Annotated in this window: 57 protein-coding genes and 2 pseudogenes (1 of these 59 cut by a window edge); 34 read left to right on the top strand and 25 right to left on the bottom strand. The window is 49.4% G+C overall.

Annotated elements, in window-relative coordinates; genetic code table 11:
• The 3 genes and pseudogenes from A1WG_RS25435 to mgtT all read left to right on the top strand — a co-directional run.
• A pseudogene (locus A1WG_RS25435) lies at positions 1-165 on the top strand (helix-turn-helix domain-containing protein) (its annotated part extends 18 nt beyond the left edge of the window); the annotation flags it as partial.
• A 107-nt stretch (positions 166-272) separates the two neighbouring features.
• Positions 273-368: a protein MgtS gene (gene mgtS / locus A1WG_RS02180; RefSeq protein WP_000901364.1), complete on the top strand. Its 96-nt coding sequence runs from the start codon at positions 273-275 to the stop codon at positions 366-368.
• Positions 368-472, top strand: a complete 105-nt coding sequence (mgtT, locus tag A1WG_RS25030; RefSeq protein WP_214678605.1) for a protein MgtT — start codon at positions 368-370, stop codon at positions 470-472. Before mgtS ends, mgtT begins: the two co-directional genes overlap by 1 nt.
• Before the next feature lie 114 nt (positions 473-586).
• Here the strand turns inward: mgtT and dgcZ are convergent, their stop codons facing one another.
• Together dgcZ and dcp are read right to left on the bottom strand one after the other, a co-directional pair.
• The gene (gene dgcZ / locus A1WG_RS02185; protein ID WP_001516358.1) at positions 587-1,477 is read right to left on the bottom strand and encodes a diguanylate cyclase DgcZ; all 891 of its coding nucleotides are present in this window, start codon (positions 1,475-1,477) and stop codon (positions 587-589) included.
• A gap of 377 nt (positions 1,478-1,854) precedes the next feature.
• Positions 1,855-3,900 carry a peptidyl-dipeptidase Dcp gene (dcp, locus tag A1WG_RS02190; protein WP_016242633.1) on the bottom strand — a complete coding sequence of 682 codons (2,046 nt, stop codon included), beginning with the start codon at positions 3,898-3,900 and terminating at the stop codon, positions 1,855-1,857.
• 129 nt (positions 3,901-4,029) lie between these two features.
• On the opposite strand from dcp, the gene ydfG reads away from it, so the two are divergent.
• The 3 genes from ydfG to ydfZ all read left to right on the top strand — a co-directional run bounded on the left by ydfG (position 4,030) and on the right by ydfZ (position 5,929).
• The gene (gene ydfG / locus A1WG_RS02195) at positions 4,030-4,776 is read left to right on the top strand and encodes a bifunctional NADP-dependent 3-hydroxy acid dehydrogenase/3-hydroxypropionate dehydrogenase YdfG (protein WP_000636576.1); all 747 of its coding nucleotides are present in this window, start codon (positions 4,030-4,032) and stop codon (positions 4,774-4,776) included.
• A gap of 88 nt (positions 4,777-4,864) precedes the next feature.
• Complete coding sequence (locus A1WG_RS02200) at positions 4,865-5,551, top strand: GntR family transcriptional regulator (protein WP_000215557.1); 687 nt, start codon at positions 4,865-4,867, stop codon at positions 5,549-5,551.
• 174 nt (positions 5,552-5,725) lie between these two features.
• The gene (ydfZ, locus tag A1WG_RS02205) at positions 5,726-5,929 is read left to right on the top strand and encodes a putative selenium delivery protein YdfZ (RefSeq protein ID WP_000214710.1); all 204 of its coding nucleotides are present in this window, start codon (positions 5,726-5,728) and stop codon (positions 5,927-5,929) included.
• A 35-nt stretch (positions 5,930-5,964) separates the two neighbouring features.
• Here ydfZ and A1WG_RS02210 read toward each other — a convergent pair whose 3' ends face one another.
• From A1WG_RS02210 to A1WG_RS02225, 4 genes are all read right to left on the bottom strand, one after another.
• On the bottom strand, positions 5,965-7,425 hold the full coding sequence (locus A1WG_RS02210) for a mannitol dehydrogenase family protein (RefSeq protein WP_001516356.1): 1,461 nt from the start codon (positions 7,423-7,425) through the stop codon (positions 5,965-5,967).
• A 126-nt stretch (positions 7,426-7,551) separates the two neighbouring features.
• Positions 7,552-8,886 carry an MFS transporter gene (locus A1WG_RS02215; protein ID WP_001516355.1) on the bottom strand — a complete coding sequence of 445 codons (1,335 nt, stop codon included), beginning with the start codon at positions 8,884-8,886 and terminating at the stop codon, positions 7,552-7,554.
• A gap of 59 nt (positions 8,887-8,945) precedes the next feature.
• On the bottom strand, positions 8,946-10,160 hold the full coding sequence (gene rspA / locus A1WG_RS02220) for a starvation-sensing protein RspA (protein WP_000706280.1): 1,215 nt from the start codon (positions 10,158-10,160) through the stop codon (positions 8,946-8,948).
• 215 nt (positions 10,161-10,375) lie between these two features.
• Positions 10,376-10,702, bottom strand: a complete 327-nt coding sequence (locus A1WG_RS02225; protein ID WP_001516354.1) for a YnfA family protein — start codon at positions 10,700-10,702, stop codon at positions 10,376-10,378.
• A gap of 134 nt (positions 10,703-10,836) precedes the next feature.
• Here A1WG_RS02225 and A1WG_RS02230 point away from each other — a divergent pair, with 134 nt between their 5' ends.
• Positions 10,837-11,178, top strand: coding sequence for a DUF1283 family protein (locus tag A1WG_RS02230; RefSeq protein WP_001027860.1), 342 nt, complete (start codon positions 10,837-10,839; stop codon positions 11,176-11,178).
• Between the two features lie 34 nt (positions 11,179-11,212).
• Positions 11,213-11,773, top strand: coding sequence for a spermidine N1-acetyltransferase (gene speG / locus A1WG_RS02235; protein ID WP_000199502.1), 561 nt, complete (start codon positions 11,213-11,215; stop codon positions 11,771-11,773).
• A gap of 2 nt (positions 11,774-11,775) precedes the next feature.
• Here the strand turns inward: speG and A1WG_RS02240 are convergent, their stop codons facing one another.
• A complete protein-coding gene (locus A1WG_RS02240) occupies positions 11,776-12,486 on the bottom strand; it encodes a YnfC family lipoprotein (RefSeq protein ID WP_085947941.1) in 711 nt (236 codons plus the stop codon).
• A 106-nt stretch (positions 12,487-12,592) separates the two neighbouring features.
• Between A1WG_RS02240 and A1WG_RS02245 the strand changes: the two genes are divergently transcribed.
• From A1WG_RS02245 to clcB, 4 genes and pseudogenes are all read left to right on the top strand, one after another.
• Positions 12,593-12,901 carry a DUF1161 domain-containing protein gene (locus A1WG_RS02245; protein ID WP_000799836.1) on the top strand — a complete coding sequence of 103 codons (309 nt, stop codon included), beginning with the start codon at positions 12,593-12,595 and terminating at the stop codon, positions 12,899-12,901.
• Positions 12,902-13,048: 147 nt separating this feature from the next.
• Positions 13,049-13,132, top strand: a pseudogene (locus A1WG_RS25205) (hypothetical protein); the annotation flags it as partial.
• Positions 13,133-13,174: 42 nt separating this feature from the next.
• On the top strand, positions 13,175-13,789 hold the full coding sequence (gene dmsD / locus A1WG_RS02250; protein WP_000148720.1) for a Tat proofreading chaperone DmsD: 615 nt from the start codon (positions 13,175-13,177) through the stop codon (positions 13,787-13,789).
• Between the two features lie 157 nt (positions 13,790-13,946).
• A complete protein-coding gene (gene clcB, locus A1WG_RS02255; protein WP_071985624.1) occupies positions 13,947-15,239 on the top strand; it encodes a voltage-gated ClC-type chloride channel ClcB in 1,293 nt (430 codons plus the stop codon).
• On the opposite strand, the gene bioD is transcribed toward clcB, so the two are convergent.
• The 3 genes from bioD to A1WG_RS02270 form a co-directional block, all read right to left on the bottom strand.
• Complete coding sequence (gene bioD, locus A1WG_RS02260) at positions 15,192-15,887, bottom strand: dethiobiotin synthase (RefSeq protein ID WP_000919218.1); 696 nt, start codon at positions 15,885-15,887, stop codon at positions 15,192-15,194. The two genes, clcB and bioD, sit on opposite strands and share 48 nt — an antisense overlap.
• A gap of 125 nt (positions 15,888-16,012) precedes the next feature.
• Positions 16,013-17,233 carry a sugar metabolism global transcriptional regulator Mlc gene (mlc, locus tag A1WG_RS02265; protein ID WP_000225254.1) on the bottom strand — a complete coding sequence of 407 codons (1,221 nt, stop codon included), beginning with the start codon at positions 17,231-17,233 and terminating at the stop codon, positions 16,013-16,015.
• A gap of 137 nt (positions 17,234-17,370) precedes the next feature.
• Positions 17,371-18,261, bottom strand: a complete 891-nt coding sequence (locus tag A1WG_RS02270) for a LysR family transcriptional regulator (RefSeq protein ID WP_001516353.1) — start codon at positions 18,259-18,261, stop codon at positions 17,371-17,373.
• A 106-nt stretch (positions 18,262-18,367) separates the two neighbouring features.
• Here A1WG_RS02270 and A1WG_RS02275 point away from each other — a divergent pair, with 106 nt between their 5' ends.
• On the top strand, positions 18,368-19,621 hold the full coding sequence (locus tag A1WG_RS02275) for an MFS transporter (RefSeq protein WP_000091861.1): 1,254 nt from the start codon (positions 18,368-18,370) through the stop codon (positions 19,619-19,621).
• A 47-nt stretch (positions 19,622-19,668) separates the two neighbouring features.
• Here A1WG_RS02275 and A1WG_RS25430 read toward each other — a convergent pair whose 3' ends face one another.
• The gene (locus tag A1WG_RS25430) at positions 19,669-19,773 is read right to left on the bottom strand and encodes a KPN_01571 family protein (RefSeq protein WP_212632918.1); all 105 of its coding nucleotides are present in this window, start codon (positions 19,771-19,773) and stop codon (positions 19,669-19,671) included.
• 269 nt (positions 19,774-20,042) lie between these two features.
• On the opposite strand from A1WG_RS25430, the gene asr reads away from it, so the two are divergent.
• From asr to A1WG_RS02285, 3 genes are all read left to right on the top strand, one after another.
• Positions 20,043-20,348, top strand: coding sequence for an acid resistance repetitive basic protein Asr (gene asr / locus A1WG_RS02280; RefSeq protein ID WP_000756318.1), 306 nt, complete (start codon positions 20,043-20,045; stop codon positions 20,346-20,348).
• A gap of 92 nt (positions 20,349-20,440) precedes the next feature.
• Complete coding sequence (locus A1WG_RS0122460) at positions 20,441-20,524, top strand: small membrane protein YdgU (RefSeq protein ID WP_000233090.1); 84 nt, start codon at positions 20,441-20,443, stop codon at positions 20,522-20,524.
• 99 nt (positions 20,525-20,623) lie between these two features.
• Positions 20,624-21,445 (top strand): trypsin-like serine peptidase, encoded by an 822-nt coding sequence (locus A1WG_RS02285; RefSeq protein WP_001260827.1) that lies wholly within the window; start codon positions 20,624-20,626, stop codon positions 21,443-21,445.
• Positions 21,446-21,483: 38 nt separating this feature from the next.
• Here A1WG_RS02285 and mdtI read toward each other — a convergent pair whose 3' ends face one another.
• Complete coding sequence (gene mdtI / locus A1WG_RS02290) at positions 21,484-21,813, bottom strand: multidrug/spermidine efflux SMR transporter subunit MdtI (protein WP_001516352.1); 330 nt, start codon at positions 21,811-21,813, stop codon at positions 21,484-21,486.
• A complete protein-coding gene (mdtJ, locus tag A1WG_RS02295) occupies positions 21,800-22,165 on the bottom strand; it encodes a multidrug/spermidine efflux SMR transporter subunit MdtJ (RefSeq protein ID WP_000276139.1) in 366 nt (121 codons plus the stop codon). The genes mdtI and mdtJ overlap by 14 nt, the downstream gene beginning before the upstream one ends.
• 401 nt (positions 22,166-22,566) lie before the next feature.
• On the opposite strand from mdtJ, the gene tqsA reads away from it, so the two are divergent.
• The gene (tqsA, locus tag A1WG_RS02300) at positions 22,567-23,601 is read left to right on the top strand and encodes an AI-2 transporter TqsA (RefSeq protein WP_001516351.1); all 1,035 of its coding nucleotides are present in this window, start codon (positions 22,567-22,569) and stop codon (positions 23,599-23,601) included.
• 24 nt (positions 23,602-23,625) lie between these two features.
• Here the strand turns inward: tqsA and pntB are convergent, their stop codons facing one another.
• The gene (gene pntB, locus A1WG_RS02305; RefSeq protein ID WP_000014047.1) at positions 23,626-25,014 is read right to left on the bottom strand and encodes a Re/Si-specific NAD(P)(+) transhydrogenase subunit beta; all 1,389 of its coding nucleotides are present in this window, start codon (positions 25,012-25,014) and stop codon (positions 23,626-23,628) included.
• A gap of 10 nt (positions 25,015-25,024) precedes the next feature.
• The gene (gene pntA / locus A1WG_RS02310) at positions 25,025-26,557 is read right to left on the bottom strand and encodes a Re/Si-specific NAD(P)(+) transhydrogenase subunit alpha (protein ID WP_001516350.1); all 1,533 of its coding nucleotides are present in this window, start codon (positions 26,555-26,557) and stop codon (positions 25,025-25,027) included.
• Positions 26,558-27,079: 522 nt separating this feature from the next.
• Between pntA and ydgH the strand changes: the two genes are divergently transcribed.
• The 3 genes from ydgH (at position 27,080) to folM (ending at position 30,350) form a co-directional block, all read left to right on the top strand.
• Positions 27,080-28,024, top strand: coding sequence for a DUF1471 family protein YdgH (gene ydgH, locus A1WG_RS02315; RefSeq protein WP_001516349.1), 945 nt, complete (start codon positions 27,080-27,082; stop codon positions 28,022-28,024).
• 184 nt (positions 28,025-28,208) lie between these two features.
• Positions 28,209-29,591, top strand: coding sequence for an amino acid permease (locus tag A1WG_RS02320; RefSeq protein WP_000412361.1), 1,383 nt, complete (start codon positions 28,209-28,211; stop codon positions 29,589-29,591).
• A gap of 36 nt (positions 29,592-29,627) precedes the next feature.
• Positions 29,628-30,350: a dihydromonapterin reductase gene (gene folM, locus A1WG_RS02325; RefSeq protein ID WP_000528572.1), complete on the top strand. Its 723-nt coding sequence runs from the start codon at positions 29,628-29,630 to the stop codon at positions 30,348-30,350.
• On the opposite strand, the gene A1WG_RS02330 is transcribed toward folM, so the two are convergent.
• Positions 30,347-30,682 carry a GlpM family protein gene (locus tag A1WG_RS02330; protein ID WP_000524883.1) on the bottom strand — a complete coding sequence of 112 codons (336 nt, stop codon included), beginning with the start codon at positions 30,680-30,682 and terminating at the stop codon, positions 30,347-30,349. The genes folM and A1WG_RS02330 overlap by 4 nt on opposite strands.
• A 128-nt stretch (positions 30,683-30,810) precedes the next feature.
• Between A1WG_RS02330 and rstA the strand changes: the two genes are divergently transcribed.
• The 3 genes from rstA (at position 30,811) to tus (ending at position 33,839) form a co-directional block, all read left to right on the top strand.
• Positions 30,811-31,530, top strand: a complete 720-nt coding sequence (rstA, locus tag A1WG_RS02335; RefSeq protein WP_001092496.1) for a two-component system response regulator RstA — start codon at positions 30,811-30,813, stop codon at positions 31,528-31,530.
• A 3-nt stretch (positions 31,531-31,533) separates the two neighbouring features.
• Positions 31,534-32,835: a two-component system sensor histidine kinase RstB gene (rstB, locus tag A1WG_RS02340; RefSeq protein WP_000732531.1), complete on the top strand. Its 1,302-nt coding sequence runs from the start codon at positions 31,534-31,536 to the stop codon at positions 32,833-32,835.
• Between the two features lie 74 nt (positions 32,836-32,909).
• A complete protein-coding gene (gene tus / locus A1WG_RS02345; protein WP_000135173.1) occupies positions 32,910-33,839 on the top strand; it encodes a DNA replication terminus site-binding protein in 930 nt (309 codons plus the stop codon).
• Here tus and fumC read toward each other — a convergent pair.
• Together fumC and fumB are read right to left on the bottom strand one after the other, a co-directional pair.
• Positions 33,836-35,239 (bottom strand): class II fumarate hydratase, encoded by a 1,404-nt coding sequence (fumC, locus tag A1WG_RS02350; protein WP_001516348.1) that lies wholly within the window; start codon positions 35,237-35,239, stop codon positions 33,836-33,838. The genes tus and fumC overlap by 4 nt on opposite strands.
• 206 nt (positions 35,240-35,445) lie before the next feature.
• On the bottom strand, positions 35,446-37,092 hold the full coding sequence (gene fumB / locus A1WG_RS02355; protein ID WP_001516347.1) for a class I fumarate hydratase: 1,647 nt from the start codon (positions 37,090-37,092) through the stop codon (positions 35,446-35,448).
• Positions 37,093-37,290: 198 nt separating this feature from the next.
• Here fumB and manA point away from each other — a divergent pair, with 198 nt between their 5' ends.
• Together manA and A1WG_RS02365 are read left to right on the top strand one after the other, a co-directional pair.
• Entirely contained in the window at positions 37,291-38,466 is a 1,176-nt protein-coding gene (gene manA / locus A1WG_RS02360; RefSeq protein ID WP_001516346.1) for a mannose-6-phosphate isomerase, read from the top strand.
• Between the two features lie 98 nt (positions 38,467-38,564).
• Positions 38,565-40,073 carry a YdgA family protein gene (locus A1WG_RS02365; protein WP_001516345.1) on the top strand — a complete coding sequence of 503 codons (1,509 nt, stop codon included), beginning with the start codon at positions 38,565-38,567 and terminating at the stop codon, positions 40,071-40,073.
• Between the two features lie 42 nt (positions 40,074-40,115).
• Here the strand turns inward: A1WG_RS02365 and uidC are convergent, their stop codons facing one another.
• From uidC to malI, 6 genes are all read right to left on the bottom strand, one after another.
• A complete protein-coding gene (uidC, locus tag A1WG_RS02370; protein WP_001516344.1) occupies positions 40,116-41,381 on the bottom strand; it encodes a glucuronide uptake porin UidC in 1,266 nt (421 codons plus the stop codon).
• A 38-nt stretch (positions 41,382-41,419) separates the two neighbouring features.
• Positions 41,420-42,793, bottom strand: a complete 1,374-nt coding sequence (gene uidB / locus A1WG_RS02375; RefSeq protein ID WP_001075870.1) for a glucuronide transporter — start codon at positions 42,791-42,793, stop codon at positions 41,420-41,422.
• Positions 42,790-44,601, bottom strand: coding sequence for a beta-glucuronidase (gene uidA, locus A1WG_RS02380; RefSeq protein ID WP_001516343.1), 1,812 nt, complete (start codon positions 44,599-44,601; stop codon positions 42,790-42,792). Before uidA ends, uidB begins: the two co-directional genes overlap by 4 nt.
• A 383-nt stretch (positions 44,602-44,984) precedes the next feature.
• On the bottom strand, positions 44,985-45,572 hold the full coding sequence (uidR, locus tag A1WG_RS02385; RefSeq protein ID WP_000369704.1) for a DNA-binding transcriptional regulator UidR: 588 nt from the start codon (positions 45,570-45,572) through the stop codon (positions 44,985-44,987).
• Positions 45,573-45,801: 229 nt separating this feature from the next.
• A complete protein-coding gene (hdhA, locus tag A1WG_RS02390; protein ID WP_000483368.1) occupies positions 45,802-46,569 on the bottom strand; it encodes a 7-alpha-hydroxysteroid dehydrogenase in 768 nt (255 codons plus the stop codon).
• 113 nt (positions 46,570-46,682) lie between these two features.
• On the bottom strand, positions 46,683-47,711 hold the full coding sequence (malI, locus tag A1WG_RS02395) for a mal regulon transcriptional regulator MalI (RefSeq protein WP_001516341.1): 1,029 nt from the start codon (positions 47,709-47,711) through the stop codon (positions 46,683-46,685).
• 174 nt (positions 47,712-47,885) lie between these two features.
• Between malI and malX the strand changes: the two genes are divergently transcribed.
• The 3 genes from malX (at position 47,886) to add (ending at position 51,765) form a co-directional block, all read left to right on the top strand.
• Positions 47,886-49,478 (top strand): PTS maltose transporter subunit IICB, encoded by a 1,593-nt coding sequence (gene malX / locus A1WG_RS02400; protein ID WP_001516340.1) that lies wholly within the window; start codon positions 47,886-47,888, stop codon positions 49,476-49,478.
• 9 nt (positions 49,479-49,487) lie between these two features.
• A complete protein-coding gene (locus A1WG_RS02405) occupies positions 49,488-50,660 on the top strand; it encodes a MalY/PatB family protein (RefSeq protein ID WP_001516339.1) in 1,173 nt (390 codons plus the stop codon).
• Positions 50,661-50,763: 103 nt separating this feature from the next.
• Positions 50,764-51,765, top strand: a complete 1,002-nt coding sequence (gene add, locus A1WG_RS02410) for an adenosine deaminase (protein WP_000567479.1) — start codon at positions 50,764-50,766, stop codon at positions 51,763-51,765.
• A 96-nt stretch (positions 51,766-51,861) separates the two neighbouring features.
• On the opposite strand, the gene A1WG_RS02415 is transcribed toward add, so the two are convergent.
• Positions 51,862-52,902, bottom strand: coding sequence for an oxidoreductase (locus A1WG_RS02415; protein WP_001282501.1), 1,041 nt, complete (start codon positions 52,900-52,902; stop codon positions 51,862-51,864).
• Between the two features lie 240 nt (positions 52,903-53,142).
• Between A1WG_RS02415 and blr the strand changes: the two genes are divergently transcribed.
• The 6 genes from blr to rsxC form a co-directional block, all read left to right on the top strand.
• The gene (gene blr / locus A1WG_RS0122455; RefSeq protein WP_032141301.1) at positions 53,143-53,268 is read left to right on the top strand and encodes a division septum protein Blr; all 126 of its coding nucleotides are present in this window, start codon (positions 53,143-53,145) and stop codon (positions 53,266-53,268) included.
• A gap of 268 nt (positions 53,269-53,536) precedes the next feature.
• Positions 53,537-53,752, top strand: a complete 216-nt coding sequence (gene ydgT, locus A1WG_RS02420) for a transcription modulator YdgT (RefSeq protein WP_000126621.1) — start codon at positions 53,537-53,539, stop codon at positions 53,750-53,752.
• Positions 53,753-53,838: 86 nt separating this feature from the next.
• A complete protein-coding gene (locus tag A1WG_RS02425) occupies positions 53,839-54,279 on the top strand; it encodes a DUF2569 domain-containing protein (protein WP_001516338.1) in 441 nt (146 codons plus the stop codon).
• Positions 54,280-54,355: 76 nt separating this feature from the next.
• Positions 54,356-54,937, top strand: coding sequence for an electron transport complex subunit RsxA (gene rsxA, locus A1WG_RS02430; RefSeq protein WP_000133193.1), 582 nt, complete (start codon positions 54,356-54,358; stop codon positions 54,935-54,937).
• Positions 54,937-55,515, top strand: a complete 579-nt coding sequence (rsxB, locus tag A1WG_RS02435; protein WP_000991825.1) for an electron transport complex subunit RsxB — start codon at positions 54,937-54,939, stop codon at positions 55,513-55,515. The genes rsxA and rsxB overlap by 1 nt, the downstream gene beginning before the upstream one ends.
• Positions 55,508-57,195: electron transport complex subunit RsxC (rsxC, locus tag A1WG_RS02440; protein ID WP_001516337.1), on the top strand; the 1,688-nt coding region annotated here is incomplete at its 3' end. The genes rsxB and rsxC, both read left to right, overlap by 8 nt.

Here is a 57,195-nt window from a genome sequence, read left to right as displayed (position 1 = left end):
TTAATACGCGTACAGGATTATCTGCAAAATTCGGCTTTTAACATCGATAAAATTGCCGAGCTGACGGGGTTTAGTCATTCTGCGTTACTGCGTCATCATTTTCACCAGCGTTTTTTATTATCCCCTTCACAATATCGGAAAAACAACAGACCACCATCACATTAACCACCTAATTCAGCCTTCGTTTAGGTTACCTCTGCTAATATCTTCCTCATTGAGATGAAAATTAAGGTAAGCGAGGAAATACACCACACCATAAACGGAGGCAAATAATGCTGGGTAATATGAATGTTTTTATCGCCGTACTGGGAATAATTTTATTTTCTGGTTTTCTGGCCGCGTATTTCAGCCACAAATGGGATGACTAATGAACGGAGATAATCCCTCACCTAACCGGCCCCTTGTTACAGTTGTGTACAAGGGGCCTGATTTTTCTGACGGCGAAAAAAAACCGCCAGTAAACCGGCGGTGAATGCTTGCATGGATTGATTTGTGTTTTGCTTTTACGCTAACAGGCATTTTCCTGCACTGGTAGCGGATCGCTGACACAGTAGCATCACGTTTCTCAATGAATGTTAAACGGTGTTTAAACTCGAGTAATCACGCTCTGTTCATCAATAAACATGCAGCGGTTTCTTCCGGTCTGCTTACCTTCATACATTGCTCTGTCTGCTCTTCCGATTACCGCATCCAGCGACTCTTCAGGAAATGCCCGGCTGACTCCAGCGGTCACGGTTATGTTGATATGCCCGTCAGAATGTGCAATTGCGTGGTTATCGACTAACTGGCAAATACGAACTCCGGCACGGCATGCCTTTTCATCATTAGCAGCTTTGACGATGATGATAAATTCTTCGCCGCCATAGCGATAAACCGTTTCGTAATCACGCGTCCAGGTAGCTAAGTAAGTTGCCAGCGTGCGTAATACCACATCGCCTATTAAATGCCCGTAGGTATCATTAACCAATTTAAATCGGTCTATATCCAGCAATATTAAATAGAGATTCAACGGCTCAGCATTGCGTGATTGATGATCAAAGGACTCATCAAGAACCCGACGACCGGGTAAGCCAGTCAGAACATCCATATTGCTACGAATAGTTAAAAGGTAAATTTTGTAATCGGTTAATGCCGCGGTAAAAGAAAGTAACCCGTCCTGAAATGCGTCAAAATGCGCTTCCTGCCAGCGATTTTCAACAATAGCCAGCATTAACTCCCGTCCGCAGATATGCATATGCTGATGCGCAGAATCCATTAGCCGAACGTAAGGTAATTCATCGTTATCGAGTGGCCCCAGATGATCAATCCACTGACCAAACTGGCACAGCCCATAAGAATGGTTATCTGTAATTTCTGGCTTACTGGCATCTTTCGCTACCACGCTGTGAAACATACTCACCAGCCACTGGTAATGGGCATCAATAGCCTTATTGAGATCTAACAAGATGGCATCGATTTCCGTTGTCTTCTTGATCATTGCCACTCCTTTTTCACAGTTCCTTGTGCGTTCTATTGTAACGGGAGAAAAGAAAACTTATGTCAACAATTCCATAGAAAAATATTTACTAATGGATAAAAACATAACCGCGTGATTTAAAACAAAATACGCAGAAAAAAATAATTAAATCTGGCAAAACAGGTTCAATTTAAGCCAGAAGATATAATACTGATTATGCCGAAGGGGGGAAAACAATGGCCAGATGGATTAGAGCATCTGGCAGTATTATAATTCTACAAATGTACGGAGATACCGAATAACAATTCCAGACATAGCAGTGGGAAACTAAAAACAGAAATGAATAACATAGTATATATTGCCCCGGGCAGGAATCAGTCCGGGGCAATATGGGAGAGTTAAACATCCAGCCCGCGATGTTGCAACATTGGTGCAATCTGTGGTGCCTTACCGCGCCATTGACGATACAGACGTTCTAAATCTTCGCTGTTGCCTTTAGATAGGATTGCCTCGCGAAAATATTGCCCATTTTCACGCGTTAATCCGCCCTGCTCAACAAACCACTGATAACCATCGTCTGCCAGCATTTGTGTCCACAGATACGCGTAGTAACCCGCCGCATATCCTCCGCCAAAAATGTGGGCGAAATAACTGCTGCGATAACGTGGCGGTACAGCAGGAAGATCCATATTTTCCGCCACCAGCGCCCGCTGTTCGAAATCGTCCACATCCTGCATCGCCTCATTCTCTTGCAAACAGTGCCAACGCATATCGAGAAGCGCAGCACTAAGCAGTTCGCTCATCTCATAGCCTTTATTGAACAGGCTGGCATCGCGCATTTTCTGTTGCAGAGTTTCCGGCATGGCTTCTCTGGTTTGATAATGTCGGGCATAGCGGGCGAACACCTGCGGATGCGTTGCCCAGTGTTCGTTGATTTGCGACGGAAATTCAACAAAATCACGCGGCGTATTGGTGCCGGAAAGCGTGGCATAACGCTGGCAGGCAAACAGACCATGCAATGTATGTCCAAACTCATGGAATAAGGTAATAACGTCATCCCACAGCAACAAGGCAGGCTCACCAGCAGCGGGTTTTTGATAATTGCAAACGTTATAAATTACCGGGCGCGTTTCATTGAGCGTAGATTGCTCGACAAAATTACCCATCCACGCGCCGCCACTTTTTGAATCACGGGCGAAGAAGTCACCGTAAAATAGCGCCAGTCCAACACCGTTATGATCAAAGATTTCCCAGACCCGCACATCCGGGTGATATACCGGTATATCAAACCGTTCGACAAACTTAATGCCGAAAAGCTGATTGGCGGTCCAGAATACCCCTTCATTCAGTACCGTGTTTAATTCAAAATAAGGTTTGAGTTTCGCCTCATCAAGATCGAATTTCTCACGACGTACCTGTTCGGCGTAAAACGCCCAGTCCCACGGCTGTGCGCTAAAACCGCCTTGCTGTTTTCCGATAACCGCCTGAATAGACGCTAATTCATCGCTCGCACGCTGACGCGCCGCCGGAACAATTTCCCGCATAAAGTTGAGTGCCGCTTCTGGCGTTTTTGCCATCTGGTCGGCTATTTTCCATGCGGCATAATGAGGGAAGCCAAGTAATGTTGCCTGTTGCGCGCGGATCTCCACCAGCCGTTGAATGATAGCGCGGGTATCGTTGGCATCATTTTTTTCCGCACGCGTCCAGGCTGCAGTGAACAGTTTTTCACGTGTGGAACGATCGCGGAGTTCCGCAAGCGCCGGTTGTTGCGTAGTGTTCAGCAGTGGGATAAGCCATTTGTTATCCAGACCTTTCTCGCGAGCCGCCCCGGCCGCCAGAGCAATCTCTTGCTCACTCATGCCTGCCAGTTGCTGAATATCGTCAACCACCACTCCACCGGATTTGTTCGCAGCTAATAAGCGCTGGTTAAACTGACTGGTCAGCGTCGCGGCTTCGGTGTTCAGCACTTTTAATTTTGCTTTATCCGCATCTTCAAGTTGGGCTCCGGCAAGGACAAAACGCTGATGAATAACGTCAACCAGTCTAATGGATTCACTATCAAGCCCCAGGGATCCGCGGCGCTGCCAGACTGCATCCACCCGCGCGAATAATTCGCCGTTCAGATAGATATCATTAGCCAGTTCCGCCAGTTCGGCGGAAAACTGTTCATCAAGACGCTGTAACTCATCGTTGGTATGCGCCGCTGTCATGGCAAAAAAGACGCTGGTGACGCGGGTAAGCAATTCACCGCTCTGTTCCAGCGCCAAAATCGTGTTAGTGAAATCAGGTGTCTGCGGGTTGATCGTGATAGCGGTAATCTCAGCCCGCTTTTGCCGCATCCCCTCGTCGAGGGCCGGACGATAGTGATGATCTGCAATTTGATCAAAACGGGGAGCCAGATACGGCAGTGTGCTTTGCACAAGGAAAGGGTTCATTGTTGTCATTTTCTTCTCCTGAACGCGAGGTGTCCCATAGCGTAGGCTGACTGGTAACGGAGTACAAACCAGTATTACCTGCTCTTAAGCATCACGTGCTATGTTAAGGGACACACAAAAGCGTTGAGGAACAGTGAGATGATCGTTTTAGTAACTGGAGCAACGGCAGGTTTTGGTGAATGCATTACTCGTCGTTTTATTCAACAAGGCCATAAAGTTATCGCTACGGGTCGACGCCAGGAGCGGTTGCAGGAGTTAAAAGACGAGCTGGGCGATAACCTTTATATCGCCCAGCTCGATGTTCGTAATCGCGCCGCTATTGAAGAGATGATGGAATCGCTTCCTGCCGATTGGCGTGACATTGATATTCTGGTGAATAACGCCGGGCTGGCGCTGGGTATGGAACCTGCACATAAAGCCAGTGTCGAAGACTGGGAAACAATGATTGATACCAACAATAAAGGCCTGGTGTATATGACGCGTGCCGTGCTGCCTGGCATGGTTGAGCGTAATCGTGGTCATATTATTAACATTGGTTCAACGGCAGGTAGCTGGCCATATGCTGGTGGCAACGTTTATGGCGCAACAAAAGCATTCGTTCGTCAATTCAGCCTGAATCTGCGTACTGACCTGCATGGCACTGCGGTTCGTGTCACTGACATCGAGCCAGGTCTGGTCGGCGGTACTGAATTTTCCAATGTCCGCTTTAAAGGCGATGACGGTAAAGCGGAAAAAACCTATCAAAACACCGTTGCGCTGACGCCAGAAGATGTCTGTGAAGCCGTCTGGTGGGTGGCGACTCTCCCGGCTCACGTTAACATCAATACTCTGGAAATGATGCCAGTTACCCAGAGCTATGCCGGACTGAATATCCATCGCCATTAATTTTTATACCCGGCCTAACCGCCGGGTTATTGTTTGTCACAAAAAAGTGGTAGACTTGCTCAGTTAACCCACTCAAAAGCAAGAACGAATGACCGTCGAAACACAACTCAATCCCACGCAACCAGTCAATCAACAGATTTATCGTATTCTCCGTCGCGACATTGTGCATTGTCTGATTGCACCGGGTACGCCGTTATCGGAAAAAGAAGTTTCTGTTCGTTTCAATGTGTCGCGCCAGCCAGTTCGTGAAGCCTTCATTAAGCTGGCGGAAAATGGCCTGATTCAAATTCGCCCGCAACGTGGCAGCTACGTCAATAAAATCTCCATGACTCAGGTACGCAACGGTAGTTTTATCCGCCAGGCCATTGAGTGCGCCGTAGTCCGCAGAGCGGCGACCATGATTACCGATAGCCAGTGCTACCTGCTTGAGCAAAATCTCCACCAGCAACGTATAGCCATTGAACGCAAACAACTGGATGATTTTTTTGAACTTGATGATAACTTCCACCAAATCCTGACGCAGATTGCCGACTGTCAGCTCGCGTGGGACACCATTGAAAACCTGAAAGCGACCATTGACCGGGTACGCTATATGAGTTTTGACCACGTCTCGCCACCAGATATGTTGCTACGCCAACACATGGATATTTTTACTGCGCTACAAAAGCATGATGTCACTGCGGTAGAAAAAGCAATGACACTGCATTTGCAGGAAATAAGTGAATCCGTGCAGCAAATCCGCCAGGAAAACAGCGACTGGTTTAGCGAAGAGTAATTCATGTCCTCTCATCCCACCCGGGATGAGACCCCATTCCCTTCTTCTGGTTCATGCAAGCATCAAAAAAGATGTGAACTTGATCATAAACAAAAAAATATTCACTCGACAGGAGTATTTATATTGCGCCCGTTACGTGGGCTTCGACTGTAAATCAGAAAGGAGAAAACACCTATGACGACCTACGATCGTAACCGTAACGCAATCACCACTGGCAGCCGTGTTATGGTTAGCGGCACCGGTCACACTGGCAAGATCCTGTCGATTGATACTGAAGGTCTGACCGCAGAGCAAATCCGCCGCGGAAAAACCGTGGTTGTTGAAGGTTGTGATGAAAAACTCGCGCCTCTGGACCTGATTCGTCTCGGCATGAACTAAGCGTGTGAATGCCGCCGATGGCGGCATTGCTGTTTTTACGCCACGGTATATTTTGCCACGGTTGCTTTCGCGCCTTCAGTCAATAAAGACAAATACGCCTCTGTTACTTTATCTGTGAATAAAGCATTGTTCGGCAAATCGTTACCAAAGATCGCCTCAATCGCTATCAATGCCCGCACGCGTTCTTTCCCTTCCTCACTATTTTGTACGGTCTGCTGGATCACAGACAATAACGGGTCGCTGATCTCAATTGGATTACCCAGCTCATCTACACCGCCGACATAACGCATCCAACCCGCGACACCAAGCGCCAGGAGATTAAATGAACTGCCATGCGCTAAATGCCAGCGCACAGAATCCAGCATACGTTGCGGCAGTTTCTGACTACCATCCATCGCAATCTGCCAGGTCCGATGGCGTAAAGCAGGGTTACTGTAGCGCTCAATCAATCGGTTAGCATAATCTTGCAGATCCACCCCCTGCACTTTCAGCGTCGGTGCCTGTTCCTGCAACATTAATGTAAGCGCTGCACGGCGATAATTATCATCTTCCATACAATCATTAATATGCTGATAACCCGCCAGATATCCCAGATAAGCCAGGAAGGAATGGCTGCCGTTGAGCATACGCAGTTTCATCTCTTCATATGGCAGTACATCACTAACCAGTTCGGCTCCCGCTTTTTCCCATTCCGGGCGTCCGGCAACAAAGTTATCTTCAATCACCCACTGGCGGAAAGGTTCACAGGCAACACCTGCCGGATCACGCACACCGGCGAATTGTTCGATTTTATCCAGTGTTTCTGCCGTGACCGCGGGTACAATGCGATCCACCATTGTCGATGGGAAAGTCACGTTTTCTACAATCCATTGCGCCAGTTTTTCGTCGACAGCACGCGCATAAGAAGTGACAACGTCACGCATGACATGACCATTCTCAGGCATGTTATCGCACGACATCACCGTAAATGCCTGTAACCCTGCCGCTTTACGTCGTGCCAACGCCTCGACGATAACCCCTGGTGCCGTTTTGGGCTGGTGAGGATTGTTCAGATCAGCGACGATCATTGGGTGATCCAACATTAACTGGCCGCTCGCCGGTGAGTGGAAATAACCTTTCTCCGTAATTGTCAGGGAGACAATAGAAATTTGCGGTTCACACATGGCAGCCAGTACCGCTTCCAAACCGTCGATTTGCACATGCAGCGCTTTTTTCACTACGCCAATGACACGAGCAGTCCAGGCATCTGCGGACATCTCCGCAACGGTATAGAGATTATCTTGCTGCTTTAGATCGACGATTTGCTGTTCCCCGCCGATTAAGTTGACCTCATAATATCCCCAGTCACTGAAATGTTCAGCGGCAAGAATATCGGCATACACGCCTTGATGCGCGCGATGAAATGCGCCAAAACCTAAATGAACAATTCGAGGTATCAAATTATTACGCTCATAGACAGGAAGCGTAGCCTTCGCTGATAACAAATTATTTCCCATGATCCCATATCCTAATTGTCAATAATATTCTTGACTATATGTAATTCTGCTTTACACATTTAACAATAAAACGCTTACATGCCTCATAAAAATCAAGGTGACACTTGTCACCTTGAATAATTTATATTAATGCTTTGCCCACTCCTGATATTCTGATTTTAATTTTCGTGGCGCAGTTTCTGGCATCAGAATCAAACCACCAATAGAAATAACACCAAGGACAATCACATAAATAGCCATGCCATAATAATGACCACCGGTAACCTGAAGGATTTTTACTGCAACCAACCCCAATACTCCGCTACCTATTAATGAACCTAATTGCCAAATTAGAGCAATACCACTGCACAGAATATGGGTTGGGAATAACTCAGGGAAAAAAGATGCCTGCGGTGCATAACACATGCTATGACCAAAACTAATGACAATTATCATTACCAACTGTGTTAGCCAGAAGTTATCTTGATTGATAGCCAGGAAAAAAGGAATAATCATGATAACTTGTAATAAAGCGCCCATAATATAAACAGGTTTACGACCAATCTTGTCACAAAGCGCCCCCATTAAAGGAATTGCGAACACTTCTATAATGACGGCGACAATCATCGTCTCCATTAAAATATTAGCATCCAGATTGTTAGCTTTCCCGTAAGCCAATACAATTACAGTAAACATCGCGAATGTACAGGCTTCAATCAGTTTTGCGCAAACGCCTTTTGCTACAATGCCAGGATAATCACGTATAACTTCAATTAGAGGGCGAGACTCCTCTGCTTTTGTTTCCCTAATTTGAGCAAATACAGGAGACTCATCAATTTTTAAACGAATAAATAATCCTACGATTACAAGTAACAGGCTCAATAAAAATGGAATACGCCAACCATAGTCCATCATCGCTTCTGGAGTTAACGTCGCATTGAGTATTGCGAATAATGCCATCGGAAGTAAAAAGCCTACTGGAGCACCAATCTGAACCCAACTGGCAAAAAAACCACGTCGTTTGGGCTCAGCATATTCAGCAGTCATCAATACAGCACCAGCCTGTTCGCCTCCAACCCCAAAACCTTGTAAGACTCGTATAAATATTAATAATGCCGGAGCCCATATACCGATCTCTTCATAGGTTGGTAGTAACCCAATGCAAAAAGTGCCCAATCCAACAATTAAGATCGTAATAACCAATGCTTTTTTTCTTCCGACTTTATCACCTATATGCCCAAATACAATCCCTCCCAGAGGTCGAGCAAGAAAGCCAACAGCATATGTGGCAAACGCGGCCAGTGTACTAATTAAAGGATCATCACTGGGGAAAAATAAATGACCGAAAAATAATACTGCCGCTGTGCCATAAGCAAAAAAATCGTAGTATTCAGCAGCAGTACCAATCGCTGAAGCCGACGCAACACGTCGAACGACAGGTGTATTTTTGATTTCATTTTTTATATCGACGGAACTAACCATAAAAATATACCTTTGTAGGATTGAGGAATAATCAACATCCATGTCGCAAGTTTTTTACCTTACCAGTTCCATAACGTGCCATCTTCCAGACGTGCGACTGGCAGATAAGCAGGTTCGTAGGGATATTTCGCCGCCAGCTTTTCATCGAACTCGATGCCAATACCTGGCTTGTCACCCGGATGCATATAGCCGTTATCGAAGCTCCAGTTGTGCGGGAACACTTCGAGCATTTGTTCTGAGTAGCCCATGTATTCTTGTACGCCAAAATTCGGCACCCACAGGTCAAAGTGCAAAGCCGCAGCCATGCAGACTGGTGACAAATCGGAAGGGCCGTGTGAGCCTGTGCGCACCTGATAAAGCGAAGCAAAATCCGCAATCCGACGCATACCGGTAATGCCGCCTGCATGGGTCAGCGTGGTACGGATATAGTCGATAAGTTGCTCTTCAATGAGCTGTTTGCAGTCCCAAATGCTATTGAATACTTCACCCACCGCAATTGGCGTGACGGTATGTTGGCGAATCAGACGGAAACACTCCTGGTTTTCTGCGGGGGTCGGATCTTCCATCCAGAACATGCGAAAATCTTCAATGCTTTTACCAAAGCGCGCCGCTTCAATAGGCGTTAAGCGATGATGCATGTCATGCAGCAAATGTTCATCAAAACCAAACTTGTTACGTACCGCGTCGAACAGTTTTGGCATGAAGTCGAGATATTTTTCCGTTGACCACAACTGCTCTTCTGGCCACTGCCCTTTGGTCGCAGGTTCATAGGCCTGCCCTTTTCCTTTGGACATACCGTAAGTCGTTTTCATGCCAGGAATACCGCACTGCACGCGGATGGCCTTGAATCCCAGTTCCTGATGACGGGCATAATCATCCAGTGCCTCATCAATACTGTGACCGGTGGTATGGCAATAGACCATCACCCCTTCGCGAGACGCGCCGCCGAGTAACTGGTAAAGTGGCATGTTGGCAGCTTTGGCTTTAATGTCCCATAGCGCCATATCAACGGCTGAAATGGCCGACATAGTCACCGGACCGCGACGCCAGTAAGCGCCTTTATAGAAAAACTGCCAGATATCTTCGATACGGTGGGCATCGCGGCCTATAAGTTGCGGACACAGGTGATCCTGCAAATAGGACGCAACGGAAAGCTCGCGTCCGTTGAGAGTGGCATCACCAAGACCGGTAATACCGTCCTCGGTGGTGATTTTTAAGGTGACGAAATTACGCCCCGGACAGGTAACAAAAACTTCAGCCCCTACAATCTTCATGTTCTATTCCTTGCATCGCTTATCGTGATGCATGAAATCTACGCAACTGAGCTACTACCATACAAGTATGAAGATCAAAAAAAGCCAGAACGATCACAAAAAAAAGCGCATATTTGCGCCATGAATAGTTCTAAAAATAGTCAAAGCTTATTGTTTTTCAGTGCCCTGAAAACGCGTATGTCATTGATAATAAAATATCTTATAGACCAGAAAAATCAGGCACGTCCCCAGCCAGCAACAATAATCAACATACCGCAAAGCGCAATTATCGCGCCTGTCCAGTCGTAGAGACTGAGCTTCACCCCATCCACCACACGCAGCCAAATCAACGCCGTACAGACATAAACGCCACCATAAGCCGCATAAACTCGCCCACTTGCTGCGGGATGTAACGTTAACAGCCAGACAAACAGCGCCAGGGAAATCCCCGCCGGAACCAACAGCCAGACGCTGGCATTTCGTTTCAGCCATAACCAGGGTAAAAAGCAACCCATGATTTCACACAGGGCAGTAACAAAAAACAGTAACGTTGTTTTAATCATCTTTGTCACTTATTGACATCATGTATATTTATAGGGCGACATAATATCATCAACATATACATCCTTCTGTTACGTTTCGTGTTCACAGTGGATCGTGTAAAATCGCCTTTAATCATTCATACAAGGAATGAATCATGAATATCACTCTCTGCAAAAAACTCAGCCTGCTCGCTTTTCTGCTGCCTTGCGCACTGGCATTTAGCGCAACTACTCATGCAGAAACTAACAAACTGGTGATTGAATCTGGCGACAGCGCACAGAGTCGCCAGCAGGCGGCGATGGAAAAAGAGCAATGGAATGACACGCGTAATCTGCGTCAGAAAGTCAACAAACGCACCGAGAAAGAATGGGATAAAGCTGACGCCGCATTCGATAACCGCGATAAATGTGAGCAGAGTGCCAACATTAATGCCTACTGGGAGCCGAATACTTTACGCTGTCTGGACCGTCGTACTGGCCGCGTAATCATCCCCTAACCTGTTATTGATATAAGGAATGTAAGGACACGTTATGACAAGCGCCCACAGTGTTAAGCTACGTCCGCTGGAGCGTGAAGATTTACGCTATGTGCATCAACTCGACAATAACGCCAGCGTAATGCGTTACTGGTTTGAGGAACCCTACGAAGCCTTCGTTGAACTCTCTGATCTGTACGATAAACATATTCACGATCAGAGTGAACGCCGTTTCGTCGTGGAATGTGATGGCGAAAAAGCCGGTCTGGTAGAGCTGGTGGAAATTAACCACGTCCATCGCCGCGCTGAATTTCAGATAATCATCTCCCCGGAATACCAGGGTAAAGGTCTGGCAACCCGCGCCGCGACATTAGCGATGGATTATGGCTTCACTGTTCTTAATCTCTATAAACTTTATCTGATCGTCGATAAAGAGAATGAAAAAGCGATTCATATTTACCGTAAGCTCGGTTTTACGGTCGAAGGTGAACTGATGCATGAATTCTTTATTAACGGTCAATATCGCAATGCCATTCGCATGTGCATATTCCAGCATCAGTATCTGGCGGAACATAAAACGCAGGGGCAGACTCTACTGAAACCGACCGCGCAATAGCATTAATAATAATCAATGGTATTTTTGATGGTGTAAACCCGTTCGACAGCGGGTTTTTCCCCCTCATCCACAATGATTAATTGGCAGTCCACCGGATTGGCGTGGCTGTCATATTCACAGGTCTGCCTGATATTACCAACCTGTTGATTATTCAGCAAAGTAATGGCCGTATAATCGAGTTTTTTGATCGGATCCTTTGACGGTGTCGCGGTGACAGATAACGTTTTGTCGTTGCTTATTGTCGTTTTACCCAGCGGATACCCCTGGCCATCATACCGATACTCCATCTTCATCTGTTTACTGCTGGCTTTAACCACGAAGCCATTATCATCGGTTTCCCAACTCACCCCTGCGGAAGGTAATTCCGCTAACTGACATTTCCCCTGTAAACGTACTCGCTTCTCCAGCGTCTGTGCATCACGGTAATAATTTGCGTCTAACACCAGGGCAACTACTGTATTATTCTCCAGATCCAGCAATTCGAGAGAATCAAAACAGCCTTCTTCCGATAAAGTACCTGAAACGCGCTTCGTTACTTCCCCTTGCTCATTTATTAATGTCTGAGTGAAATCCTTAACCGGACCACGCAGCGGATCAAAATCGAATTCATTAGAGAAACTGGCCATCTCTGGCGTAAAAGAGAGCGTTACTTCTGTGCGGTCACATCCTGTAAGCGTTATCGCGAGCAAACATGGCAGTAATTTGGCATTCACATCAGTCACCTGACAGTAAAGATGATTCTCAATCATAGTAGCAAATACAGTAATTTACACGTGAAATGCTATGCTTAGGTAGTAATATTCATGTAAGGAGCCAATGATGAAAAACGTCGCCTGTAGTGCCGCACTTCTGCTCGCCCTGGCCTCATCCACAGTGCTCGCCGCGTCGGATTCTTGTGAGCGTATAAAAAGCGATATTTCACAGCGCATTATCAATAACGGCGTCCCGGAAAGCAGCTTCACTTTAAGTATTGTGCCGAATGATCAGGTTGATCAGCCTGATTCACAGGTCGTCGGGCATTGTGCCAACGACACGCATAAAATTCTCTATACCCGCACCACCAGCGGTAATGTTTCTGCCCACTCTCAACCAACCCATGATAGTGGCCCTGCCGAACCGCAGCAATAAACCTGTGGCTGCCTGATACGACGCTTACGCGTCTTATCAGGTCTACGTCCAGGTCTGGCGCGTGTGGTATTGTTATGCACTGGTCTAAGATGCAGGCTGTGTTCACTAATCCACGCCATAACCCTTGCCGGGTTTGTGCGGGAATGAATCCTCATACCTGATGGCGAGATGATCGGGCGTGCGCTCTTTTATGGCCTGCATATGACCGTCGGAATGGCCGTCGCAGGTTAACAAATTAGTGCGGGTTACCCCGCACGTTTCAGGATGATAAGAATGACGCATTTTTCACAACAAGATAATTTTTCTGTCGCGGCGCGCGTGCTGGGCGCGCTGTTTTATTACGCTCCAGAGAGTGCAGAAGCCTCTCCGCTGGTTTCTGCGTTAACCGGCGACGGCTGGGATACCCAGTGGCCCTTGTCACAAACGTCATTAGCACCGCTGGTAACGACTTTTAAGGAAGAGTGTGAAGAGTCGCGTAATCAGGCCTGGCAACGGCTGTTTGTCGGCCCGTATGCGCTACCGTCACCGCCGTGGGGATCTGTCTGGCTGGATCGCGAATCGGTGCTGTTTGGCGATTCTACATTGGCGCTCCGTCAATGGATGCGCGAAAAAGGCATTCAGTTTGAAATGAAACAAAACGAACCGGAAGATCATTTTGGTTCACTGCTATTGATGGCAGCATGGCTGGCAGAGAACGGTCGCCAGACCGAGTGCGAAGAATTGCTGGCGTGGCACCTTTTACCGTGGTCGACACGTTTTCTTGAGGTGTTTATCGAAAAAGCAGAACACCCTTTTTATCGCTCACTCGGTGAGCTGGCCCGTTTAACACTGGCACAATGGCAGTCACAATTGTTAATTCCTGTCGCGGTTAAGCCTCTGTTTCGTTGAATAATCGTTAGTATGACCGAAAGGCGGTAACTGCACGCCTTTCGGATAAAATAAGTGACAACGTCACGATTAATTTCTCATAAAGCACATACAGCTTTTGCTCCAGACCCCTTTTCCCGCAAAATAGATGCCTGTGTTTAATTTGCCATTTCTGCTCATGCATCATCTACACATCTACCCGGATCTACGCACCATGTTCCGCCGTCTGTTTATTGCGACGGTGATCGGTATTCTCGCGGCTCTTGCCGTCGCAGGGTTTCATCATGCGATGCTGTTGCTGGAGTGGTTGTTCCTGAACAATGATTCCGGAAGTCTGGTTAATGCTGCCATGAACCTTTCGCCGTGGCGTCGCCTGCTAACTCCGGCACTTGGCGGACTGGCAGCAGGTCTATTGCTGATGGGATGGCAGAAATTCACGCAACAACGCCCTCACGCGCCTACCGATTATATGGAGGCATTACAAACCGATGGGCAGTTTGATTATGCCACCAGTCTGGTCAAATCTTTCGCGTCTTTGCTGGTGGTGACGAGCGGCAGTGCCATTGGACGTGAAGGTGCGATGATCCTGTTGGCAGCGCTTGCCGCCTCCTGGTTTGCACAACGTCTTACACCGCGTGAAGAGTGGAAATTGTGGATTGCCTGTGGCGCTGCTGCGGGGATGGCTGCGGCCTATCGCGCCCCGCTTGCCGGAAGTTTGTTTATTGCTGAAGTGCTGTTTGGCACCATGATGCTGGCCTCTCTCGGTCCGGTGGTAATTTCCGCCGTAGTGGCACTGCTTGTCAGCCATCTTCTTAATAATAGCGATGCTTTGCTCTACAGCGTGCAACTCTCAGTAATAGTTAAGACCCGTGACTATGCGCTGATTATTAGTACTGGTGTACTGATGGGACTGTGCGGTCCACTGTTTTTAAAGCTAATGAACGCCAGTCATCGGGGCTTTGTTAATCTCAAACTTGCGCCCCCCTGGCAACTGGCATTGGGAGGTTTGATCGTGGGACTGCTTTCCCTGCTCACACCGGCTGTGTGGGGCAACGGCTATAGTACGGTACAATCCTTTTTAACTGCCCCGCCACTGCTTACGGTCATTGCAGGGATCTTTCTTTGCAAACTTTTTGCCGTGCTGGCCAGCAGTGGTTCCGGCGCGCCAGGCGGTGTGTTTACGCCAACACTATTTATCGGACTGGCTATTGGTATGCTGTATGGTCGTAGCCTGGGGTTATGGCTTCCTGGCGGAGAAGAAATTACGCTGTTACTCGGGCTAACCGGGATGGCAACACTACTGGCTGCAACCACGCATGCGCCAATTATGTCGACATTGATGATATGCGAAATGACCGGGGAGTATCAGCTACTCCCCGGTTTATTAATTGCTTGTGTGATTGCGTCAGTAACGTCGCGGACGTTACACCGTGACTCTATCTACCGCCAACACACTGCGCAGCATGGGTAAGCGGATGTATTGCCCCAGTTCACGCTGTTCTGCGCGCGGCAAATAAGGCAGTTCGCCAATGAGCGGTGCCGGGAGTTTTTTACCCAATACATCTATGATTTCAGCGTAATGTGCTAACCCTGGGTTGATACGGTTAGCCACCCAGCCAATGAGCGGAAGACCATCGTTCGCAATCGCCTGTGCGGTCAGAAGCGCATGGTTAATACAGCCTTCCTGAATGCCCACCACCATCAACACCGGTAGCTGCTCCTGAACCACCCATTCAGAAAGCGGACGCAGGTCATTCATCAGACTACGCCAGCCGCCAGTGCCTTCGACCACCACATGGTCGACTTTATTCGTCAGGTTAGCCAGACCATTTGAAATGAGGGTGTAATTGATCGGGCAACTGTGCGCCACACTACTTTCTTCTTCGCTTAACGCAATGGGATTGACTGCTTCATAAGGCAGTTCAATAGATGAAACACTCTGCAACACCAGGGCATCTTTATTACGTAGCCCATCGGGTGTCTCTTTGCTCCCCTTCGCTACGGGTTTATACCCCGCAACCGTTTTTCCCTGGGAGGCTAACGCTTGTAGCAATGCGCGGGAAACCACCGTTTTCCCTACAGAAGTGTCTGTACCTGTTATAAAGAAACGCTTCAGCATCACTAACTCCACCGTTATGCTTCACAAATATAAGCCAGGAAAATAATTCAACTTTGGAAGTCTAAGTTATGCTTTCCTGCCCCAATTTGAGATAGCGCAAATTTTGGTAGAACAGTTAAAAAATGTTAACCCTGCAACAGACGAATCAACAAAGAACCGTTATACATAGCGTCTTTTACCAATGCGGCTCCCGCCATCGTCCCCTGATTAGAAAACTGAGTGCTTTCGACGCTAATGTGCTGGCTGTAGGCAGGAAGCGCCTGCTGACGGATGCTGTCAGAAATGACAGGGAACAGGATTTCTGCCGCTTTGCTTAACGGCGAACCAATCAGTATTTTTTGTGGGTTAAATAAATTCACCATGATGGCAAGAATGCGCCCAACATGCGCCCCCACACCGGTAATAATATCTTTTGCCAGCAGATCGCCCCGCAGTGCCGCCTGGCACAATGAGTCCACGGTTAACGGCTGTCCGTGTAACATCGAACTCATGGATTGATTCAAACGTAATTGCGCCAGTTCAAGAATGCTGTCAACACTGGCGATGGTTTCCAGGCAGCCGTGGTTACCGCAATAACAGCGTTTTCCATAGGGGTCGACCTGAGTGTGGCCTATCTCCACAAGGCTACTGCTTCCTGCGTGTAACAGATGACCATCGGTAATCACACCCGCTCCCACATTGTGATCGATAACCACCTGAATCACATCGCGCGCTCCGCGGGATGCGCCGAACAAGGCCTCGGCCATCGTCCATGCGCTGATATCATGCTGAATATAAACCGGTACACCGGTATGCTGCTCAAGCGCTTCACCGAGCGGCATCTCTTTTACGTCCTCGTAGAACGGCATACGATGTACAATACCATTTTCCGTATCAATAATTCCCGGCATGGTAATGGCAATAGAAGTCAGGCGCTCGAGTTTTTTCTGATGGCGAATAAAAAACTGATCAATATGAGTAATGATGCGATCCAACAGCGGTAATTCATCCTGCAGCGCCAACTCCAGCGAGTCTTCCACCACCAACTTGCTGCTTAAATCACGCAGTGCAAGAAAAATCTCGCCACGACTAATACGCAAAGAAAGATAGTGCCAGGCTTCCGTTTCTACTACCAACCCCACCGCCGGACGGCCACGGTTTCCAGCCTCTTTAATTTCCAGCTCTTGCACCAGGTGCGCTTCAAGCATTTCGCGGACAATTTTGGTAATACTGGCTGGCGCGAGCTGCGCCATGCGAGAAAGGTCGATACGCGAAATGGGACCAAGCTGATCAATCAGGCGATATACAGCACCTGCGTTGGTCTGCTTTATTTGATCAATGTGCCCCGGCTGGTTTTCAGCAACCACCTCATACTCCCTATATTTTCGCGCTCCGAAATAATCTGTAGGCTATGGTGAAGCACTTCAATGCGTAACGTCAAATTTTTACTTAGCCATGTGATTGACAGCACATTTTTCGTGATTTTTTGCTGAATTTTTCCTCATCAGAGAGCATTCAGTAGCTGAATACGAAAGTTACGTGCTGCCGGGCTTTGTTCATGATGTTTTGGCCAAACCAGCCACATCTCAGAAACCGCATCCTCTTCCGCAATAGATACCCAACGCATTTCATTGAGTTGTACGCGTTTGAAAGAAGCGGGCAAAATCGAAACGCCAAGACCCGCGGAAACCAGGCCGATGATAGTCATCGCCTCGCCGACTTCCTGGGTGATGACTGGGGTGAGATTGTAACGTCGCATCAGGCCGAGAATGTCATCATACAGCCCCGTCCCTACGTGCGGATCAAAAAAAACAAAGGGTTCTTTTGCCAGTTCTGCCAGCGTTACATTCGATTTATTGGCCAAAGGATGATCATGCGGGATCATCGCCATAAGTGGTTCATGCACAATGACCGCGTGGTCCAGCGTCTCCGGCAACACAGTATTTCGTAGCAACCCCATATCCAGCGTCCCTTCGATAAGGGGTGCTATTTGCTCGCGGGTGTTCATCTCGCGTGTCTGCAAATGAACATCAGGAAATTCGCGACGAAACAGCGATAAGGTATCAGATACTGCGCGAATAAATGGCGCTGATGAGGTAAAGCCAATGCGTAACTCTCCTGCCTCTCCCTGATGCAGGCGTTCAGCGCGAGCGGCAGCGTCATCCACCATAGACAGGATTTGCCGACTATCAGCAAGGAACTGCTTCCCTGCTGCCGTCAGCATTACGCTGCGATTGGTTCGTGCCAGCAGTCGCGCGCCAATTTGTTGCTCCAGTATCTGAATCTGCTGGCTTAGCGGCGGTTGTGAAATATTCAGTCGGGCAGCAGCGCGACCAAAATGCAGCTCTTCCGCAACAGCAATGAAGTAACGAAGGTGGCGCAATTCAATATTCATATTTTAAACATCTTATTTGAGACTATTAATATATTAGACATAACAATTCGATTTTCCTAATCTATTCCTAATCCCACATCACGGGCATATTTAGCAAGGATTTCAAGTGAGTCGTACTACAACTGTTGATGGCACTCCGGCAAGTGACACTGACAAGAAAAACCTTTCCCGGACAAACGAATTCATTAAACGCGGTACGCCGCAATTTATGCGTGTTACTCTGGCTCTATTCTCGGCCGGGCTGGCAACCTTTGCGCTTCTTTATTGTGTGCAGCCTATTCTTCCGGTGCTTTCGCAAGAATTTGGCTTAACGCCTGCTAACAGTAGTATTTCACTGTCAATTTCAACGATCATGCTTGCCATTGGTTTACTATTTACTGGCCCACTTTCCGATGCCATAGGTCGCAAGCCGGTGATGGTGACGGCACTACTGTTGGCCTCCATCTGCACGTTACTTTCGACGATGATGACTAGCTGGCACGGTATTTTGATTATGCGCGCCTTGATTGGTCTGTCGTTAAGCGGCGTAGCTGCCGTTGGCATGACCTACCTTAGCGAAGAGATCCACCCCAGTTTTGTGGCATTTTCAATGGGGCTGTACATCAGCGGCAACTCAATTGGCGGTATGAGTGGGCGCTTAATCAGCGGGGTATTTACTGACTTCTTTAACTGGCGAATTGCTCTGGCGGTTATTGGCTGTTTCGCTCTGACCTCAGCGTTAATGTTCTGGAAAATCCTCCCGGAGTCACGCCATTTCCGCCCATCCTCGTTGCGCCCAAAAACGCTGTTTATTAACTTCCGTCTGCACTGCCGTGATCAGGGATTACCCTTATTATTCGTCGAAGGTTTTTTGCTGATGGGGTCGTTCGTCACTCTGTTTAATTACATTGGTTATCGGTTGATGCTTCCCCCCTGGCATGTCAGTCAGGCCGTGGTTGGCTTATTATCGCTAGTCTATTTGACTGGCACCTGGAGTTCGCCAAAAGCAGGCACCATGACTACCCGCTTCGGTCGTGGTCCGGTGATGTTATTTTCGACAGGTGTCATGCTTTTTGGCCTTCTCCTGACATTGTTCAACCCACTGTGGTTGATTTTTGCCGGTATGATGCTTTTCTCTACAGGATTCTTTGCCGCTCACTCTGTCGCCAGTAGCTGGATTGGCCCACGTGCTAAACGCGCCAGAGGCCAGGCTTCCTCGCTGTATCTATTTTGTTACTATCTGGGTTCAAGTATTGCAGGGACATTAGGTGGCGTCTTCTGGCATAACTATGGCTGGAACGGCGTCGGTGCATTTATTGCCGTGATGTTGGTGGTCGCTATTCTGGTCGGAACACGTTTACATCATCGCCTGCACGCCTGAAAAATAAGCCCGGACTGAGTTAAAACCTGTCCGGGCTTATTGTCTGCTCAACTCAACGTTAATAACCATCCCAAAATAGACGAAGTGCCGGCCATTTCTCGCAGTGCATCTAACGCCATCAGGATAATAAGCACCCAAATAAACGGATTCATTTTGCTGTGTGTCATTTATTGTTAATACACGGTGATTCTACCAATTTATAGGTAATGAAAAAGTTAAGTCAATCAATACTACCGATATTGGTGGGAAAATCTCCTTAAGTCACAATGCGTTATTATTTCTCACGTCATCGCTACTCGCTTTGTACATATCGTTACATGCCGAAACCAACCACTCACGGAAGCCTGCTATTTCCAGAGATATAGTCATTACATCGGCCCCGCAGTGGGGTTGCATAAAAAACCAAATTGAGGGTATGACAATGAAAAAAGTATTAGCTCTGGTTGTTGCCGCTGCTATGGGTCTCTCTTCTGCTGCCTTTGCCGCAGAGACTGCGACCACGCCTGCTCCGACTGCTGCTACCAAAGCAGCACCTGCAAAAACCATTCATCATAAAAAACAGCATAAAGCAGCGCCCGCCCAGAAAGCGCAAGCGGCTAAAAAACATCATAAAAAAGCAAAAACTGAACAGAAAGCACCTGAGCAAAAAGCACAGGCCGCCAAAAAGCACAGCAAAAAACACAGCCAGCAACAACCGACAAAACCTGCAGCACAGCCAGCCGCATAAGTTTTCGACAGCAATAGTGGCGCGCCCCCTCGCGCCTGAAAATTACGGTGCTAAGCGGGTAACGTTTAGCACCGCCTTTAGCGGAGGGTACTATGGTGGGCCGTTATCGCTTTGAGTTCATTCTTATCATCCTTATTTTATGTGCGCTGATTGCCGCCCGTTTTTATCTTTCCTGAGCGTAGTTATCTGATTTTACTCCCACTTTCATCCCGTCCCGTCTATAGTATTTACGAGGGTTTGCTTTTAATAATCATAATTACTCGCCAGAGTGTGATATGCGTACAACCATTGCTGTAGTACTGGGTGCAATTAGTCTGACATCTGCATTTGTGTTTGCGGATAAACCGGACGATCCTAAATCGGCTCATGATGAGGTCAGCACCCTATTTTTTGGTCATGATGATCGTGTACCGGTAAATAACACGACCCAATCGCCGTGGGATGCGGTTGGGCAACTGGAAACGGCCAGCGGCAATTTATGTACGGCGACGCTGATTGCCCCTAATCTCGCATTAACTGCGGGCCACTGTTTATTAACGCCACCAAAAGGTAAACCAGACAAAGCAATTGCGCTGCGTTTTGTTTCGAATAAAGGGCTATGGCGCTATGAGATCCACGATATTGAAGGTCGTGTTGATCCGACGCTAGGGAAACGGTTAAAGGCTGATGGTGATGGCTGGATTGTCCCGCCCGCAGCCGCGCCGTGGGATTTCGGTTTGATTGTGCTGCGCAATCCCCCTTCTGGCATTACGCCGTTGCCATTATTTGAGGGAGATAAAGCCGCGCTTACCGCCGCATTAAAAGCGGCTGGTCGTAAAGTGACTCAGGCGGGGTATCCCGAAGATCATCTTGATACCTTATACAGCCATCAAAATTGCGAAGTGACTGGCTGGGCGCAAACCTCGGTGATGTCGCATCAGTGCGATACCCTGCCGGGTGACAGCGGTTCGCCACTGATGCTGCATACTGATGACGGCTGGCAGTTAATTGGTGTGCAAAGTTCAGCTCCTGCAGCAAAAGATCGCTGGCGCGCCGATAACCGGGCCATTTCTGTCACCGGTTTTCGCGACAAGTTAGAAGAACTGACCCGGCAATAATGTTCAAACGCTGCCCGCATTGTCGGGCAGCGTGGTCATCAGGCGAGTTTCACCATGATCATTCCGGCCAATAGCAAGATCAGGCCAACCCAGCCTTTGCGATTTAAACGTTGACCAAACAAGATCCACCCCGCAGCTAAAGTGGCGGTAATACCAAACCCACCCCACAATGCATAGGCTACAGACAAGTCGATCCCTTTAACGGCCTGCGAAAGCGCGCTAAAGGCAGCAAGCACCGCCGCCAGCGAGAGCAAGCCATAAACTTTGCGGCGAAAGCCGTCAGAAAATTTCAAAAAGACGTTAGCTATGATTTCCAGCACAGTTGCCAGTGCCAACCAGGCGGCATGAACCCATTCAAACTGCGCCACGGTTCACCTCCAGCGAGGGTTTACGTACTTTGCGTGTACCAGATTTAATCAACACAATCCCGACAACCAGGGTTGTTAACCCGGCAATTTTTAGCAGCGATAAGCTTTCATCGAATAACAGAACGCTAAATAGCGTAATAAATAAAATACCGATGCCTTCCCACAGAGCATAAGCCACACCAAGCGCTATTTTTTTCACGGCGAATGAAAGAAAAATATATGACAGTGAAATCATCACCAGCATTAAAATAAATCCACCGTTACCGTTACTGACGCTCGCCCATTTCATTGACAGCGTTCCGGTAATTTCTGTGGCAATAGCCAGACCTAATAAAGCCCAATAAATATACATCGTCCTTCCCCTGCAAGAGAATTATTTTAATGTTCGCTGAATTCAGCGAAACCAAAGAAAAGTATTCAGTCCAGCGCAGAGCGCCAGCTTTGACAGAAGAAAGGACTAAAGCGCGTTGCGCCAGTGTTGCTCGCCTGCGAGCAAGATGCTGGATGAGGTACGAAGATGGGTAAATGTAGAAAATAACGTCCTGAACAAATTGTCCATAATATTACAATTATCCGCAGTGTTGCTTCTCGTCATCGCGGATGATAATTGTCCTCGGTAGTTGTACACGCCTGATTTGTATCATAGCTTAAGAATTAACTCAAAACATTTTCATATCTTTACCTGAGTAGTTTGATTTTCGTTATAATGCCACAGAAAAAATATTATTAGCGAAGAAAAAAACGGGGATAAACATGGCAAAGCCGATCATCACGCTCAATGGCCTAAAAATCGTCATTATGTTGGGAATGCTGGTCATTATTCTCTGCGGTATCCGGTTTGCCGCCGATATCATCGTCCCCTTTATCCTCGCCCTATTTATCGCAGTCATTCTTAACCCGCTGGTACAACGCATGGTTCGCTGGCGAGTACCGCGCGTACTGGCGGTGTCGATTTTAATGACCATCATCGTAATGGCGATGGTGCTTATGCTGGCCTATCTCGGCTCAACACTCAATGAACTGACCCGCACTTTGCCACAGTATCGCAGCTCAATCATAAAGCCTCTGCAAGCTCTGGAGCCTTTATTACAGCGCGTGGGTATTGATGTCTCAGTTGACCAACTGGCGCATTACATTGACCCGAACGCGGCGATGACGTTACTGACCAACTTACTGACGCAGTTATCTAACGCCATGTCATCAATATTTTTATTGCTGTTGACGGTGCTGTTTATGCTGCTCGAAGTTCCGCAACTGCCCGGCAAACTCCAGCAAATGATGGCACGTCCGGTCGAAGGAATGGCGGCGATTCAGCGCGCGATTGACAGTGTGTCGCATTACCTGGTGCTGAAAACGGCCATCAGCATCATCACCGGACTGGTCGCCTGGGCGATGCTCGCAGCACTGGACGTTCGCTTTGCTTTTGTCTGGGGATTGCTGGCCTTTGCGCTTAATTACATTCCTAATATTGGTTCGGTCCTTGCGGCTATTCCCCCTATCGCCCAGGTACTGGTGTTTAATGGTTTCTACGAAGCGTTGTTGGTGCTGGCGGGATATCTGCTGATTAATCTGGTCTTCGGTAATATTCTGGAACCACGCATTATGGGACGCGGATTGGGGCTTTCCACACTGGTGGTCTTTTTGTCGTTAATTTTTTGGGGATGGTTGTTAGGACCGGTGGGGATGCTGCTTTCGGTGCCGTTGACGATTATTGTCAAAATTGCGCTTGAACAAACAGCGGGAGGTCAAAGCATCGCCGTGCTGTTAAGCGATCTCAAGAAAGAGTAACGGCCTCCGCAGAGGCCGTTGAGGTTACAGTGCTTTCAGAATCGCATCCACGCTGGCTTTGGCGTCACCAAACAGCATGTGGGTGTTTTCCTTGAAAAACAGCGGGTTTTGCACACCAGCATAGCCGGTGTTCATCGAACGTTTAAAGACAATCACGTTCTGCGCTTTCCACACTTCCAGCACAGGCATACCGGCAATTGGGCTTTTCGGATCGTCCTGCGCCGCCGGGTTAACCGTATCGTTCGCACCAATTACCAGCACGGTATCGGTATCAGCAAAGTCATCGTTGATCTCGTCCATTTCCAGCACGATGTCATACGGCACTTTCGCTTCTGCCAGCAATACGTTCATATGCCCAGGCAAACGCCCCGCAACCGGGTGAATACCGAAACGCACGTTGATACCGCGGGCACGCAGTTTCTCGGTGATTTCTGCCACCGGATATTGCGCCTGCGCGACTGCCATGCCGTAACCTGGGGTGATGATCACTGAATGCGAATTTTTCAGCAGTTCCGCCGTCTCTTCCGCCGTAATTTCGCGATGTTCACCCACTTCCTGATCGTCGCCGGTAGAGGAACCATCGGTGCCGAAACCACCCGCAATGACGCTGATAAAGGAACGGTTCATCGCCTTACACATGATGTAAGAAAGGATTGCCCCCGAAGAACCGACCAGCGCACCGGTCACAATCAGCAAGTCGTTGCTGAGCATAAAGCCCGCGGCCGCTGCCGCCCAACCAGAGTAAGAGTTCAGCATCGACACCACCACTGGCATATCTGCGCCACCGATGGAAGCCACTAAATGCCAGCCGAAGACCAGTGCAATGGCGGTCATTATCAGCAATGCCAGAACTTGCAGGCCAACGCTTTCGGTGCGGACAAACACAATCAGCAGCAGGAAGGAAACGACCAGAGCAGCCAGATTCATTTTGTGACGGTTTGGCAGCATCAGCGGTTTAGACGAAATTTTGCCGCACAACTTACCGAATGCCACGACCGAGCCGGTGAAGGTCACCGCACCAATGAAGATACCGAGGAATACTTCCGTCAGGTGAATGTTGGCCAGAATCGGAGCCATATCCGCATCGTGATGCAGATAGCTATTAAAACCAACCAGCACCGCCGCCAGCCCCACAAAACTATGCAGGATCGCCACCAGTTCCGGCATTTCAGTCATTTCGACCTTCTTCGCCAGGCGGATACCAATTGCGCCACCGATGACCATCGCCAGCAAGATCCAACCAACATTGCCAGTATCCGGCCCCAAAATAGTAGCGATTAACGCAATCGCCATCCCGGCGATACCGAAGTTGTTACCCTGGCGAGAGGTTTCATGTTTCGAAAGCCCGGCCAGGCTGAAGATAAACAGGATCGCGGCAACAATGTATGCAGCTGTAACTAATCCTCCAGACATATGTTACCCCTTAGTTTTTGCGGAACATTTTCAGCATACGCTGAGTCACGGTGAAGCCACCGAAAATATTAATGCTGGCTATAAGCACCGCGATAAAACTAAGGAAGCTAACCCAGCCGCCCTGGCCAATCTGCAACAGTGCTCCGACAACAATAATCCCTGAAATCGCGTTGGTGACCGACATCAGCGGCGTATGTAGCGCGTGCGATACATTCCACACCACGTAATAGCCCACAACGCACGCCAGCGCGAACACGGTGAAATGCCCGAGGAACTCTTTTGGTGCAACATTTGCCAGCCAACCGAAGAGGATGATTGCCAACGCCATCAGGGCGTATTTACGCCACGGTGAACAGGTGCATTTTTCCTCAGCTTTGACTTCCGGTGCGGCTTTCTGTGTCGCCTGTGGCTGGGCTGAAACCTGAATCGGCGGTGCCGGCCAGGTAATTTCGCCAGCACGAATCACGGTCACGCCGCGAATCACTACATCATCAAAATCAACAGTAATGTTGCCGTCTTTCTCCTTGCACAACAGCTTCAGCAGATTGACAAGGTTGGTGCCGTAAAGCTGTGAGGATTGTGTTGGCAGACGCCCCGGAAGATCGGTATAACCAATCACTTTGACGCCATTTTCCGTAGTGAAGATTTCACCCGGCACGGTGTATTCACAGTTACCGCCGTTTTGTGCGGCCAGATCGACAATCACACTGCCCGACTTCATGGAGTCAACCATTTCGCGGGTAATCAGTTTCGGTGCCGGTTTACCTGGAATAAGCGCGGTGGTCACAATGATATCGACCTCTTTTGCCTGCGCAGCAAAGAGTTCCATTTCTGCCTTGATGAACGCTTCCGACATCACTTTGGCATAGCCATCGCCGCTGCCTGCTTCCTCTTTGAAATCCAGTTCGAGGAATTCCGCGCCCATACTTTGAACTTGTTCTTTCACTTCCGGGCGGGTATCAAACGCACGCACAATCGCACCGAGACTGTTTGCCGCACCAATGGCCGCGAGACCCGCAACACCCGCACCAATCACCATCACTTTTGCCGGAGGCACTTTACCTGCCGCGGTGATTTGCCCGGTAAAGAAACGCCCAAACTCATGCGCCGCCTCAACAATGGCGCGATAGCCGGCGATGTTCGCCATCGAACTTAACGCGTCCAGTGATTGCGCGCGTGAGATACGCGGTACGGAGTCCATCGCCATCACGGTGACGTTACGTTCCGCAAGCTTTTGCATTAGCTCCGGATTCAGCGCAGGCCAGATAAAACTCACCAGCGTTGTTCCTGGATTCAGTAACGCAATTTCATCATCTAACGGCGCATTGACCTTCAGAATGATATCTGACTGCCAGACGTTATTCCCTTCTACTATTTCAGCGCCCGCTTGCACAAACGCTTTATCGTCAAAACTTGCCAGTTGACCCGCGCCGCTCTCTACCGCGACGGTAAAACCCAGTTTCAGCAACTGCTCCACTGTTTTGGGCGTTGCTGCAACACGGGTTTCATTGGTTAACCGTTCTCTTGGTATTCCAATTCGCATGATATTCCCTTCCATCGGTTTTATTGATGATGGTTTGCCTGTGTCAGGAACCACACAAGCCGCTCATATACGAGCTAAATGTTACTCCGTTAAAATAAATTAGTAACAAACGCCCTATAACGTACTGAAAATAATGCTTACGATCTAGCGCCAAAAATCACTATTTCGGCGTTAACTCGAAAAATATTAACGATTCAGCCTTGATAGTGAGATAAACACCATAGAACAACGGATAAAGGGCGATAATTGTCTCCGATAGCCAGGTAAAACATGAGATCACCCCAGTGCAAACTGTCACTTAACATTAAATTAACTTATACAATTCAGCCGTTTCAGCCGTTGTATGTTGCTACGGTTACTTTTTAATCACAGATGATTATTCGATCAGGTTTAAAATCAAATCAGGAAGTCTGATATGAAAAATCACGCAGACAGTTACACCGTTTAAATGCAATAATCAGCCACGTTTCTCGTTAATAACAATACCAGTACCTGGTTTGCGCAAGGCGAAGGATTATTTTTATGAAGCTTAAGAACACCCTCCTGGCGTCGGCACTGCTTTCTGCTACGGCATTCTCCGTTAACGCAGCAACAGAACTGACACCGGAGCAAGCGGCAGCGGTTAAACCTTTTGATCGTGTAGTGGTTACCGGACGTTTCAATGCCATTGGCGAGGCGGTGAAAGCCGTTTCCCGTCGTGCTGATAAAGAAGGTGCAGCCTCCTTTTATGTTGTCGACACGTCAGATTTCGGTAACAGCGGTAACTGGCGAGTGGTTGCCGATCTCTATAAGTCTGATGCTGAAAAAGCAGAAACCGAAAAAAATCGCGTGATTAACGGTGTGGTTGAACTGCCAAAAGACCAGGCCGTTCTGATTGAGCCGTTTGACACTGTCACCGTCCAGGGCTTCTACCGTAGCCAACCGGAAGTGAATGACGCCATCACCAAAGCGGCGAAAGCAAAAGGCGCATACTCTTTCTACATCGTTCGCCAAATCGATGCCAACCAGGGCGGTAACCAACGCATTACAGCGTTCATCTATAAAAAAGATGCTAAGAAACGTGTAGTCCAAAGCCCGGATGTGATCCCGGCAGACTCCGAAGCCGGACGTGCAGCCCTGGCTGCCGGTGGCGAAGCCGCGAAGAAAGTTGAAATCCCGGGTGTTGCCACTACCGCATCACCAAGTTCCGAAGTTGGTCGTTTCTTCGAAACTCAGTCCTCAAAAGGCGGACGTTACACTGTCACGCTTCCTGACGGCACTAAAGTCGAAGAACTGAACAAGGCAACCGCAGCGATGATGGTGCCGTTCGACAGCATTAAGTTCTCAGGTAACTACGGTAACATGACCGAAGTCTCCTACCAGGTTGCTAAACGTGCCGCGAAGAAAGGTGCGAAGTATTACCACATCACCCGCCAGTGGCAGGAACGTGGTAATAATCTGACCATCAGCGCAGACCTGTATAAATAACTATTCAGTATCCCAATGAGGCGGCTTTATGCCGCCTTTAGCATTTTTAGTCACAAATTTCCCCGTGACCATTGCATGCAGACACATCTCTTCGTAAAATCCCGCGCTTCAGTGGCAAACACCATTTTTATGCGTCCTGCCCTAATATTTATTCTTTTGAACACCTTTTAAACACTGGATATCGATGGAAAAGAAACTGGGACTGAGCGCACTCACCGCGCTGGTATTAAGCTCAATGCTGGGCGCAGGTGTTTTCAGTCTGCCACAAAATATGGCCGCGGTTGCCAGCCCGGCAGCACTGCTCATCGGTTGGGGCATTACTGGCGCTGGCATTTTATTACTCGCCTTTGCCATGCTGATCCTGACACGCATTCGTCCCGATCTTGACGGCGGCATCTTTACCTATGCTCGTGAAGGTTTTGGCGAACTCATTGGTTTCTGCTCCGCATGGGGATATTGGCTGTGCGCGGTTATCGCTAACGTCTCCTATCTGGTGATCGTCTTTTCTGCATTGAGTTTCTTCACCGATACGCCGGAACTGCGCCTGTTTGGCGATGGCAACACCTGGCAATCGATCGTCGGTGCATCCGCACTTTTGTGGATTGTTCACTTTTTGATCCTGCGCGGTGTACAGACCGCTGCCAGCATTAACCTGGTGGCAACGCTGGCAAAATTGTTGCCATTGGGACTGTTTATTGTACTGGCGCTGATGATGTTCAAACTGGACACCTTCAGACTCGACTTCTCTGGCCTTGCACTTGGTGTACCGGTGTGGGAACAGGTGAAAAACACCATGCTGATCACCCTGTGGGTATTCATTGGTGTGGAAGGTGCGGTGGTGGTTTCTGCGCGTGCGCGTAATAAACATGATGTCGGCAAAGCGACACTCCTGGCGGTACTTTCCGCGCTGGGCGTTTATTTACTGGTCACTCTGCTTTCGCTGGGCGTGGTTGCGCGTCCTGAACTGGCGGAAATTCGTAACCCGTCTATGGCGGGCCTGATGGTGAAAATGATGGGGCCGTGGGGCGAGATTATCATCGCTGCCGGATTGATCGTTTCCGTTTGTGGCGCATATTTAAGTTGGACCATTATGGCGGCAGAAGTCCCCTTCCTGGCAGCGACCCATAAAGCATTCCCGCGCATTTTTGCCCGCCAGAACGCACAGGCTGCGCCATCCGCCTCGCTGTGGCTGACCAACATCTGCGTGCAAATTTGTCTGGTGCTAATCTGGCTGACCGGTTCCGATTACAACACGTTGCTAACCATTGCCTCAGAAATGATTCTGGTGCCCTATTTCCTTGTTGGCGCGTTCTTGCTGAAAATCGCAACCCGCCCGCTGCATAAAGCGGTAGGTGTCGGTGCCTGCATTTATGGCTTATGGTTATTGTACGCCTCTGGTCCAATGCACCTGTTGTTGTCCGTCGTTCTGTATGCGCCGGGGTTGCTGGTATTCCTGTACGCGCGTAAAACGCATACACATGATAATGTTCTGAATCGTCAGGAAATGGTACTGATTGGCATGCTGTTAATTGCCGCAGTTCCGGCGACCTGGATGCTGGTGGGATAACGTTCGTCCCATCGTTGGATAGCAAAGGAGATAACGATGGGTAATACCCAGCCCTTGCCAATATTAATCACTGGCGGAGGCCGTCGCATCGGCCTCGCCCTCGCCTGGCATTTCATTAATCAAAAGCAACCGGTGATTGTCAGCTATCGGACGCACTATCCTGCCATTGATAGCCTGATTCAGGCGGGAGCACAGTGTATTCAGGCTGATTTTTCGACGAATGATGGCGTGATGGCGTTTGCCGATAAAGTATTAAAAAGCACCCACGGCCTGCGTGCCATTTTGCACAATGCCAGCGCGTGGATGGCAGAAAAACCAGGTACGCCACTGGCTGACGTGCTGGCCTGCATGATGCAAATCCACGTTAATACCCCATACCTTCTTAACCACGCTCTGGAAAGATTACTGCGTGGTCACGGGCACGCCGCCAGCGATATTATTCACTTCACCGATTATGTGGTGGAACGAGGCAGCGACAACCATATCGCCTATGCAGCAAGCAAAGCAGCCCTGGATAATATGACCCGCTCATTTGCCCGCAAGCTGGCACCGGAAGTGAAAGTGAATTCTATTGCACCGTCGCTGATCCTGTTTAATGAACATGATGATGCTGAATATCGCCAACAGGCGCTGAATAAATCGCTGATGAAAACCGCGCCTGGCGAGAAAGAGGTGATCGATCTGGTCGATTACTTGCTCACCAGTTGCTTTGTTACCGGGCGCAGTTTCCCGCTTGATGGAGGTCGACATCTGCGTTAATGCAGTTTCATCCAGCAAATAATCAGCACCCATGCGCTTAGTCCCCAGCACACCACAGAACCTACAAAAGCCGCGGGCAAGCGCATGATTCCAGTGAAATACCACAGCGACGCCAGATAAATAAAATAAGGAATGATCGACCACATACTGAAAATGATGGTTGCGCGTAAGGCTTCAATGCCGCGTTCGCTGGCAACAATATAATGCGCGATGAGCGCAAAGGTTGGGAAAAGCGGGATCAGCCCGGCTATGTAGTAATTTTTCGTTTTTGCTAATACACCAATCAACACCACCACCAGCGCACCAAGCGCGGCTTTGATTACCAGCCCCATCTTTTTACCTTAACACTTCCATAACAAGTCCTTAGTAGAATACCTGATGCAAACTTGTTTAGAAACGATTGATAGTAAGTAAAAACGGTGCAGTGTATTGTGACGTTTTTATATCTACCGTGAATAATATGAACACTATCGTATTTGTGGAAGATGACGCAGAAGTTGGTTCACTGATTGCCGCATACCTGGCGAAACATGATATGCAGGTAACCATAGAACCTCGCGGCGACCATGCAGAAGAAACGATCCTGCGGGAAAATCCGGATCTGGTGCTACTCGATATCATGCTACCAGGCAAAGACGGCATGACTATCTGTCGCGATTTAGGTTCTAAGTGGTCCGGACCAATCGTTCTGCTGACCTCCCTCGACAGTGATATGAACCACATTCTGGCGCTGGAAATGGGTGCCTGCGACTATATTCTCAAAACGACTCCTCCTGCAGTTCTGCTGGCTCGGCTACGTTTACATTTGCGTCAGAATGAGCAAGCGACGCTGACCAAAGGCATTCAGGAAACGCCTCTGACGCCCTACAAAGCATTGCATTTCGGCACGTTGACCATCGACCCTATTAACCGCGTAGTCACCCTTGCTAACACTGAGATTTCACTCTCTACCGCCGATTTCGAACTGCTCTGGGAATTAGCCACTCATGCGGGGCAAATTATGGATCGCGATGCGTTGTTGCGAAATTTACGCGGCGTCAGTTATGACGGTCTGGATCGTAGCGTGGACGTGGCTATTTCGCGGTTAAGAAAAAAACTGCTCGATAACGCTGCTGAACCGTATCGTATTAAAACTGTGCGTAACAAAGGCTATCTTTTTGCGCCCCATGCATGGGAATGAGCGATGAAAAAACTGTTTATCCAGTTTTATCTTTTACTGTTTGTCTGCTTTCTGGTGATGTCCCTGCTGGTTGGACTGGTGTACAAATTTACCGCCGAACGCGCGGGCAAACAGTCGCTGGATGATTTGATGAACAGTTCGCTGTACCTGATGCGTAGCGAGTTGCGGGAGATCCCCCCGCACGACTGGGGAAAAACGCTGAAGGAGATGGATTTAAATCTCTCTTTCGATCTGCGCGTCGAACCCTTGAGTAAGTATCATCTCGATGAAATTTCCATGCACCGACTGCGTGGCGGTGAGATTGTTGCTCTGGATGATCAGTACACTTTTTTGCAACGCATCCCACGCAGCCACTACGTGCTGGCCGTCGGTCCCGTTCCTTATCTCTATTACCTCCATCAAATGCGTTTGTTGGATATCGCGCTGATTGCCTTTATTGCCATCTCTCTCGCCTTTCCAGTGTTTATCTGGATGCGTCCGCACTGGCAGGACATGTTAAAACTGGAAGCAGCGGCGCAACGATTTGGCGATGGCCATCTCAATGAACGCATTCACTTTGATGATGGTTCGAGCTTTGAACGACTGGGCGTAGCATTTAACCAGATGGCGGACAATATCAATGCATTAATTGCCAGCAAAAAACAGCTTATCGACGGGATTGCTCACGAACTGCGAACGCCGTTAGTGCGCCTGCGTTATCGGCTGGAGATGAGCGATAACCTGAGTGAAACAGAGTCTCAGGCTCTGAATCGTGATATCAGCCAACTGGAAGCCTTGATCGAAGAACTGCTGACCTATGCCCGATTAGACCGCCCGCAAAATGAGTTGCATCTTAGCGAGCCAGACCTACCGTTATGGCTGTCAACACATCTGGCCGATATCCAGGCTGTTAACCCCGACAAAACGGTACGGATAAAAACGCTCATGCAAGGTCATTATGCGGCGCTGGATATGCGCTTAATGGCGCGCGTGTTGGATAACTTGATCAATAACGCCCTGCGCTACTGCCATTCAACCGTAGAAACCAGCCTGTTACTGGCAGGAAACAGAGCGACATTAATTGTCGAAGATGATGGGCCAGGAATAGCCCCACAGGATCGCGAGCATGTCTTTGAACCCTTTGTGCGTCTCGATCCTAGCCGTGACCGTTCAACCGGCGGTTGTGGGTTGGGACTGGCGATTGTCCACTCTATTGCACTGGCAATGGGCGGCACGGTTAACTGTGACTCCAGCGAACTGGGTGGTGCCCGCTTCTCGTTTAGCTGGCCGTTATGGCATAACATCCCGCAATTTACCTCTGCCTGACACTACGCGCACGGTGGTCAAGTTACCGCCGTTGTGTTATATAATAAGTATGTTGTAACTAAAATGGTGATTTTATGGCTCGTTACGATCTCGTTGACCGACTCAATACTACCTTTCGTCAGATGGAGCAAGAACTGGCCGCGTTTGCCGCTGAGCTTGAGCAGCACAAGTTGCTGGTTGCCCGCGTGTTCTCTTTACCGGAAGTCAAAAAAGCGGATGAGCATAATCCGCTGAATTGCATTGAAGTTAAGCAACATCTCGGCAAAGAGGCGCAGGCGCTGGCACTACGTCATTTCCGCCATTTGTTTATTCAGCAACAGTCCGAAAACCGCAGCAGCAAGGCCGCTGTTCGTCTGCCTGGCGTGTTGTGTTATCAGGTCGATAATCTTTCACAAGCGGCGCTGGCAAGTCATATTCAGCGCATCAATCAACTCAAAACCACTTTTGAACATATCGTCACGGTTGAGTCAGAACTCCCCACGGCGGCGCGTTTTGAATGGGTACATCGTCATTTGCCGGGACTGATTACCCTTAACGCTTACCGCACGCTCACGGTTCTTCACGATCCTGCCACTTTACGTTTTGGCTGGGCGAATAAGCATATCATTAAGAATTTGCATCGTGATGAAGTACTGGCTCAACTGGAAAAAAGCCTGAAATCACCACGCAGCGTCGCGCCGTGGACGCGCGAGGAGTGGCAAGGAAAACTGGAGCGTGAGTATCAGGATATCGCCGCCCTGCCGCAGGATGCGAAATTAAAAATCAAACGTCCGGTGAAGGTGCAGCCAATTGCCCGTGTCTGGTATAAGGGAGATCAAAAACAGGTACAACATGCCTGCCCTACGCCGCTTATCGCGTTGGTTAATCGGGATAATGGTGCTGGTGTGCCGGACGTTGGCGAGCTGCTAAATTATGATGCCGACAATGTGCAGCACCGTTACAAACCCCAGGCGCAGCCGCTTCGCTTAATCATTCCACGGCTGCACCTGTATGTTGCAGATTAACGCCCGACTTTCATACTGCCGACCATCTGTTCTGGTCGTACCCAACTATCAAACTCGGCTTCGTTAAGATACCCCAACGCAAGGGCTGCGGCTTTTAAAGTCAGCCCTTCTTTGTGTGCTTTTTTAGCGATCTCAGCGGCTTTGTCATAGCCAATGTGGGTGTTGAGCGCAGTCACCAGCATTAGCGACTCATTGAGCAATTGATTGATTCGCTCACGATTCGGCTCAATTCCCACTGCACAATGTTTGTTAAAACTTTCCATGCCATCCGCCAGTAAGCGCACCGATTGCAGGAAATTGTGGATCACCATCGGGCGGAAGACGTTCAGTTCGAAATTACCGGAAGCGCCACCGATGTTGATCGCCACGTCGTTTCCCATCACCTGACAGCAAAGCATGGTTAACGCTTCACACTGCGTTGGGTTCACTTTCCCTGGCATGATTGAGCTGCCCGGCTCGTTTTCCGGAATTGAGATTTCGCCAATGCCACAGCGAGGGCCTGAAGCCAACCAGCGGACATCGTTCGCAATTTTCATCAGTGACGCCGCCAGCCCTTTCAACGCGCCATGAGCCTGAACCAGTGCATCGCAGGTCGCCAGTGCTTCAAATTTGTTCGGAGCAGTAACAAACGGCGCACAGGTAATTACCGAAAGCTCATCCGCTACGCGACGGGCATATTCCGGATGGGTATTCAGCCCCGTCCCTACCGCTGTACCGCCCAGCGCCAGTTCCGCCACATGCGGCAGGCTGTATTCAATATGTTTGAGATTATGCTCCAGCATCGCTACCCAGCCGGAAATCTCCTGGCCCAGTGTCAGCGGCGTGGCGTCCTGCAAGTGGGTACGACCAATTTTGACGATATCGGCAAATGCGCGCGATTTCTCATTCAGCGTTTGTGTCAGTGTTTTAAGCTGCGGGATGAGTTGCTTGCGTAGCGCCAGCAGCGCCGCAACGTGCATTGCTGTCGGAAAGACATCATTTGAACTTTGGCTTTTGTTCACGTCGTCGTTAGGGTGAATTTTACGTTCCATTCCGCGCACGCCACCGAGCAGTTCGCTCGCCCGATTGGCCAGCACTTCGTTCATATTCATGTTGCTTTGCGTGCCGGAACCCGTCTGCCAGATAGCCAGCGGAAATTCATCGTCATGCTGTCCCGCCAGCACTTCATCCGCTGCCTGACGGATAGCACTCGCTTTCTCTTCAGAGAGTAAACCTAAATCTTCGTTAACTTTTGCCGCTGCACGCTTAGTCAGCGCCAGCGCATGAATCAGTGAGGTGGGCATTTTCTCCGTGGAAATACGGAAATGCTCCAGCGAGCGTTGAGTTTGTGCGCCCCACAGCTTATCTGCCGGGACATCGATCGCACCCATCGAATCTTTTTCGCTGCGTACTGTATTCATGGCCTGCTCCTCACCTGATTAATTTTTTCTTTCTGTTTTGCTTTCGTTAAGCAACTTTTAGCTCACTCATTATTTACTATTTTGTAACAAATGTTTGGTCTTTCGTGCCATGTAAAAAAGCCGCCCCGAAGTAAAGGGCGGCTCAGATTGTTTGCAAAGTACGCTTTGTTCATGCCGGATACGGCGTGAACGCCTTATCCGCCCGCTTATTTCACGCAGCGGGTACACTGCGTGAGTTGAATCTGCTGGAAGAAGTCATTCCCTTTATCATCAACAAGGATAAATGCCGGGAAATCTTCCACTTCAATTTTCCAGATAGCTTCCATACCCAGTTCCGGATATTCAACACATTCCAGGCTCTTAATACTGCCCTGCGCCAGCACTGCTGCCGGGCCGCCGATACTGCCAAGGTAAAAGCCACCATGTTTTTTACAAGCATCGGTCACCTGTTGACTGCGATTACCCTTCGCCAGCATGATCATACTGCCGCCCTGCGCTTGCAGTTGATCGACGTAAGAATCCATCCGTCCGGCGGTCGTTGGGCCAAGAGAGCCGGAGGCATAACCTTCTGGCGTTTTTGCCGGACCAGCATAGTAAATCGGGTGATCTTTGATGTATTGCGGTAACCCTTCGCCGTTGTCCATGCGCTCTTTCAGTTTGGCGTGGGCAATATCACGACCGACAATAATCGTGCCGTTCAGCGACAAGCGGGTAGAAACGGGATACTGCGACAACTGTGCGAGGATCTCTTTCATCGGACGATTAAGGTCAACGCGCACCGCTTCGCCTTCCCCTGCTTTACGCAATTCTTCCGGGATATATTTGCCTGGATTATGTTCCAGTTTTTCGATCCAGATCCCCTGACGATTGATTTTCGCTTTGATATTACGGTCAGCAGAACAGGAAACGCCCATACCAACCGGACAGGATGCGCCGTGGCGTGGCAGACGAATCACGCGGATATCATGGGCAAAATATTTACCGCCAAACTGCGCCCCCAGACCAAGATTTTGCGCTTCAATCAGCAACTCTTTTTCCAGCTCCACATCACGGAACGCCTGACCGTGCTCATTCCCTTCCGTTGGCAGCTCGTCATAGTATTTAGCGGAAGCCAGTTTTACTGTTTTAAGGTTAGTTTCCGCAGATGTACCACCGATCACGAAGGCAATGTGATACGGAGGACACGCCGCCGTGCCCAGCGTACGCATTTTCTCAACCAGATAATTTTTCAGTTTCCCTGGCGTCAGTAACGCTTTGGTTTCCTGATAGAGATACGTCTTGTTTGCGGAACCGCCACCTTTGGCGATACAGAGGAATTTATACTCGTCGCCATCAACAGCATAAAGATCGATCTGCGCTGGCAGGTTGGTGCCAGTATTCACCTCTTTATACATATCCAGCGCTGCGTTTTGCGAGTAGCGCAGGTTATCTTCGATATAGGTGTTATAGACACCGCGCGCCAGCGCCGCTTCATCACCACCACCGGTCCATACACGCTGCCCTTTTTTACCGACGATTATCGCGGTGCCGGTATCCTGGCAGGTTGGCAGAACGCCTTTTGCGGCGATGTCGGAGTTGCGCAGGAATTGCAGCGCCACATATTTGTCGTTTTCGCTGGCTTCCGGGTCGCGCAGGATATCGGCCACTTGCTGCTGGTGAGCCGGACGCAGCATAAATGACGCATCATGAAACGCCTGACGCGCCAACAAAGTTAACGCTTCTGGCGCGACTTTCAAAATCTCCTGCCCTTCAAATTCAGATACGCTAACGTGTTCGCTGGTCAGCAGGTAGTATTCGGTATCATCTTTTTTGAGTGGGAAAGGAGCCTGATAATGAAAGGGTTTGTTTGACATTGTTCTCTCACTTACTGCCTGGTTTGGTTATGCTCTGGGCGGGTGTTCCATTGCCCTGTTAAAAGCGAGTTACATTATCCTACACACTTTTTTAACAAAAACTGAGACTAGTACGACTTTTTGCGGCTCCAGGTTACTTCCCGTAGGATTCTTGCTTTAATAGCGGGATTAATTTCCACATTCAAACAGGGATTGATCATGCAAAAACTTATTAACTCAGTGCAAAACTATGCCTGGGGAAGCAAAACGGCACTGACTGAACTTTATGGCATGGAAAATCCATCCAACCAGCCGATGGCTGAATTGTGGATGGGCGCACATCCGAAGAGCAGTTCACGTGTGCACAATGCCGCCGGAGATATCGTTTCACTGCGTGATGAGATTGAGGGTGATAAATCAACTCTGCTGGGAGATGCCGTTGCCAGGCGCTTTGGCGAACTGCCTTTCCTGTTCAAAGTGTTATGCGCAGCCCAGCCGCTCTCCATTCAGGTTCATCCAAATAAACGCAATTCTGAAATCGGTTTTGCCAAAGAAAATGCCGCCGGCATTCCAATGGATGCCGCCGAGCGTAACTATAAAGATCCTAACCACAAGCCAGAGCTGGTTTTTGCCCTGACCCCTTTCCTCGCGATGAACGCGTTTCGTGAGTTTTCCGAGATTGTTTCCCTGCTCCAGCCCGTCGCGGGCGCGCATCCGGCGATTGCTCATTTTTTACAGCAGCCCAATGCCGAACGTTTAAGCGAACTGTTCGCCAGCCTGTTGAATATGCAGGGTGAAGAGAAATCCCGCGCGCTGGCGATTTTGAAATCGGCGCTCGACAGCCAACAGGGTGAGCCGTGGCAAACGATTCGTTTAATTGCTGAATTTTACCCGGATGACAGCGGCCTGTTCTCCCCACTGTTACTGAATGTGGTAAAACTGAACCCTGGTGAAGCGATGTTCCTGTTCGCAGAAACACCACACGCCTACCTGCAAGGCGTGGCGCTGGAAGTGATGGCGAACTCCGATAACGTGCTGCGTGCGGGTCTGACGCCAAAATATATTGATATTCCGGAGCTGGTTGCCAACGTTAAGTTTGAAGCCAAACCGGCCAGCCAGTTGCTGACCCAGCCGGTGAAACAAGGTGCAGAGCTGGACTTCCCGATTCCGGTTGATGATTTTGCTTTCTCGCTGCATGACCTTAGCGATGAAGAAACTACCATCAGCCAGCAAAGTGCCGCCATTTTGTTCTGCGTTGAAGGCGAAGCAACACTGGGTAAAGGTTCTCAACAGTTAGCGCTTAAACCGGGTGAGTCCGCATTTATTGCCGCCAATGAGTCGCCGGTGACGGTGAAAGGCCACGGACGTTTAGCGCGTGTTTACAACAAGCTGTAAGAGCTTACTGAAATAATTAACATCTCTTGCTAAGCTTATTAAAGGCTTATAACACTTCAGGCGGCCAGTCCGCCTGATTTCATTTATGGATAATCATTATGAATAAATCGCTGGTAGCGGTAGGCGTCATTGTTGCGCTCGGCGTAGTCTGGACAGGCGGCGCATGGTACACAGGCAAGAAGATTGAAACCCATCTCGAAGACATGGTCGCACAGGCGAACGCGCAACTCAAACTGACAGCTCCTGAATCCAACCTGGAAGTGAGTTATCAAAACTATCATCGCGGCGTGTTCAGCAGCCAGTTGCAATTAGTGGTGAAGCCCATCGCCGGGAAAGAAAATCCGTGGATTAAAAGTGGCCAGAGCGTCATCTTCAATGAATCTGTTGACCACGGTCCCTTCCCTCTGGCCCAGCTTAAAAAACTGAATTTGATCCCGTCGATGGCGTCGATTCAAACCACGCTGGTCAATAACGCTGTGAGCAAGCCACTGTTTGATATGGCAAAAGGAGATACACCTTTTGAGATTAACTCTCGCATCGGTTACAGCGGCGATTCCAGTTCAGATATCTCGCTCAAGCCACTGAATTACGAGCAAAAAGATGAAAAAGTCGCCTTTAGCGGCGGTGAGTTCCAGTTAAATGCTGACCGAGACGGTAAAGCCATCTCCCTTTCCGGGGAGGCGCAAAGCGGTCGGGTCGATGCAGTTAACGAATACAACCAGAAAGTGCAGTTGACCTTTAATAATCTGAAAACCGATGGTTCCAGCACGCTGGCAAGTTTCGGTGAGCGCGTGGGTAACCAAAAACTGTCGCTGGAAAAAATGACCATTTCAGTGGAAGGCAAAGAACTGGCTCTGTTGGAAGGCATGGAGATCAGTGGTAAATCAGACCTGGTTAATGACGGTAAAACGATCAATAGCCAACTGGATTACTCGCTAAACAGCCTGAAGGTACAGAATCAGGATCTGGGCAGCGGCAAGCTGACTTTAAAAGTCGGTCAGATTGACGGTGAAGCCTGGCATCAGTTTAGCCAGCAATATAACGCGCAAACACAGGCGTTACTGGCACAGCCAGAGATTGCCAACAATGCCGAACTTTATCAGGAGAAAGTGACGGAAGCCTTCTTTAGCGCCCTGCCGCTGATGTTAAAAGGCGATCCGGTAATTACGATTGCGCCGTTAAGCTGGAAAAACAGTCAGGGTGAAAGCGCGCTGAATTTGTCGCTGTTCCTGAAAGATCCGGCAGCGACTAAAGAAGCGCCGCAAACACTGGCGCAGGAAGTTGATCGCTCGGTTAAATCTCTGGATGCAAAACTGACCATTCCGGTCGATATGGCAACCGAACTGATGACTCAGGTGGCGAAGCTGGAAGGCTATCAGGAAGATCAAGCTAAAAAGCTGGCGAAACAGCAAGTTGAAGGTGCATCAGCAATAGGCCAGATGTTCCGTCTGACCACCTTGCAGGACAATGCCATCACCACCAGCCTGCAATATGCTAACGGTCAGATCACGTTGAATGGTCAGAAAATGTCGCTGGAAGATTTTGTCGGTATGTTTGCGATGCCAGCACTTACCGTTCCGGCTGTACCGGCCATCCCGCAACAGTAATTCACAGCCAAAACGCCGGAGAGTTTTCTCTCCGGCGTTTTTTCACTTCAACATAAAGTCATACTGAATACTCATTTTCACATCCCAGTAATTCAGGCGATTGCCCAGCGTACTACCATCGCGCTTTTCCCGTCCTTTATCGGCTGCAAGAAAGAAATTCATCCCTTGTAGCGGCCCTTCGCTGACCCGATAGTTCATACCGCCTAAGATACCTGCGCCTTCAATCCGCACATCTCGTTTACTGGATTCATAGCCGCGAGTCACAATCGGTGCCAATGTCAGCGTAAATTGCGGGGTTAAACGATAATTGACACCCAATTGCCAGGACTGCATACCTTCCCGGTTACGATCAAGACTTAACGAGAAAGGATAACCAATATCGGTGTCCACCACGGCTCCGTTCATCGCATGACGCAGATAACCACCGCTACCAAACACGCTTCCCCACGGCGCGCTCCACGTCAGTTGGCCGCTAACCAGCGCCGTTTCATTGGGCTGGTTGGTGTTACGACTTAAGCCTTCCAGTTGCGCATAAAAGCCGAGCAACTCCCCTTTCAGCGCATAATCCTGGGCGAGCGAAATGCTTTTCTCAAAAATAGTTTGTAGCTGATTAGAAACATCTTTCTGTGCCGATGCCCCCAAAGAATAACGGCTGGTATCATCATGCCAACTGGCAGCTAAAAAAGAACGAGCGCGATGTTTATCGTATTTTCCGGTCTGGCTGTTATAAACACCTTCATCACGGATACCGGTTGTTGAATCAGTCCATAAAAATACCCGGGAGCGCCACATTCCCCACAGTTCAATATTGGGCGTTAAAGCCCAATAACCTAATGCTCCTTCAGAAACGGTCGGTAATGTACGTTGCGAACTGCCAGCAATTAACGGAATACGATAAGGTAAACTACCATAACTATAATCTGTCCCGAAACGACCTAATTTAAGTAAACTCTTTTCACTCGGTTTTATTTTTACCGCACCCAATGCATAGCCAAAACTTTTATCGCCATCAAGATACCATCGGGTACTCATATCAGCACGAGCACCTAATTTATAAACATAATAGGCTCCACCTTCGACGCCAATAATATTAGCGTAATAACCGCTATTAAAATCGAGCAATCCTCCTTGCACCCATGCGTAAATATCTCTTCCCGCGCCAGCACTGGGCTTGTCAGCCCGGCGCAATTCATTTTTCAGTCTGATTCGTAGTCCCGCTTCATCGTCAGCCAGTTGTGCAGCGTAAGCGGAGGTAAGGCCAGAGGCAGCCGTCAGGGAAATAACGGCCATGGCCACTATTTTTCTCATAGTTGCACCTTTGATGTTCTGATTATTTTTATAAGATATTAATTAGTGATATCGCTGATTAATTGCTGCTGCATTTTTTTACGATTATCAATTTCGACCACAATTTCTTTGAATTTTTTATCAGTCAGCGGATAAAACCAAATTATAACGAATGCCAGTAGCATAAATCCGCAAGGGACTAAGGCAATTGATGTGCGGATCCCCATAATAACTTCCGGCGTTTGTGCCTGATTCGCAATATATCCGCTTAATCCCAAAATAAAGGCGGGAATTGAACCCCCTATTGCCTGTCCACATTTTCGGGTAAATGAGAATAATGAATAGGTAAGCCCTTCAATGCGTACACCGGTCAGGTATTCACCATATTCTACAGTATCGGCCTCCAGCGCCCACATCACCGTCATGGTAACGCCCTGACCAACTGAAGCGATGGCTAACGCGATCAGTGCCACCGGCAGCGACCAGACTGAAACCCAGAAGAACAGCAAATAACCACAAGTTCCCAGCAGAGCGCCAATCAGGAAGGTATTCTTTTTACCGATTCTGGCAACCATTCCCGGCACCAGCGGTGCCGATGCCACTGTGCCGACCAGGTTTTGCACCAACACCAGCACAGTAAACAACCCGGCATCATTCAGTACATAGCGCACGTAGAACAACGACGAAGCACTGACCGCGAAGGTCGAGATCAGCACACATAGCGCGCCGATGCACAACATAAACAGCGGACGATTCCGTTTCAGCGTTTGCAGGCTGATCTTCAATGACGGCTGCGCCACGATACGCACTACATTCTCGCGCGTCGATTTAAAGCAAATGAAGTAAAGCACCATCCCGGCAATCGCCAGGGTAATCGTCCAGAAATGGTATACCGACACCATCTCCTCCGGGCTGGAGTGCTTAATGCTCGGGCCAATCAGAAAAGCCAGGCAGACAAAGGTCAGCGAAGCGGCAATCCCGCGAGCCGCGCCCAGACGGGCGCGGGATTGTGGTTGTTGGGTCATGGCAGTTGCCAGTGAGCCATAAGGTATATTGACCAGGCTGTAACAAAGCCCCAGCCCCATATAAGTCAAATATGCATACACCACTTTGCTGCTATGACTCCAGTCGGTCGGCACCCAGAAAACCAGCACGCTGAAGATCATTAACGGTGCAGTGCCGAACAGCAAGAAGGGGCGGAATTTGCCCCAACGGGTATTTACGCTGTCTACCACCCGTCCGGCGAAGACGTCAGCAAAAGCATCGAATACCCGCACCAGTAATAGCATGGTGCCCGCCGCAGCGGCACCGACGCCAGCGACGTCGGTGTAGTAACTCAACAGGAAGAGCGCCCCCATGGCGAAGGCGAAGTTATTGGCAACGTCACCGAGGCTGTAGCCGACGATGGTGCGCCATGAGAGTTGTTGATTCATTTTTTGCCTCCCTGCTGCGGTTTTTCACCGAAATTCATGCCAGTCCAGCGTTTTTGCAGCGAGAAAGCCGCCGATTTTGGTTTGCGGTCACGAGTGAAAATCCCTTTCTTGTTACCGCCAACGCGCAGAATGCCCTGCGAAGTCGCAAAATCAGCGAAGTTCCATACCTGTTCACCAACGACAGCACTAACGCGGTCAAAGACGCGGTGATACATATCCAGCCACGCGCACTGATACTCTTCACTCCACATATCGGTGTACATCGAGTGCAGACCGGCTAACGTATCCACCCCGTATTCGGTGATGATAATCGGCTGATGCAGTTTCTCCTGCCACGCAAGCAGTTCTTTTTCCAGTACCTTTTCTGCCGTCTCCAGATCGCCGCTTTGGACATACCAGCCGTAATAACGGTTCAGACACAGCACATCAAAGAGATCGCTGATGGTATCGGTGTGAGCGTCGCAGAACATCACATTGACGCAGGTGATCGGTCGTGTCGGGTCGAGTTTACGCGTTGCTTCTGCCAGTGGCGCGAAATATTCCCGGGCACCTTGCGGGCGGGTATCTGGTTCATTGGCAATGCTCCACATCACCACGCTTGGGTGGTTTTTGTCACGCGCAATCAGTTCTTTAATCGCCTGTAAGTGCGCCTGCTGGGTTTCCCCATTGACCGCCTCTTCGCTGTACAGTTCTTTCGGTTTGTTGCCCGCTTCGAAACCAATTCCTAAAGAAAGGTTAAAGCCGACGGCGGCAGTTTCATCAATCACCACAATGCCATGTTCGTCAGCCCAGTCGAGCATCTCTTCAGCGTAAGGGTAATGCGAGGTGCGGTAAGAGTTGGCACCAATCCAGTCCATCAATGCGTGATCGTGCACCATCAGCACGTTATCGAATCCCTTGCCACGCAAATCCGCATCTTCATGACGACCAAAGCCAGTGAAGTAGAACGGTTTGTGGTTGATCAGGAACTGTTCACCCTTTACTGCCACCGAGCGGATACCGACGCGCAGTGGATAGATGTCGCACTCTGTCTGGCTTTTTGCGGTGACGCACAGTTCATAGAGATACCCATCACCGGGTTGCCAGAGATTCGGGTTCACCACTTGCAAGGTTCCGCTGTGACCTTGTCCGGCTGCGACAACCTGCTGATCAGCATCACGCAGTTCGACGCTGATATCACCATTGGCCACCACCTGCCAGTCAATGGAAGCGTGGTTGCAGTCTTGCGCTACATGCGTCACCACGGTGATATCGTCCACCCAGGTGTTCGGCGTGGTATAGAGCATTACGCTGCGGTGGATCCCGGCGTAGTTAAAGAAATCATGGAAATAAGACTGCTTTTTCTTGCCGTTTTCGTCGGTAATCACCATTCCCGGCGGGATAGTCTGCCAGTTTAGCTCATTGTTCACACAAACGGTGATACGCACACTTTTTCCGGCAATCACATATGGAGTAACATCGGCTTCAAACGGCGTATAGCCGCCCTGATGCTCCATCACTTCCTGATTATTAACCCACACTTTGCCGTAATGAGTGACCGCATCGAAACGCAGCACGATACGCTGGCCCGCCCAACCTTTGGGTATAAAGACTTCGCGCTGATACCAGACATTGCCCACATAATTACGAATATCCGCATCAGCAAACTGATCGTTAAAACTGCCTGGTACGGCAATCGCCCGACTCTCTTGCAACGTGCTTTCCCACCAACGCTGATCATTTCCACAGTTTTCGCGATCCAAGCTGAATGCCCACAGACCGTCGAGTTTTTTGATTTCACGGGTTGGGGTTTCTACAGGACGTAACATAAGGGACTCCTCATTAAGATAAAAATACTGGTCAACCTTTAATTTGATTAGTTAACCAATTAAGCAATGCAAACAGTTATCTGTGAGAAACCCACGGAAGAGAAATGGAAATAAAAAGAACTGACACCGCGATCAAAAAACCAAAAACTGCAATACCCACAGCGTGACATGGATCGCATTAATCTCTAAAACAACGTTGACAGAAGCCACAAAATAAGCAACCGAACGCTCGTTCGAGTGATTTAAAACGCTAAATTTCCGTGACATATGGTTGTGGTGTATGTGTTAACGGGATTTTGCGATCAGGCGAGAACGTTTTGGTATGGTGCTGTTAAGGACATTAAATGCGGGCGCAGTGGTCACCGGCCCGCGGCAAGAAGATATCAGGATGCGGTTAAAATACCGCCAATCATCGCACGTAATCCCTGGGCAAATGACGCGTCACCCGCCAGGTCTTCGGCTTCAATGTCGGCCAGTACGCCATAGGTCAGATCCAGCAATAAACGAGAGGTCATCGCCGTGTTAATGTCAGGACTTATCTCACCTTTTTGCTGGGCATCGCGCATACGCTGGGCGATGTATTCGGTGATTGTCAGATGCTTATTCCTGAGCATAGCGGCAACCTGCGGATTACGCATTCCTTCCGCCATAATCTCTACCACCAGCGCCCGCTGGGCAAAGGCTTCATGCGTCAGGGAGACTATCGACTCGACCATATATTCTACAAAATGAATCCCTTCGATAGGGTCCCGGAAGCGGGCCAGCGCCCTCTCCTGATCCTGGAGGATAATTGCCTGAATCAAGGCTTCTTTAGAAATGAAATGGTGGTAAAGCGTCCCGGGACTTATACCGCAGGATTTACAGATGGCTTTCATCGAGGCACTGTGAAATCCATTTTCTGAAAAAATCTCTCTGGCAGCATTGAGGATCCGGGTCCGTGTCGGTTGTGCTTCAGTCTGCATGTTATCCATCGTTAAACCAATATAGTTAGCATGAATAACTAGTTTACCGCGTTGTCAGGTGAGCGCCTATCATTGCTGTTGAATAGTGCGAAGGCACACCCGATTCGTTTACTATTCACACGATAATTGGTCAACCAATGAACATAACATGGTTACCAGTTTTCTGGCGTTTTTTCACTGCTGAACTCGCTGTACCGGTAAACAACACTCACTCAGTTGTTTACCGGCCTGCTAGCGATTAATTAAGCTCCTGTACCCCACCGCCGGATACGGTGAGTATTTGCCCGCTTATCCAACTGGCAGCAGGTGAACACAGAAACAGCGCCGCGTTAGCAATATCTTGCGGTTGACCCAGACGTCTGATTGGCGTGTGCTGCAACATTTTTTGTTCAATTTCTGGCGTAATAACGGATTTTAGAGCATCAGTTAATATTGCCCCCGGCGCAATGCCATTCACCCGAATATTTTTTTCACCCAGATCAAATGCCATATTTCTCACCAGATGACTGGCCGCAGCTTTAGATGACGCATAGGAAGTCATGTTTTTATTTTTATTTTCTGCAGCCATAGAAGTGATAGTCAGAATAACGCCTCCGCCATTTTTTTCCATTTCTGGCGCAATGAGTTGTGACAGATGGAAAAAAGAAAACACATTCAGTTCATAAGCGCGGCGGAAATCCGCCATTGGCATATCAAACGGTTTAGGACCACCGCCACCCGCGTTGTTAACCAGAATATCCACTTTGCCCAACTTACTGATGGCAAAGTCTGCCAGAGCAGATAATTCCTGTTCGGAAGTAATATCACAACGCCAGGCAAATGCCTGTCCACCAAGCTGTTGAATCTCATCAACAACATGATTTGCTGCATCGGCATTAATATCACTGACCACCACAGATGCACCTGCTGTCGCGAATGTAATGGCAATTTCTTTACCAATACCAGCACCCGCACCGGTGATGATGGCGCATTTTCCGTCGAGTCTCAGGTTGTCAGAATTAAACACATAAACCTCCTGTGAACTTCAGTAAATAAATTAAAAGGCACCGCCTGTGTGCCACATTTTTTATCATTAACCTCGGGGAAAAGACACTACCAGGTATAGCAGATAAAGAGAGATTATTTCGCCGTAATGAGCCGCGCGGGGATAATCAGATTTCGAGAGTGATTCTCTTCGTGACTGATTTTTTGCATCATGCGATCGGCAAGCGTAAAGCCCAGTTCCCGCGCAGGTGTGCAGGCCCAGACAATCGGAAAATCATCAAGAGCAGTTTGCGTTACATCAGTAAATGCCGCTAATGAAACCTGTTGCTCAAAATAACGATCGACCCCGCTTTCGCCGCTTTGCCGCCCTGCTTTCAGTAAACCAAACCACGCGCCCATCGCAATGGTTTCGTTGTAGCACACCACCGCGCTGATGGTCGGGTTATGGCGCAAAAGCGCCGTTATAGCTTCCGCAGCCAGCTTCTGGCTGGAAGAACATTCCAGTACCCAATCGCTGTGAAACGGCAGACCAAATTTTAATAGTGTTGCGCAATATCCACCCACTCGTTCCGCGCGGGTTAAAGAGGAACTTTGCCCTCCCAGCCAGGCGATACGCTGATGCCCATTGCGAATAAGGTGTTCCGTCAATAACTGCGCTGCCTGCATGTTATCCGGGCGAACAGTATCCACATCTTCAAGATAGCTGGCACGGGATGCAAAAATCACCGGGATGTCTTTTTCTTCTGCCATGCGCCGCAGGTCATCACTGCTTCCTGCCGCACCGGCAATCACCACACCATCGACACCCTGATTCAGTAGCAGTGAAAATCGCTGGGCCAGTTGCTCGCCATCTTTACCGCCGTGGAGCAAAAAAACCATCCGCCCCTGTGCTTCCAGTGCCTCTGTCAGCCCGGCCGTTAATTCAGCGTAAAACGGCGAAGATAAGTCGCGCACAATTAAGCCAATTACGCCACTCTGCCCGCCGCGCAGCGCAGATGCCTGGCGATTTCGCACAAAGCCTAACTCTTCAATGGCCGCGTTAACCCGTTCTCCCGTGGCGGCAGATATTCGCCCTTTGCCACTAAGCACCAGCGAAACGGTACTGACTGACACGCCCGCAGCCAGCGCAACATCATGAATGGTGATTTTTTTGGCGGTAGCCATGCAGATGACCTACTCCCTGATTATGTGACAGATAAAACGTTTTACCTTTAATTTATCTTATACCCGCTATTATCGTTGCGTAATGTGATTTATGCCTCACTAAAATTTGATAAAACGTTTTATCTTCTCGCGCAATTTATTGAATCCAGACTGTTCTCAACAAGGAGTCGTTTTATGACGGCGAAAGCAGCACCGAAAGTCACGCTGTGGGAATTCTTCCAGCAGTTAGGCAAAACCTTTATGTTACCCGTGGCGTTATTGTCGTTCTGCGGCATTATGCTCGGAATTGGCAGTTCCCTTAGCAGCCACGATGTCATCACCCTAATCCCGGCATTGGGTAACCCCGTGTTGCAGGCCATCTTTACCTGGATGAGTAAGGTTGGCTCGTTTGCTTTTAGCTTTCTGCCAGTGATGTTCTGTATTGCAATCCCACTCGGGCTGGCGCGTGAAAACAAAGGTGTTGCAGCATTCGCGGGTTTTGTCGGTTACGCGGTCATGAACCTTGCGGTTAACTTCTGGTTGACCAATAAAGGCATTCTACCAACCACCGATGCAGCCGTTCTGAAAGCCAATAATATCCAGAGTATTCTTGGGATCCAGTCGATCGACACCGGGATCCTCGGTGCAGTGATCGCCGGTATCATTGTCTGGATGCTGCATGAGCGTTTCCATAATATCCGCCTGCCAGATGCGCTGGCGTTCTTCGGCGGCACCCGCTTCGTGCCCATTATCTCCTCACTGGTGATGGGACTTGTCGGTCTGGTAATTCCGTTAGTCTGGCCGATATTTGCTATGGGCATTAGTGGATTAGGTCATATGATCAATAGCGCAGGCGATTTCGGACCGATGCTGTTTGGTACTGGCGAACGTCTGCTGTTGCCGTTTGGTCTGCATCACATTCTGGTGGCATTAATTCGCTTTACTGATGCGGGCGGCACGCAGGAAGTCTGCGGTCAAACCGTAAGCGGCGCGCTGACTATCTTCCAGGCGCAATTAAGCTGCCCGACCACACACGGTTTCTCTGAAAGCGCTACGCGTTTCCTCTCCCAGGGAAAAATGCCTGCCTTCCTCGGCGGCCTGCCTGGTGCGGCATTAGCCATGTATCACTGCGCACGCCCGGAAAATCGCCATAAAATTAAAGGCCTGCTGATTTCTGGCCTGATCGCCTGTGTCGTTGGCGGCACCACAGAACCGCTGGAGTTCCTGTTCCTGTTCGTTGCGCCAGTCCTGTATGTCATCCACGCACTGTTAACCGGCCTCGGCTTCACTGTCATGTCCGTTCTCGGTGTCACCATCGGTAATACCGACGGTAATATCATCGACTTTGTGGTATTCGGTATTTTGCATGGTCTGTCGACTAAGTGGTACATGGTGCCAGTGGTGGCGGCAATTTGGTTTGTTGTTTACTACGTCATCTTCCGTTTCGCTATCACCCGCTTCAATCTGAAAACACCGGGGCGCGACAGTGAAATCGCCAGCTCAATCGAAAAAGCCGTTGTCGGTACGCCGGGTAAATCAGGTTACAACGTTCCGGCAATCCTCGAAGCCCTGGGTGGTGCCGACAATATTGTCAGCCTTGATAACTGTATTACTCGCCTGCGTTTGTCTGTGAAAGATATGTCGCTTGTGAATGTGCAGGCGCTGAAGGACAATCGGGCAATTGGCGTAGTTCAATTGAATCAACATAACCTGCAGGTTGTTATTGGGCCGCAAGTTCAATCGGTAAAAGATGAAATGGCCGGTTTGATGCGCACTGTTCAGGCATAAGGATAAAATATGTTCGATTTTTCAAAGGTCGTGGATCGTCATGGAACATGGTGTACACAATGGGACTATGTCGCTGACCGTTTCGGCTCTGCGGATCTGCTGCCGTTCACGATTTCAGACATGGATTTTGCCACCGCACCCTGCATTATCGAGGCGCTGAATCAGCGCCTGATGCACGGTGTGTTTGGCTACAGCCGCTGGAAAAACGATGAGTTTCTCGCGGCAATTGCCCACTGGTTTTCCACCCAACATAACACCGCCATTGATACGCAGTCGGTGGTTTATGGCCCTTCTGTTATCTATATGGTGTCGGAATTGATTCGCCAGTGGTCTGCCGTCGGTGAAGGCGTGATGATCCATACCCCCGCTTACGACGCATTTTACAAAGCCATTGAAGGTAATCAGCGCACCGTGATGCCCGTTGCTTTAGAGAAGCGGGAGGACGGTTGGTTTTGCAATATGGCAAAACTGGAAGCTGTACTGGCGAAACCAGAATGTAAAATTATGCTCCTGTGTAGCCCGCAGAACCCCACGGGTAAAGTCTGGACTTGCGATGAACTGGAGATAATGGCAGACCTTTGCGAACGCTATGGTGTACGCGTTATCTCCGATGAAATCCATATGGATATGGTATGGGATGAGCAACCACATATTCCCTGGAGCAACGTGGCGCGCGGAGACTGGGCGCTGCTGACTTCTGGTTCGAAAAGTTTCAATATTCCTGCCCTGACCGGAGCTTACGGTATCATTGAAAACAGCGAGAGCCGCGAGACGTATTTATCAGCACTGAAAGGTCGTGATGGGCTTTCCTCCCCTTCTGTACTGGCATTAACAGCACATATCGCCGCCTATCAGCAAGGCGCAGCGTGGCTGGATGCCTTACGTGTCTATCTGAAAGACAATCTGAGGTATATCGCCAATACAATGAACGCCGCGTTCCCGGAACTCAACTGGCAGCCCCCACAATCCACTTATCTCGCCTGGCTTGATTTACGGCCTCTGAACATTGATGACAATGCACTGCAAAAAGTCCTGATTGAGCAAGAAAAAGTGGCGATCATGCCGGGATATACCTACGGCGAAGAAGGCCGTGGCTTTGTTCGTCTCAATGCCGGATGCCCTCGTTCGAAACTGGAAAAAGGTGTCGCCGGATTAATTAACGCCATCCGCACTGTACGTTGATTGCGATTGCGCAACGCAAATAATCGTTGCGCAATCGTAGATTTTTACCCTGCTTTGTTTTTATAATGGTGCGCACTTTTATATCCAGAAAAAGAGTGCGACCATGATTGATACCACCCTGCCATTAACTGATATCCATCGCCACCTTGATGGCAACATTCGTCCCCAGACCATCCTTGAACTTGGCCGCCAGTATAATATTTCACTTCCTGCACAATCGCTGGAAACGCTGATCCCCCACGTTCAGGTCATCGCCAACGAACCCGATCTGGTCAGCTTCCTGAGCAAACTTGACTGGGGCGTTAAAGTTCTCGCTTCTCTTGATGCCTGCCGTCGCGTGGCATTTGAAAATATTGAAGATGCCGCTCGAAACGGCCTGCACTATGTCGAACTACGTTTTTCGCCAGGCTACATGGCGATGACGCATCAGTTGCCTGTTGCGGGCGTGGTTGAAGCCGTCATTGATGGCGTGCGTGAAGGTTGCCGCACTTTTGGTGTGCAGGCGAATCTTATCGGCATTATGAGTCGAACCTTTGGCGAAGCCGCCTGCCAGCAAGAACTGGAGGCATTTTTAGCCCACCGTGACCAGATTACCGCGCTGGATTTAGCCGGTGATGAACTTGGTTTCCCGGGGAGTCTGTTCCTTTCTCACTTCAATCGCGCACGTGATGCGGGTTGGCATATTACTGTTCATGCAGGTGAAGCTGCTGGCTCGGAAAGCATCTGGCAGGCTATTCGTGAACTGGGGGCGGAACGTATTGGACATGGCGTAAAAGCCATTGAAGATCGGGCGCTGATGGATTTTCTTGCCGAACAGCAAATTGGTATTGAATCCTGTCTGACCTCAAATATTCAGACCAGTACCGTAGCCTCTCTGGTGGCACATCCACTGAAAACGTTCCTTGAGCATGGTATTTGCGCCAGCATTAACACTGATGATCCGGGGGTTCAGGGCGTAGATATCATTCACGAATATACCGTCGCCGCACCCGCTGCGGGTTTATCTCGCGAGCAAATTCGCCAGGCGCAGATTAACGGTCTGGAAATGGCGTTTTTGAGCGCCGATGAGAAACGTGCTCTGAGAGAAAAAGTGACTGCGAAGTAAGAACATGCCTGATAAGGCGCGTAAGCGTCGTATCAGGCATTTGAATTCATCGCCGGATGCAGTGTAGTCGCTTTATCCGGCTCCAAAAATCGATTATCACGCCAGGCACAGCGTCGCGCGATGTTTGGCGGATTCGATACCAAGTTCAATGAGTTCCATCACCTGAATCGCCTGACTTGCCGGCACCGGATTTTCTCCGTCACCATTCAACGCATCACGAATAGCAGCGTAGTAAGCCGGATAATTTCCCGGCACCGTCAGCAGTGTTTCTTCGACGCGTTCCTCACCTTCAACACGGGTAAGTACGCCGTCACGCATATCATAGCCCCAATCTTCCTGCGGCAAACGTTCGCCATTTTTCAGCCGCTCTTCCTGTGGATCGAGTCCATACTTAACGTAGCTGCCGCGAGAACCATGAACGATATAGCGTGCCGACTCTGCTGCCGCCAACATAGTGCCGTGTAAAATGACCCGCCGCTGTGGGTAGGACAAAATGGCGTGGAAATAATCTGTCGACTGCGCTCCCGGGCGTAACTGTGCTAAATCTACGGTCATGCTGACGGGTAAGCCAAACAGCGTAATAGCCTGATCGAGCAAATGCGGCGCTAAATCGTACCAGATACCGCTACCGGGGCCGCCCTGTTCACGCCAGCGATCGCGCACCTGTGGACGGAAGCGGTCGAAATGAGACTCAAAGTAAGCCACTTCCCCCAGCAAGCCTTCCGCGAGCAAACCTTTTAGCGTCAGGAAATCGCTATCCCAGCGACGGTTATGAAACACTGACAACACGCGCCCAAGACTCTTTGCCAGAGCATCCAGCTCCCGTGCTTGTGACAGTGTCACGGTGAAAGGCTTATCAACAACCACATGTTTACCCGCTTCCAGTGCCGCTTTTGCTAACGGAAAATGGGTATCGTTGGGCGTAGGAATGACAATCAGGTCAATATTAGGATCATTAAAGAGATGCTTCGGTTCAGAGACAACCGTAACTGTTGGCCAATCAGCCTTCACTTTTGTTTCGTCACTGCTGGAGATCACCGCCAGCTCCAGCCCGGGCGTGCCCGCAATCAGGGGAGCATGGAAGGTTTTGCTCGCATAACCGTACCCAATCAACCCAACACGGATGTTGTCGCTCATGTCATTGCCTCTCATTGAAGTATGATGCTATTTGACACTATCCTTTACCCTCTCTCAACAGTTTAATAACCTGCCTGCAATACGGGGGGTTATTTAACTTAAGTCAAAAAAAGAGCGAATTTTCTGAAGGCAAAAGATAAATATCGCAAAAACATCAGTAAAAATCTTGCTGGAGCAATTATTGCTAAGTAACATTTACGGCCTTAGTTAATGGATCAATCAACATAGATGTGGGCAGTAATGAATCGTCTTATTGAATTAACAGGTTGGATCGTTCTTATCGTTTCAGTCATTCTTCTTGGCGTGGCGAGTCACATTGACAACTACCAGCCGCCTGAACAGAGTACCCCGGTACAACACAAGTAATCTCTGCGTTTGCAGGGCAACATGCAGCCCGTCCGGGTGCATGTTTTGACTTGTCGGGTATTTAAACCAGGAATTTATTATTTTGCACGGTGTTGTTGACGATTGTCAGGGATAGTAAAGCGCGTTACTCTTTTATTAGCAGTATTTCATCCCAGAATTATTTGCCATCAGCACATTCTTATTATTGCTTTAACGTTCACCTATGGTGAGATTTTATCATTACATATAATGCCTACCACTTTGGTATTAGTTATTTAATGGATCTTTTATGACAGCTCAGGAATACTTATTAAAATTTCGTAAAATCAATTCACTCGAAAGCCTGGAAAAACTCTACGATCATCTTAATTACACCCTGACGGACGATCAGGATATTATAAATATGTATCGTGCAGCCGATCACCGCCGAGCAGAGCTGGTTTCTGGCGGGCGTTTGTTTGACCTCGGGCAGGTTCCGAAATCGGTCTGGCACTACGTTCAATAAAGAAAGTAGCGATCGGTTATAAAAGCTTTATAATGACGCCCCTAAAATTAGATTTGCCCGTTTGCTGTCGCTATTCTGGAGAACTTATGACCACCACAACGCCACAACGTATTGGAGGCTGGTTGCTTGGCCCGTTAGCCTGGCTGTTAGTTGCCTTACTGAGTACGACGCTGGCGCTGTTGCTGTACTCCGCAGCGTTATCTTCTCCTCAAACATTTAAAACGCTCAGCGAACAATCCCTGACAACGCAAATCTCATGGGGCGTTTCGTTTATTACCGCCATCGCTATGTGGTATTACACACTGTGGTTAACCATCGCTTTCTTTAAACGTCGGCGTTGTGTTCCTAAACATTATATTATCTGGCTACTGATTTCCGTATTACTGGCAGTTAAAGCCTTCGCGTTTTCTCCGGTTGAAGATGGTGTAGCCGTTCGCCAGTTGCTGTTTACTTTGTTGGCAACTGCATTGATCGTCCCCTATTTCAAACGCTCGTCGCGGGTGAAAGCGACGTTTGTGAATCCGTAATAACCTTACAGTTAACCTGTTGTCGCCTGCTCTGGATTAACGGATAATAGGCGGCTTTTTTATTTCAGGCCGAAAAATGACTGACTACCTGTTACTGTTTGTCGGAACTGTACTGGTCAATAACTTTGTACTGGTCAAGTTTCTGGGTCTCTGTCCGTTTATGGGGGTTTCCAAAAAGCTGGAAACCGCGATGGGCATGGGGCTGGCAACAACATTTGTGATGACGCTGGCGTCTATTTGCGCCTGGCTTATCGACACGTGGATTTTAATCCCACTCAATCTGATTTACCTGCGCACCCTGGCGTTTATTCTGGTGATTGCCGTAGTCGTGCAGTTCACCGAGATGGTGGTGCGTAAAACCAGCCCGGTACTTTATCGACTACTCGGGATTTTTCTGCCGCTTATCACCACCAACTGTGCGGTGCTCGGCGTAGCGTTGCTGAATATCAACCTCGGGCACAATTTCTTGCAGTCGGCGCTGTACGGTTTTTCTGCTGCTGTCGGCTTCTCGCTGGTGATGGTGCTTTTTGCCGCCATTCGCGAACGTCTTGCTGTGGCCGATGTTCCGGCCCCTTTTCGTGGTAATGCCATTGCGCTGATTACTGCGGGTCTTATGTCTCTGGCCTTTATGGGCTTTAGTGGTTTGGTGAAGTTGTAATGAATGCTATCTGGATTGCCGTTGCCGCCGTGAGCCTGCTGGGCCTGGTGTTTGGCGCCATTCTGGGTTATGCCTCCCGCCGTTTTGCGGTGGAAGACGATCCGGTCGTTGAGAAAATTGACGAAATTTTACCGCAAAGCCAGTGTGGTCAGTGCGGTTATCCAGGCTGTCGTCCGTATGCGGAAGCCATCAGTTGTAATGGCGAAAAAATCAACCGCTGCGCACCTGGTGGCGAAGCTGTGATGTTGAAAATTGCCGAGTTGCTTAATGTCGAGCCACAGCCGCTGGATGGCGAAGCGCAAGAGTTGACGCCTGCGCGCATGGTGGCAGTTATTGATGAAAATAACTGTATTGGCTGCACTAAGTGCATTCAGGCGTGTCCGGTAGACGCCATTGTTGGCGCTACCCGCGCAATGCATACAGTGATGAGCGATCTGTGCACGGGCTGCAATCTTTGCGTTGACCCATGCCCTACACACTGCATCTCCTTACAACCGGTCGCAGAAACGCCTGACTCCTGGAAATGGGATCTGAACACCATTCCCGTGCGCATCATTCCCGTGGAACACCATGTTTAAGTTATTTTCTGCTTTCAAAAAAAATAAAATCTGGGACTTCAACGGCGGTATTCATCCACCGGAAATGAAAACCCAGTCCAACGGTACGCCTCTACGCCAGGTGCCACTGGCGCAGCGATTTGTCATTCCGCTGAAGCAACATATTGGCGCTGAAGGTGAGCTGTGTGTTAGCGTCGGGGATAAAGTGCTGCGCGGTCAGCCACTCACTCGCGGTCGCGGCAAAATGCTGCCGGTTCACGCACCAACCTCCGGCACCGTTACAGCTATTGCCCCCCACTCTACGGCTCATCCTTCAGCATTAGCTGAGTTAAGCGTGATTATTGATGCTGATGGTGAAGACTGCTGGATCCCACGTGACGGCTGGAGCGATTACCGCTCACGTAGCCGGGAAGAGTTAATTGAACGTATTCATCAGTTTGGCGTCGCCGGGCTGGGGGGGGCGGGCTTCCCTACGGGTGTTAAATTGCAGGGTGGCGGCGATAAAATCGAAACCTTGATTATCAATGCTGCCGAGTGCGAACCGTATATTACCGCCGATGACCGTCTGATGCAGGATTGCGCCGCTCAGGTGGTGGAAGGCATTCGCATTCTTGCGCATATCCTACAACCGCGCGAAATTCTTATCGGTATTGAAGATAACAAACCACAGGCGATTTCCATGCTGCGCGCAGTGCTGGCAGACTCCCGCGATATCGCTCTACGGGTTATTCCAACTAAATATCCTTCCGGCGGTGCCAAACAGTTAACGTACATCCTGACCGGGAAGCAGGTGCCACACGGCGGCCGTTCATCAGATATCGGTGTGTTAATGCAAAACGTCGGCACCGCTTACGCGGTGAAACGCGCAGTTATCGATGGCGAGCCCATTACCGAGCGCGTGGTGACGCTGACTGGTGAAGCCATTGCACGTCCGGGTAACGTCTGGGCGCGACTGGGTACACCTGTGCGTCATTTATTGGATGATGCCGGATTCCGTCCTTCTGCTGATCAAATGGTGATTATGGGCGGCCCGCTAATGGGCTTTACATTGCCGTGGCTGGATGTGCCGGTCGTCAAAATCACTAACTGCCTGCTGGCACCGTCGGCCAGTGAACTCGGTGAACCGCAGGAAGAACAAAGCTGCATCCGCTGTAGCGCCTGTGCTGACGCCTGCCCTGCCGATCTTCTGCCGCAACAGTTGTACTGGTTCAGCAAAGGTCAGCAGCACGATAAAGCCACCGCGCACAACATTGCCGACTGTATTGAATGTGGGGCCTGCGCCTGGGTTTGCCCGAGCAACATTCCACTGGTGCAATATTTCCGTCAGGAAAAAGCAGAAATTGCCGCCATTCGTCAGGAAGAGAAACGCGCCGCAGAAGCAAAAGCGCGTTTTGAAGCCCGTCAGGCACGTCTGGAGCGCGAAAAAGCCGCGCGTCTTGAACGACATAAGAGCGCGGCGGTACAACCTGCAGCCAAAGACAAAGACGCGATTGCTGCCGCACTGGCACGTGTGAAAGAGAAGCAGGCCCAGGCCACGCAGCCTATTGTGATCAAAGCTGGCGAACGTCCGGATAACAGCGCAATTATTGCAGCACGGGAAGCGCGTAAAGCGCAAGCCAGAGCGAAGCAGGCAGAATTACAACAGATCAACGACGCAACAACCGTTGCTGATCCGCGCAAGGCTGCCGTCGAGGCCGCTAT

This window comes from Escherichia sp. KTE96, from assembly GCF_000408525.1.
GTDB lineage: Bacteria > Pseudomonadota > Gammaproteobacteria > Enterobacterales > Enterobacteriaceae > Escherichia > Escherichia marmotae.
Note: the sequence above shows the minus strand (reverse complement) of the source record. Positions and strands in the feature narration are given on the sequence as shown.

What these genes read in the sequence shown, in the direction of transcription:
- mgtS (WP_000901364.1), top strand. Translation starts at nt 273, where the DNA reads ATGCTGGGTAATATGAATGTTTTTATCGCCGTACTGGGAATAATTTTA.
- mgtT (WP_214678605.1), top strand. Translation starts at nt 368, where the DNA reads ATGAACGGAGATAATCCCTCACCTAACCGGCCCCTTGTTACAGTTGTG.
- dgcZ (WP_001516358.1), bottom strand. Translation starts at nt 1,477, where the DNA reads ATGATCAAGAAGACAACGGAAATCGATGCCATCTTGTTAGATCTCAAT.
- dcp (WP_016242633.1), bottom strand. Translation starts at nt 3,900, where the DNA reads ATGACAACAATGAACCCTTTCCTTGTGCAAAGCACACTGCCGTATCTG.
- ydfG (WP_000636576.1), top strand. Translation starts at nt 4,030, where the DNA reads ATGATCGTTTTAGTAACTGGAGCAACGGCAGGTTTTGGTGAATGCATT.
- A1WG_RS02200 (WP_000215557.1), top strand. Translation starts at nt 4,865, where the DNA reads ATGACCGTCGAAACACAACTCAATCCCACGCAACCAGTCAATCAACAG.
- ydfZ (WP_000214710.1), top strand. Translation starts at nt 5,726, where the DNA reads ATGACGACCTACGATCGTAACCGTAACGCAATCACCACTGGCAGCCGT.
- A1WG_RS02210 (WP_001516356.1), bottom strand. Translation starts at nt 7,425, where the DNA reads ATGGGAAATAATTTGTTATCAGCGAAGGCTACGCTTCCTGTCTATGAG.
- A1WG_RS02215 (WP_001516355.1), bottom strand. Translation starts at nt 8,886, where the DNA reads ATGGTTAGTTCCGTCGATATAAAAAATGAAATCAAAAATACACCTGTC.
- rspA (WP_000706280.1), bottom strand. Translation starts at nt 10,160, where the DNA reads ATGAAGATTGTAGGGGCTGAAGTTTTTGTTACCTGTCCGGGGCGTAAT.
- A1WG_RS02225 (WP_001516354.1), bottom strand. Translation starts at nt 10,702, where the DNA reads ATGATTAAAACAACGTTACTGTTTTTTGTTACTGCCCTGTGTGAAATC.
- A1WG_RS02230 (WP_001027860.1), top strand. Translation starts at nt 10,837, where the DNA reads ATGAATATCACTCTCTGCAAAAAACTCAGCCTGCTCGCTTTTCTGCTG.
- speG (WP_000199502.1), top strand. Translation starts at nt 11,213, where the DNA reads ATGACAAGCGCCCACAGTGTTAAGCTACGTCCGCTGGAGCGTGAAGAT.
- A1WG_RS02245 (WP_000799836.1), top strand. Translation starts at nt 12,593, where the DNA reads ATGAAAAACGTCGCCTGTAGTGCCGCACTTCTGCTCGCCCTGGCCTCA.
- dmsD (WP_000148720.1), top strand. Translation starts at nt 13,175, where the DNA reads ATGACGCATTTTTCACAACAAGATAATTTTTCTGTCGCGGCGCGCGTG.
- clcB (WP_071985624.1), top strand. Translation starts at nt 13,947, where the DNA reads ATGCATCATCTACACATCTACCCGGATCTACGCACCATGTTCCGCCGT.
- bioD (WP_000919218.1), bottom strand. Translation starts at nt 15,887, where the DNA reads ATGCTGAAGCGTTTCTTTATAACAGGTACAGACACTTCTGTAGGGAAA.
- A1WG_RS02270 (WP_001516353.1), bottom strand. Translation starts at nt 18,261, where the DNA reads ATGAATATTGAATTGCGCCACCTTCGTTACTTCATTGCTGTTGCGGAA.
- A1WG_RS25430 (WP_212632918.1), bottom strand. Translation starts at nt 19,773, where the DNA reads ATGAATCCGTTTATTTGGGTGCTTATTATCCTGATGGCGTTAGATGCA.
- asr (WP_000756318.1), top strand. Translation starts at nt 20,043, where the DNA reads ATGAAAAAAGTATTAGCTCTGGTTGTTGCCGCTGCTATGGGTCTCTCT.
- A1WG_RS0122460 (WP_000233090.1), top strand. Translation starts at nt 20,441, where the DNA reads ATGGTGGGCCGTTATCGCTTTGAGTTCATTCTTATCATCCTTATTTTA.
- A1WG_RS02285 (WP_001260827.1), top strand. Translation starts at nt 20,624, where the DNA reads ATGCGTACAACCATTGCTGTAGTACTGGGTGCAATTAGTCTGACATCT.
- mdtJ (WP_000276139.1), bottom strand. Translation starts at nt 22,165, where the DNA reads ATGTATATTTATTGGGCTTTATTAGGTCTGGCTATTGCCACAGAAATT.
- tqsA (WP_001516351.1), top strand. Translation starts at nt 22,567, where the DNA reads ATGGCAAAGCCGATCATCACGCTCAATGGCCTAAAAATCGTCATTATG.
- pntB (WP_000014047.1), bottom strand. Translation starts at nt 25,014, where the DNA reads ATGTCTGGAGGATTAGTTACAGCTGCATACATTGTTGCCGCGATCCTG.
- pntA (WP_001516350.1), bottom strand. Translation starts at nt 26,557, where the DNA reads ATGCGAATTGGAATACCAAGAGAACGGTTAACCAATGAAACCCGTGTT.
- ydgH (WP_001516349.1), top strand. Translation starts at nt 27,080, where the DNA reads ATGAAGCTTAAGAACACCCTCCTGGCGTCGGCACTGCTTTCTGCTACG.
- A1WG_RS02320 (WP_000412361.1), top strand. Translation starts at nt 28,209, where the DNA reads ATGGAAAAGAAACTGGGACTGAGCGCACTCACCGCGCTGGTATTAAGC.
- folM (WP_000528572.1), top strand. Translation starts at nt 29,628, where the DNA reads ATGGGTAATACCCAGCCCTTGCCAATATTAATCACTGGCGGAGGCCGT.
- A1WG_RS02330 (WP_000524883.1), bottom strand. Translation starts at nt 30,682, where the DNA reads ATGGGGCTGGTAATCAAAGCCGCGCTTGGTGCGCTGGTGGTGGTGTTG.
- rstA (WP_001092496.1), top strand. Translation starts at nt 30,811, where the DNA reads ATGAACACTATCGTATTTGTGGAAGATGACGCAGAAGTTGGTTCACTG.
- rstB (WP_000732531.1), top strand. Translation starts at nt 31,534, where the DNA reads ATGAAAAAACTGTTTATCCAGTTTTATCTTTTACTGTTTGTCTGCTTT.
- tus (WP_000135173.1), top strand. Translation starts at nt 32,910, where the DNA reads ATGGCTCGTTACGATCTCGTTGACCGACTCAATACTACCTTTCGTCAG.
- fumC (WP_001516348.1), bottom strand. Translation starts at nt 35,239, where the DNA reads ATGAATACAGTACGCAGCGAAAAAGATTCGATGGGTGCGATCGATGTC.
- fumB (WP_001516347.1), bottom strand. Translation starts at nt 37,092, where the DNA reads ATGTCAAACAAACCCTTTCATTATCAGGCTCCTTTCCCACTCAAAAAA.
- manA (WP_001516346.1), top strand. Translation starts at nt 37,291, where the DNA reads ATGCAAAAACTTATTAACTCAGTGCAAAACTATGCCTGGGGAAGCAAA.
- A1WG_RS02365 (WP_001516345.1), top strand. Translation starts at nt 38,565, where the DNA reads ATGAATAAATCGCTGGTAGCGGTAGGCGTCATTGTTGCGCTCGGCGTA.
- uidC (WP_001516344.1), bottom strand. Translation starts at nt 41,381, where the DNA reads ATGAGAAAAATAGTGGCCATGGCCGTTATTTCCCTGACGGCTGCCTCT.
- uidB (WP_001075870.1), bottom strand. Translation starts at nt 42,793, where the DNA reads ATGAATCAACAACTCTCATGGCGCACCATCGTCGGCTACAGCCTCGGT.
- uidA (WP_001516343.1), bottom strand. Translation starts at nt 44,601, where the DNA reads ATGTTACGTCCTGTAGAAACCCCAACCCGTGAAATCAAAAAACTCGAC.
- uidR (WP_000369704.1), bottom strand. Translation starts at nt 45,572, where the DNA reads ATGGATAACATGCAGACTGAAGCACAACCGACACGGACCCGGATCCTC.
- malI (WP_001516341.1), bottom strand. Translation starts at nt 47,711, where the DNA reads ATGGCTACCGCCAAAAAAATCACCATTCATGATGTTGCGCTGGCTGCG.
- malX (WP_001516340.1), top strand. Translation starts at nt 47,886, where the DNA reads ATGACGGCGAAAGCAGCACCGAAAGTCACGCTGTGGGAATTCTTCCAG.
- A1WG_RS02405 (WP_001516339.1), top strand. Translation starts at nt 49,488, where the DNA reads ATGTTCGATTTTTCAAAGGTCGTGGATCGTCATGGAACATGGTGTACA.
- add (WP_000567479.1), top strand. Translation starts at nt 50,764, where the DNA reads ATGATTGATACCACCCTGCCATTAACTGATATCCATCGCCACCTTGAT.
- A1WG_RS02415 (WP_001282501.1), bottom strand. Translation starts at nt 52,902, where the DNA reads ATGAGCGACAACATCCGTGTTGGGTTGATTGGGTACGGTTATGCGAGC.
- blr (WP_032141301.1), top strand. Translation starts at nt 53,143, where the DNA reads ATGAATCGTCTTATTGAATTAACAGGTTGGATCGTTCTTATCGTTTCA.
- ydgT (WP_000126621.1), top strand. Translation starts at nt 53,537, where the DNA reads ATGACAGCTCAGGAATACTTATTAAAATTTCGTAAAATCAATTCACTC.
- A1WG_RS02425 (WP_001516338.1), top strand. Translation starts at nt 53,839, where the DNA reads ATGACCACCACAACGCCACAACGTATTGGAGGCTGGTTGCTTGGCCCG.
- rsxA (WP_000133193.1), top strand. Translation starts at nt 54,356, where the DNA reads ATGACTGACTACCTGTTACTGTTTGTCGGAACTGTACTGGTCAATAAC.
- rsxB (WP_000991825.1), top strand. Translation starts at nt 54,937, where the DNA reads ATGAATGCTATCTGGATTGCCGTTGCCGCCGTGAGCCTGCTGGGCCTG.